Below are 57,020 nucleotides of genomic sequence, written 5' to 3'. Positions count from 1 at the left end.
GAGAAGCCGATGATTCGCCCGCATGACTTGATTTGGATTAGTGACCGTGCAGCCCTCAGCGCCGATGAGGCGTTGCCGGAGTGGGTTAGCCAGCAGTGGCGCACCTCATTACCGTTGGTGGTACGGCGCGATGTCCAGGATAGCGGGCGGATCCCGGTCGGTATCCGGGGTATGAAACGCAGCCAGCGCGCCGCAGCTTGGGTTAGCGCAGAGGCTATCCGCCGCGTAGTGACGCCGGAGTCTTTGGTGAGCGAGCCGTTGGCATTGTTACACTCGAGCTTTGTTTCCCAGCCTCCGGTGCAGGCGCTCATTATGCTGGCTCAGCGCCCTTGGCCGTGGGTCTGGGGCGTGACCGGCAGCTGTGGTTATGCGCTGGCGACCGAAATCCCGGTGATGCATGCCGACAGCGATCTGGATCTGTTGGTTCGCTGCCCGCAGCCCGCCAGCCTTGAGGCGTTGCAGTTGCTGGCGCAGTGGTTGCAGGCATTGCCTTGCCGATCCGATGCTCAGATAGAAACACCGCTCGGCGGCTTTGCCCTGAGCGAATGGCTGCGAGATGGGCGAGCGATGCTGAAAGCCGCTGAGGGGCCGTTGTTGACGACGGATCCATGGGCCAGCTCTCAGGAGGCTTGATGAAGATTTTATTTACCTTTCCCGGTCAGGGGCCGCAGGTGCCTCAAATGCTGCACCAACTGCCGGCCAATGAAACAACCCAGCGGTTGTTAAGCGAGGCCTGCGCTGTTCTTGACCAGGATGTACTGGCGTTGGACAGCGCCGAAGCCTTACAGAAAACCCGGGCGGTGCAGCTGTGCCTGCTGATAGCCGGTGTGGCCTACGCGCGGGAATTACAGCAGCAGGGGATTGAGGCCGACTTTGTCAGTGGGTTATCCATCGGCGCTTTTCCGGCCGCAGTCATCGCCGGGGCTTTGGCATTTCCCGACGCCGTCCGGCTGGTGGCGCTGCGTGGCCAGCTAATGGAGGAGGCATATCCGGTGGGATATGGCCTGGCGGCGATTGTCGGTTTGCCGTTGCGCCAGGTGGAAAGGCTGATAGCAGAGGTCAATAGCGCTGAGTTACCAGTCTATCTGGCCAATATCAATGCCGAAGACCAATTGGTTATCGCGGGTAGCGAAGCCGCAATGGTGCAGGTCATGGCACTGGCAAAAACCGCAGGTGCAGCTAAAACCCAGCGTTTGGCGGTGAGCGTCCCTTCCCACTGTGCCCTGTTGGCACAACCGGCGGAAAAGCTGGCGCAGGCCATGAAGCAGGTAAACATCAACCGGCCGCAGGTTGCGTATCTCAGTGGCAGTACCGGGCGTGTGCTATGGCAGCCGGAGCGGATTGCCGACGATCTGGCCTTCAACATGGCCCGCACCGTGCGCTGGCATGAGGCAATGGTGGCGGCCTACGAACGGGAAGTCCGTCTGGCGATCGAGATGCCGCCGGGCGCGGTATTAACCGGCTTGACCAAAAAAGTGATGGAGCAAGGGGAAGCGCTGTCCCGCTGCCAACTGGGGCTGAACGCGGTCTGCGGCATTGTGGCCAAATATCGGCGCGATTAAACCGGCCCTTCACCGCGTGCGTACATGCGGCCTTCCGCCGTTAACGCCAGCAGGTTCGGATCCTGCTGCTGGTTACGGTTGAACACCAGCGCGATGGTTTGGCGCATCTGGTACTGTTCGCACAGCGGCAGTAATTTCAACGTGTGTTCATACATCTTCTTCATCCGCCCAGGCACCAGCGTGTAGCCCACCCCGGCCTGCACCAGGCTGAGCATTGAGAAAATATCATTCACCCGGGTGACGATTTCCGGTTCAAAACCGGCAATCTGAAACGCTTCGCTAAAGCCGTGGTAGGTGGCGAAGCCTTCGGTCAGGGAGACAAACTTCTGGCTGCGAAAGTCTTGCAGGTCTGCCGTGCCATCGCTGTTTAGCGCCGAGGCTGCCGGTGCGGCAAGATAGATATCATCCTCAAACAGCGGCAGGATCTCAAAGCGCAGCGGATCGATCTGGCTGTCCGAAACCGAAATCAGGATGGCGTCCAGCAATTGGTTCTCCAACTGGGTCAGCAGATCCTCATTCGATCCCATCGTCAGGCTGATCTCCATGGCCGGGCGGCGTACCTTCAGCCCCATGATCAACCGTGGAATGGTTTCCAGCGTCAGTGAGTAGAGCGTGCCGATACGCATGCGTTGCTGGCCAAACCCCGCCTTCAAACGAGTTTCTTCGATGCCTGTGTAGGTCAGATCCACGATGTCGCGGGCGTATTCTGCCAGCGTAAGTGCTGCGGGCAGGGGCAGCAGGTTGCGCCCTTTATGAATAAACAGCGGGCAGCGAAAGCCCTCTTCCAAGGTATGTAACGCACGATGCACGCTAACGCTGCTCAAGCCAAGCTGTTCGGCGGCTCGGCCGATGTTCTCCTTCTCCATAAACGCCAGAAAGATTTCTAGTTTTTTCAGGGTGATTTCGTTGTCGATCATCGGCTCAGGCTTGGGTAAGGGCTAAGAAATGTCATGATAACAACAATTGCCCGTCCGTAGCAGGCACCAAGAGCCTTCCCGCTTCCCAAGCGGAGGGGGGAACCGTTATATTGCGCCACAGATTATTGCTCAATTTTGTGAGCGCTCAGTGCGATAGTCACCCAATAAGGGTTAAACTTAGTCTTAGACACGGCTCAGGAGGGCATGCTATGGATTACGAATTTCTGCGTGACGTAACCGGTCAGGTGGTGGTCAGATTTTCGATGGGGCATGAGGCCATCGGCCATTGGATTAACGAAGAGCTTAACGGTGATTTTAACCTGCTGGACCGCATCGAAGCCGGTGCGGCAGGGGTCAAGGGCAGTGAGCGTCAATGGCAGTTAGAAGGTCATGAATATACTTTACTGATGGATGGTGAAGAGGTGATGGTTCGCGCCAACCAGTTGGAGTTCGAAGGCGACGAAATGGAAGAGGGGATGAACTACTACGACGAAGAGAGCCTCTCTTTCTGTGGCATCGAAGACTTCCTGACGGTGCTGAAAGCCTACCGCTCGTTTATGCTCAACTACTGATGTAATGGTCAGTTTCGCCAGCATGACACTGGGCGCACCTTGCGAGACCATCTGGGGTTAAGCGGCTAGTATTTTCCTTTGCGTTATACTGTTACCGGAATGTTTACTGGAGAAACAGGATGCAGCAAAAATGGCAGCAAGTAGATGAATACCTTAAGCGACATTTACTAAACGAGGATCCAAATCTGGCGCAAACGCTTCTGGCCAACGCGGCGCAAGGATTGCCGCCGCACGATGTTTCTCCCCTACAGGGGCAGTTCTTGCTGTTGATGGTGCAGATCAGCGCGGCGCAGCGAGTGCTGGAGATAGGGACCTTGGGTGGATTCAGCACTCAGCTCATGGCACAGGCGTTACCCCCTGATGGTTGCTTGATCTCGTTGGAGAAAGAAGAGAGAAATGCCGCTGTTGCTCGTGAAAATATTGCGCGTGCTGGCTTGTCCGGCAAGGTGACGATCAAGGTTGGCGAGGCGGCAGAGCTGTTGCCTGAGTTACAAGAACAAGCTCCGTTCGACCTGGTTTTTATCGATGCTGATAAACAGAATGCGCTGTTATATCTGCAATGGTCCATCAGCCTTGGCCGGACGGGCAGTGTGATCATCATGGACAATGTGATCCGCGGTGGTGCGATTATTGATACTGAACGTGATGTTCATGCTGATGGGATCTGCCAGACGCTTGAAGCGGTGAAACAATTTCCAGAATTGACAGCAACCGCGTTACAAACGGTGGGCGAAAAGGGCTGGGATGGGTTTGCGTTGTTGCGGGTGGATAAATCGTCACCGAAGAAGCAAAACTCCATGGATTTACCCTGATTTGCTTCACAAGGCTAATAAGGTGTCTTTAGCAAGGTCCGCCGTAAACCCTTGCCCAATTTACGGCGGGGGCAGTCACAGGTGAGGAATATTGCGCCCGTAGTAAATCTCCTGCATCTCTTTCCACAGCAGATCGGTGATCCTTTTCCGCTCCGCCTCGCTCAGTTCGTCCGGCCTGGCGTTAAACAGATAGTGCTTCAGATCGAAATCCTTCAGCAGCATCTTGGTGTGGAAGATGTTCTCCTGATACACATTGACATCCATCATGTGGTACAGCGCCTTCATATCCTCGGACATAAAGTTCTGGATCGAATTGATCTCATGATCGATGTAATGCTTTACGCCGGCTACATCGCGGGTGAAACCGCGTACGCGATAGTCCATGGTGACGATATCGGATTCCAACTGGTGGATCAGATAGTTCAGCGCTTTGAGCGGTGAAATCACGCCGCAGGTAGAGACTTCAATATCGGCCCGGAAGGTACACAGGCCGCCTTCTGGGTGGCTTTCCGGGTAGGTGTGGACACAGATATGGCTTTTATCCAGATGTGCCACCACCGTCTTGGGCAGCGGCCCTGGGTGTTCAGAGGTATCCACGTCTTTCGGATCGACGGGCTCTTCGCTCATCAGAATGGTGACGCTGGCGCCTTGCGGATCGTAGTCCTGGCGGGCGACGTTGAGAATATTGGCGCCGATGATCGAGCAGGTTTCACTGAGGATCTCGGTCAGGCGGTTGGCATTGTACTGTTCGTCAATGTAGGCGATATAGCCATCGCGATCGTCTGCGGTTTTGGCATAACAAATATCGTAAATACAAAAACTCAGGCTTTTGGTCAGGTTATTGAAGCCGTGCAGTTTGATCTTTTGCAATTAGTTTTAGCCCCTATCTTCTCGCTTAACGTGAAACGTTCAGTGCATTAAGCAAATACTGCGGCAGGGCAAAGCTGCCAGCGTGAATTGCCGGATTGTAGTAGCGGCAGTCTAAGCCACTTTGATGAAAGCGTTGTTGCAGCGTGGTGGCATCCAGCTGGCGCAAGGCTGGGTTCTGGCTGGCCCAGGCAAAGGTCATGATGCCGCCGTAATAGGTCGGGATCGCCGCCTGATAGAAGCTGACGTCGTTAAAATACTGGCTGAGCTTGGTGTGGCTGTTGACCGCTTCGTCCTGTTGCAGGAAGCAGACGCCGTTCTGGGCTACGAAGATACCGCCTTCGTTGAGGCAGCGTGCGCAACCTTCATAGAACGCCGAGGTAAACAGGCTTTCACCGGGGCCGATCGGATCGGTACAGTCAGAAATAATCACGTCGAACTTTTCGTCGCTCTGGTTGACGAAATTGACGCCATCGTCGATCACCAGCTTGAAGCGGGGATCGTCATAGGCCCCGGCGTTGTGATTCGGTAAGTATTGGCGGCAGAACTCCACCACGCCCGCGTCGATCTCAACCATGGTGATATGTTCAACGCCCTGATGGCGGCAGACTTCACGCAGCATAGCGCCGTCGCCACCGCCGATAATCAGCACTTTCCTGGCCTGGCCATGGGCCAGCAGCGGCACGTGGGTCATCATTTCGTGATAGATAAACTCATCGCGCTCGGTGGTCTGTACCACGCCATCGAGAGCCATCACGCGGCCCAGCACCGGGTTTTCAAAGATCACCAGATCCTGATGTTCGGTTTTCTCACGGTAAAGTACCTGCTCTACTGAGAAGTACTGGCCAAAGTTGGCATGCAGCGTTTCATACCAAATCTCTTTCTGGGTCATGTGCGGGTTACTCCGTAATAACAACCATGAAAAATGAGCGCAACATCATAAACCCTCCGTGTGGCAAATTACAGCATTGTCGGCAGGGCAACAGATAGGCGATAGCAAACCCTGCCAGCTATCGTTGGCAAGGCTGAGAGAAAGCAGGGGGAAGTTAGTTGGCGTAGGCCAGAAGGCTCAAGGAGTCGCGCGCCAGAGATTTGCACTTATTGGGGGTAGGAATAGCAATGCCGCTGAGATCGCGGTAGCTGTCTTCACCCAGGGATTTCATATTAAAGCTATTATAGTTAGTCAAATCCCAACGGTTTTGCTGGGCGAAGTACACGATGGCGCGTTTTATTTGCGCGTTAGGCAAATCATTATAGCCACAGTCGTTTTTGAGATAGACAAACACCGCGGTCAGATCGGCAAGATCTTCCGCTTCGGATTCATTCAGCGCCAGGCTGGCATTGGAAAAGCCCAGCATAGTCAGCAATAGCATTAACAACGTTGTTTTTTTCATCATGAAATAGACCTGTTCAATATCTGCTGACGTTACCACACTTGGCTGTAAAGGCACCAAATTAATTATGCGGGCTTAACACTCTTTAATAGTAGCTCTTGACCTTCCACTAAGGGGAGGGTTTAGGCTGCGGGGATTAAGCTATCGATCACTGAGAAAGGGAACCTGCGATGTTACGCCGTGATTTTATCAAACTGACCGCCGCAATAGGTGCCGCAAGCGCCTTGCCATTATGGAGCCGTGTCGCCTGGGCGGCTGATCGCCCTGCCTTGCCGATCCCATCGATTTTGACGCCAGATGCGCAAGGAAAGATCGCATTGGCGCTACAAACCGGTGAGATGAACTGGTTACCTAACGTGGCTACCCGCACCTGGGGGATCAACGGCGCGTTGCTTGGTCCAGCGGTTCGTTTGCAACGGGGTAAGCCGGTGACGGTGGATATCAGTAATAAGCTGCCAGAGGCCAGCACGGTGCATTGGCACGGGCTGGAGATCCCCGGTAATGTCGATGGGGGTCCACAAGCCTTGATCCAACCGGGCACCACCCGTACGGTGAGTTTCACTGCCGATCAGCCAGCGTCTACCTGCTGGTTCCATCCCCATACGCATGGCAAAACCGGCCAGCAGGTGATGATGGGGCTGGGCGGGCTGGTGCTGCTGGAAGATGACGAAAGCAGCCAGTTGCCCTTGCCGAAGACCTGGGGAACCGACGATATTCCGGTGATCCTGCAAGATAAACGCCTGGGTAAAGATGGCCAGATTGAATATCAGTTAGACATCATGAGTGCGGCGGTGGGCTGGTTTGGTGACCGCATGTTCACCAATGGTGCCAGTTATCCGCAACACATTGCACCGCGCGGCTGGCTGCGTCTGCGTTTCCTGAACGGCTGTAACGCCCGCTCGCTTAACCTGTCCACCAGCGACAATCGACCATTATACGTGATTGCCAGTGACGGTGGCTTTCTGGGCGAACCGGTTAAGCTGACCGAACTGCCGATGCTGATGGGCGAGCGCTTTGAAGTGTTGGTGGATGCTTCCGATGGCAAGCCTTTCGATATCGTCACCCTGCCGGTGAAGCAAATGGGCATGACGCTGGCGCCGTTCGACCAGCCGCTGCCGGTATTGCACATTCAGCCATCCTTGGCATTGGGGGTGAAATCCATGCCGGACAGCCTGGTGAAATTGCCTGCGCTGCCATCGCTTGCCGGGGTACAGGAACGCTGGTTGCAGCTGATGATGGATCCTAAGCTGGATATGCTGGGGATGCAGGCTTTGATGGATCGTTATGGTCACCAGGCGATGGCCGGGATGAGCATGGATCACGGTAATGCCGCTGGCAACATGGCCGAGATGGATCATGGCAAGATGCAAGGCATGGATCACGGAAACATGGCGGGAATGGATCACAGCAAGATGGATCATGGCAGCAAGCCGTTTGATTTCAGCCATGCCAATACCATCAACGGCAAAGCCTATGATATGGCCAAGCCGGCGTTTGAGGCCAAGCGTGGCAAATACGAGAAATGGACCATTTCCGGCGAAGGCGACATGATGCTGCATCCGTTCCATATCCATGGCACCCAGTTCCGCATTCTGTCGGAAAACGGCAAACCACCGGCGGCCCATCGGGCAGGCTGGAAAGATACGGTACTGGTAGAAGGTTGGCGCAGTGAAGTGCTGGTGCGTTTCAATCATCTGGCCAGTGCCGATCAGGCCTATATGGCCCACTGCCACCTGCTGGAACATGAAGATACAGGGATGATGCTAGGCTTTACCGTAGCTGATTAATATACCCGTCGTCTTTCAAGCTGCAGCGTTGTTACCTGCGCTTGTTCACCCCAGTCACTTACAAAAGTAAGCTCCTGGGGATGAACAAGCTTGTCGCCTGAGCTGTGCCGTACAGGGATGTACAAATGCCGCAAGCGCATGGATGCGCTAGAGCGGCCAACTTGAAATCCATAGGGTATAAAGCTTGTGGTTTCAAAAAGACGGCAAAGAAACAGGTGGTGACGCACTCGCGTCGCCACCGCCCGCCAGCTATGCTAAACTCTGCGCCCTTCTTCCGGCAACTGACCTGAAAACTATGAAACACACTGTAGAAGTAATGATTTCCGAGCAGGAAGTTAAGACCCGTATTGCTGAACTTGGCCGCCAGATCACCGAAGACTACCGCGATAGCGGCAGTGACATGGTGCTGGTTGGGCTGCTGCGCGGTTCTTTCATGTTTATGGCCGATTTGTGCCGCACCATTGAAGTGCCGCATGAGGTCGATTTTATGACCGCCTCCAGCTATGGCAGCGGCATGTCTACCACCCGCGACGTGAAAATCCTCAAAGATCTGGATGAAGACATCCGTGGTAAAGACGTGTTGATCGTCGAAGACATTATCGATTCCGGCAACACCCTGAACAAGGTGCGCGAGATCCTGGCATTGCGTGGGCCGAAGTCTTTGGCGATTTGTACGCTGTTGGACAAGCCTGAGCGCCGTGAGGTTGAAGTGCCAGTGGAATACGTCGGTTTCCCGATCCCGGACGAGTTCGTGGTGGGTTATGGCATCGATTACGCCCAGCGTTATCGCCATCTGCCTTACATCGGCAAAGTGGTGATGCTGGACGAATAATCCGGCCGGGGTTCAGCAGGGCGCTGAACCCCGAAAAGGCGCTAGAACAGGCCTTTCTCCTGCTTGAGTGTGGCTATCGCTTTGCGGTAGCCCATCTCCAGACTTTCACGGCTGGTGGCGGTGACCTCCAGATCGTGCAAACGACCGTCCTGGATGCCGTACACCCAACCGTGGATCATCACTTTCTGGCCGCGTTTCCAGGCAGACTGCATGATGGTTGAGTGGCCCAGGTTATACACCTGCTCAATGACGTTGATCTCGCACAGCACATCCAGACGTTGTTCCGGTTCCAGCTCGCCGAGCAGGGAACTGTGCTTGTACCACAGATCGCGAATGTGCAGCAGCCAGTTGTTGATCAACCCCAGTTCCGGGTTCTCTACTGCCGCTTCTACCCCACCGCAGCCCAGGTGACCACAGATAATGATATGTTCCACCTCCAGTACGTCGACGGCATACTGCACCACTGACAGGCAGTTCAAATCGGTATGGATCACCAGATTGGCGACGTTACGGTGAACGAACAGCTCACCCGGCTCCAGGCCGGTCAGGCGTTCGGCAGGCACGCGGCTGTCTGAGCAGCCGATCCACAAGAATCGCGGTTTTTGCGCTTGAGCCAAACGTTCAAAAAAGCCGGGATCTTCTTTGTTGATGTTAGCGGACCAGGCTTGGTTATTGGCGATAAGCCTTTCGATTTCTTGCATGGCGGTTATTGGCCTGTTATGAACGAATTGCGTTGATGTAATATATGGCAAGCGTCACAATTTGGAAATCGGAACAGTTGATCAAATTTATATCCTATGGATTTCAAGCCACAGCTAGGCGACAAGCTATCTCATCCCCAGGAGCTTACGTTTAGTAAGTGACTGGGGTGTGACAAATCTGTCTGGAACAGATTTGAACGCTGTACACAGCGGCCCCGAAGGGGTGAGGCCCAGGGATGGGCCGAATAGCTGTGCAGGTAACAACGCTGTGGTTTGAAAGACGACGGATATTTGCGCACGGATTCAACTCGGTAATAAGGCCGCTGATGATAAACTCCCTCTTAGACAAGTTCGGCAGCCTACACCATCACAAGGTACTCTCATAGCTTATGAATTATGCACTGGAAATAGCGCATCTGACCAAAACCTACGCGGGTGGCGTCAAGGCATTGCGCGGCATCGATCTGAACGTGGAGGCGGGGGACTTTTATGCCCTGCTGGGGCCGAACGGCGCCGGGAAATCCACCACCATCGGCATTATCAGTTCGCTGGTCAACAAGACGGCGGGCACCGTGCGGGTGTTTGGTTACGATATCGATAAGGATATCGTCAACGCCAAGCGCCAGCTCGGGCTGGTGCCGCAGGAGTTCAACTTTAACCCGTTTGAAACCGTGCTGCAGATTGTGGTCAACCAGGCGGGTTACTATGGCGTAGAACGCCGCGAGGCGATGGCGCGGGCAGAAAAGTACCTCAATCAGCTCGATCTTTGGGGTAAACGTAACGAGCGGGCGCGTATGTTGTCTGGCGGGATGAAACGCCGCCTGATGATTGCCCGTGCGCTGATGCATCAGCCCAAACTGCTGATCCTCGACGAACCGACTGCTGGGGTGGATATCGAACTGCGTCGCTCGATGTGGGGCTTCCTCAAAGAGCTGAACGCCCAGGGCACCACCATTATCCTGACCACGCATTATCTGGAGGAAGCAGAAATGCTGTGCCGCAATATCGGCATTATTCAGAACGGTGAGCTGGTAGAGAATACCTCGATGAAGGGGTTGCTGGCCAAGCTGAAGTCCGAAACCTTCATCCTCGATTTGGCGTCGAAAAGCCCATTACCCCATCTTGAGGGTTACCACAGCCGTTTGACGGACACCTCCACGCTGGAAGTGGAAGTGATGCGTGAGCAAGGTCTGAACGGTCTGTTCACCCAACTGAGCGCGCAGGGGATCCAGGTCCTGAGTATGCGTAACAAGGCCAACCGGCTGGAAGAGCTGTTCGTCAACCTGGTGAATGGCAATGGAGAGCAAGCATGATGCATTTGTATTGGGTGGCCTTGAAAAGCATCTGGGCCAAAGAGATCAACCGCTTCGCCCGCATCTGGATCCAGACACTGGTACCGCCAGTGATCACCATGACCCTGTATTTCATCATCTTTGGCAATCTGATTGGGTCGCGTATTGGTGAGATGCACGGTTTTGATTATATGCAGTTTATCGTGCCGGGCCTGATCATGATGGCGGTGATCACCAACTCCTACGCTAACGTGGCGGCGTCTTTCTTTAGTGCCAAGTTCCAGCGGAATATTGAAGAGCTGCTGGTGGCACCGGTGCCGACGCACGTGGTGATTGCCGGTTATGTTGGCGGTGGCGTAGCGCGTGGTATCTGTGTGGGGATCCTGGTGACAGTGATCTCGCTGTTCTTCGTTCCCCTGGTAGTCCATTCATGGTGGGTGATCGCGGTGACGCTGCTGCTGACGGCGATCCTGTTCTCGCTAGGCGGTTTGCTTAATGCCGTCTTTGCCAACACGTTCGACGATATCAGCCTGATCCCGACCTTTGTGCTGACGCCGCTGACCTATCTGGGCGGGGTATTTTACTCGTTGACGCTGTTACCGCCGTTCTGGCAGGTGGTTTCCAAACTGAACCCTATCGTCTACATGATCAGCGGTTTCCGCTTCGGTTTTCTTGGCATTTCCGACGTGCCGTTAGCGCTGACCATGCTGGTGCTGGTAGCCTTTATTGTGGTGTTCTACGGGCTGGCCTGGTATCTGATTGAGCGCGGCCGCGGCTTGCGTTCCTGATGTCATTTCCCTCCCCCTGTTGCCGGGGGAGGGCGTTTATTGATTTAGCACATACATCACTTAAATCTATAGAATTAAGGTAATAAGCCCTTTCTCCCGGCGATTTAAATCGTGCTATGCTGGCGCTCCACATTTTCTTCATTTTTTCATGACTCACTCGTAAGCAGAACAAACCATGCAGCCTCAACATAAGATAGCAGCAGGGCTACTCGGCATTGTTATGTCGTTGTTGGCACCGGCGGCGTTGGCGGATTTGCTGTCAGAAGACAGCGCTATTCAAGCCCAATACATGGAAGTGCAGCGTAACAGCGAGGTTTATTCGTTGATCGGTGAGAATGTGATCCCGGTCGGTGAAGTGAAAAAAGGGCAACTGATCCAGATGTTCCCGGCGGATGCGGAATATTACGAGCTTAAGTTTGGCTACGGCACCGGCTTTATCGATAAAAACGACGTTCGTGCAATCAGCAAAACCCGTAAGGTGAAGGACGATCTGGGGGATCTGAACAAACCGCTGACCAATCAGAATCTGATCACCCAGCGCGCAATTAACGTCTATACGGCGGCGGATAACAAAAGTGAAATCTTTGGCGTACTGGAAGAGAACCTGCGCTATCCGATTACCGGCAAGCTGAAAGATCGGCTGAATAACACCTGGTATGAGGTCAATATTGGCGATCGTCTGGGATTTGTCAGTGAGTTGGACTGCGAGGTCGACAACGGCATTCCGGTGCTAACCTATCATCATCTGCTGAAAAATGAAGAAAACAAACGCTTTCGTAATACCTCAACGACCACCTCGGACGTCGCTTTCAGCAACCAGATGACCTACCTGAAACAGACGGGTTACGACACTATCTCGATGTATCAGCTGGAAGCCTACCTGAAAAATCAAATCAACCTGCCAGGGAAAGTGGTACTACTGACCTTTGATGACGGGTTGAAGTCGGTCTATCGCTATGCATACCCGGTACTGAAGGACTACGGTTTCCGCGCCACGGCGTTTATCATCTCGTCGCGCATTAAACGCCATCCGCAGAAATGGAACCCGGATTCTCTGCAGTTTATGAGTATTTCGGAGCTGAAAGCGATCCAGGATGTGTTTGATATCCAGTCACACACCCATTTCTTACATCGTACCGATGGCAACCGTCGGCCGATCCTGCTCAGCCGTTCATTGCATAATATCGAATTCGATTTTGAGCACTCAAGGCGGGCGTTAGAGCAGTTTAATCCGCATGTGCTGTACCTTTCCTACCCATTTGGTGGCTATAACCAAAAGGCGATTCAGGCGGCAAAAGATGCCGGGCTACATATGGCGGTGACCACGGTGCAGGGCAAAGTGAAGCCGGGCGATAATCCCTATACCTTGAAGCGGTTGTATATCCTGCGTACCGACTCCATCCCTACCATGGCGGAGCGGATAGCCAACAAGCCTGGTGCGTTGCCAGGTGTGACGGTAACAGAATAGAGAGAAGACGGGCGCGGAAAGCGCCCGATTTTTTAGGCAACTTGAACGGGGACGGCTTTCGCCTTGCGTTGCAGGTGGTTTTCACCTTCGAAGTAGGCGACTTTGGGGTGGTGCTGGCGGGCATCGGCATCGCTCATCTGTACGTAAGAACAAATGATCAGTTTGTCACCCACGCAGGCACAGCGAGCCGCGGCACCGTTGACCGAAATAATGCGCGAACCGCGTTCGGCAGCAATGGCATAGGTGGAGAAACGTTGGCCGTTATCCACGTTATAAATATCGATCGCTTCATATTCCAGGATCCCGGCGGCTTCCAGAAAATCCTGATCAATGGCGCAGGAACCTTCGTAGTGCAAGTCAGCCTGAGTCACTTTCACCCGATGCAGCTTGCCTTGCAACATAGTACGTATCATAGCGTTACCTAACTGAATATCGGCCTTTTCAGGCAGCTGAGGAAGAGCTGCTTCCTTGCAATATTTATCGTCACCGAAAACCCGGCCAGTCTACCGCCAACCGGGTAAAAACGGCAACGACTGTACAACAAATGGCTTACTGCGTCAGATCGACCTGCTGATTATCGATCAGGCGGGCTTTGCCCAACCAGGCGGCCATCAGCACCACGGCCCGGCGGCTTTCTACGCCCAGCGGTTGCAGCGTGTCTGCATCGCGAATAAACAGCTCGTCTGGGGTGAAACCTGCTGTGCGCAGCTTCTCGGCCGTCTGCGCCAGCAACTCTTCGATGTGGCGTTCACCGTTGCCGAGCTGCTCTGCCAGGGCGTTCATGATTTTGCTCAACTGTGGCGCGATCTTGCGTTCTTCTGCGGTGAGATAGCCGTTGCGGGAGCTTAGCGCCAGCCCATCTTTGGCGCGCACCGTTGGCACGCCAACGATATCAATGTCATAGCCCATATCCGCCACCATCTTGCGGATCAACGCCAACTGCTGATAATCCTTCTCGCCAAAGCAGGCCAGATCCGGCTGGATCAGATTGAACAGTTTGCTGACAATGGTGGAGACACCGCGGAAGTGGCCCGGACGGCTGGCGCCTTCCAACATGGTGGAGATCACCGGTACGTCGACGCTGGTGTGTTCTTCCAGCCCTTTGGGGTAAATTTCTGCCGGGGCAGGGGCGAAGATCAACTCGACATTACGGCGATTGAGCTTTTCACAGTCTTCCTGCAAGGTGCGCGGATAGCGCTCCAGATCGTCTGCACGTTCGAACTGCAGCGGGTTAACGAAAATGCTCACTACCACCACATCGGCGCGGGCGCGGGCTTCTTCCACCAGCGTCATATGGCCTTCATGCAGATTGCCCATGGTGGGCACCAGCGCAACGCGTTTGCCCTCTTGCCGCCAGCGGCGGATCTGTTGGCGCAGCAGTGGCAGAGTTTCGATAATTACCATTCCATAACTCCTCGGTGTTGAGGGATAAGCTAGTTAGCTATCAATCGTGGCCGGTCACTCAGTTGAACGAGTGCTCTTCGTCGGGATAAATACCTTGCTCGACTTCCCGAATATACAGCTGCACGGCGCCGCGAATATCGCCGCCCTGCGCCAGAAAGTTTTTGGCAAATTTAGGGGTATGGCCGCCGGTGATCCCCAAGGCGTCATGCATTACCAGGATCTGGCCATCGGTAGCATTACCGGCACCAATACCGATCACCGGGATCGACAAGGCTTCAGTAACCTGGCGGGCCAGTTCGGTCGGTACGCACTCCAGCACCAGCAGCTGCATACCGGCCAGCTCCAGATTCTGGGCGTCGATCAACAGTTGTTTGGCCGCCAACTCATCGCGCCCCTGCACCTTGTAGCCGCCAAACACGTTGACGGATTGCGGCGTGAGGCCAAGATGGCCGCAGACGGGGACGGCGCGCTCAGCGAGCATTTTCACCGTTTCGCAGAGCCAACTGCCGCCTTCTAGTTTGACCATGTTGGCCCCGGCGCGCATCACCTCGGCCGCGCTCTGGCAGGCCTGCTCTGGCGTGGCGTAACTCATGAAAGGCAGATCGGCCAACAGCAGGCTGGCTGGTGCCCCACGGCGTACCGCACGGGTATGGTAAGCCACGTCGGCCACGGTTACCGGCAGCGTTGAGTCATGCCCTTGCAGCGTCATGCCCAGCGAGTCTCCGACCAGTAATACTTTAATACCTTGTTCTTCAAACAGCTGGGCAAAGCTGGCATCGTAGGCGGTAATAGTCGCAAACTTGCGCTGCTCCTGCTTCCACTGGCGTAAATGGCTCAGGGTGGTAGGTTTCATCACAACGTCTCCTGCAGTAACCGCGCGGCCTGGATTTGTAGCACGGTGGTAAAAAGTGTTGTCATTCTACTGTAACCCTTCAGGGGTGGGTAGCTCCGATGCTGATGGTTAAGATGTTCTTAAGAAGCTTATGATGTAATGGTCTGTCTATAGGGAGAGCCCATGAGAATTCTGTTGATTGAAGACGATAAACTGATCGGTGATGGCATCAAGGCGGGCTTGACCAAGTTGGGGTTTAACCTCGACTGGTTCACCGATGGCATCGTCGGTAAGAACGCCCTGGACAGTGCACCTTATGATGCGGTGATCCTCGATCTCAGCTTGCCGGGGTTGGACGGGTTGGATCTGCTGCGCCAGTGGCGTCTGGCCGGGCAGGATGTGCCAGTACTGATCCTGACCGCGCGTGACGCGTTGGAACAGCGTGTCAGCGGGTTGCAAAGCGGAGCCGATGATTACCTGTGCAAGCCTTTTGCTCTGACGGAGGTCGCCGCGCGTTTACAGGCGTTGATCCGCCGCCGCCATGGGCAACTGACACCTCAACTGGTCCACGGCAATCTGGTGTTTGATGCCGCATCCCGCAGCGTGAGCTGCAACGGTGAGCCCGTGACGTTGACCCCGCGCGAACTGGCGGTGCTGGAACTGTTTCTGCACAACAAGGGGCGTGTGCTGGCACGGCCGCTGATCCAGGAAAAACTGTATAACTGGGATGACGACGTGAGCAGTAACGCGGTTGAGGTCCATATCCATCATCTGCGGCGCAAGTTGGGTAATGGTTTTATCCGCACCGTACATGGCGTGGGCTACACGCTGGGGGATGAACCGTGAAGTCATTGAGTTTGCGGTTGCGGCTGATCCTGATCTTCAGCCTGCTGGCATTGCTGACCTGGTGTTCCGCCAGCGTGGTGGCGTGGATGATGACGCGCCACAATATCAACGAAGTATTCGACACCCAACAGATGCTGTTTGCCAAACGACTGGCGACTACCGATCTGGGGAATTTGCTGGCTAATCAGCAAGTGCGCAGCCTGCCAAAAACCAAGAAGATGCTGAACCACGGCAAGCGCGGAGAGCAGGACGATGATGCGTTGGCGTTTGCCATCTTTTCCCAAGATGGGCGTATGCTGCTCAACGACGGTGAGAACGGTGAGGATTTTCAGTTTGACGGCGAGCGGCAAGGGTTTGTCGATGGTCAACGCAAAGGAGATAGCGACAGTTGGCGGTTGCTATGGCTCACCAGCCCGGATGGACGTTACCGCATTGTGGTCGGTCAGGAATGGGATTATCGGCATGATATGGCGTTGGGGTTGGTGATGGGGCAGTTGCTGCCCTGGCTGGTGACGTTGCCGATCCTGATGTTGTTGATCGCCCTGATGGTTGGCCGCGAGCTAAGACCGTTGCGCGAGGTGGCCGCCAGCTTGCGTAAGCGAGCACCAGACGACGCTACGCCGCTGAATGCACATCAGGTACCCAGTGAGGTACGCCCGCTGGTGGAAGCGCTGAATACGCTGTTTACGCGCATAAATAGCCTGCTGGTGCGTGAGCGTCGGTTTACTTCGGATGCTGCCCATGAGTTGCGCAGCCCATTGGCCGCATTGCGGGTGCAGACCGAGGTGGTGCAACTGGCAGGGGACGATGTGCCCATGCGTGAACATGCGGTGAACAACCTGACGGTGGGTATCGATCGCGCCACGCGCCTGGTGGATCAACTGCTCACCTTGTCCCGGCTGGACTCGCTCGCCGATTTGCACGATCTGGCCTTGGTCGATTGGTGCCAACTGGTGCCGATGACCCTGGCGGAACTGGATCGACAGGCGCATACCTCCGGGATCACACTGCGTTACCAGCAGCAGGGCGAACCTCCTACACTATCGGGCCAGCCGCTGCTGTTATCGCTGTTGGTGCGCAATCTGGTGGACAATGCGGTGCGTTACACACCGGCCGGAGGCACGGTAACGATCACGCTCAGCCAGCGGCAACTGACGGTGGAGGACGACGGCCCTGGCGTCACGGTTGAGCATCTGGAAAGACTGGGGGAGCGCTTTTATCGCCCACCGGGGCAGGAACAGACGGGAAGCGGGCTAGGCTTGTCTATTGTGCAGCGGATTGTCAGCTTGCACGGACTGCGGGTGAGCTTTGCCAATCGGCCGGAAGGTGGGTTTATCGCGACGTTAACGTTGTCTGGGAGTGGTATTCAAGCCTTGGGCTGATGCCACAGCGTCATGCCGTTTTTTGGCACACGTTGCAGGCACTCCGCCAGGGTTTCACCGTCTGGGAACACCAGGCCCGGAGCGATATCGGCCAGCGGGTAGAGCATAAATTCACGTTGTTTCAGGCCGTAATGGGGCACGGTGAGGCGTTCGGTGTTGATCACCAGATCGCCGTACAACATCATATCCAGATCCAGCGTGCGAGGGCCCCAGCGTTCATCTTTACGCACTCGGCCCTGATTACGTTCTATCTCCTGGGTGTGGTCGAGCAGCTGTTCCGGTGGCAACTGGGTATCCAGTGCCACCACCGCGTTGAGATAATCCGGCTGGTTCTGTGGCCCCAGTGGTTTGGTGCGGTACAGCGGTGAACAAACGATCAGACGGGTGCGTGGAATATGCTCCAACGCCTCCAGCGCGGTATTCACCTGTTGCAAAGGTTGCGCAAGATTGCTACCCAGCGCGATATAAACGCGGATCATTATGCTCCTTCGTTATTTGGAGACCTGCGGCGTGGGCGGCGCTGACGAGCCCGACGCGGTGCCGGATCTTCGCCTAGCGTGCTCAACATGTTTTTCTGGCGGGCCGCGGTGGCCACCTGGAACTCATCCCACCATTCGGCAAGACGCAGCATCTCCGGGTTGTTTTCCACTTCGGCACGCAGTGCCAGCAAATCATACGCCGCACGGAATTTAGGGTGTTCCATCAGTTTGTGCGCACGCTTGCCCTGACGACGGGACAGGCGTAACTGCAGTTGCCAGATGTCACGTACCAGTGTAGTGATTCGTTTGGGGATTGCCAGTGAACGGCACTCTTCGTCCAGCACGTCGTTCATGGCCAGCGCAAAGGCGTCGTAATAGGCCAGGCCGCTTTCCTGCGCCAGTTTCTGTGCGTGCTCCAGCAGCGGGTACCACAGCATGGCGGCAAACAGGAACGCCGGGTTGACTCGCTTGTCGTTCTGCAGGCGGTGATCGGTATTTTTCAGTACCTGCACCAGAATGCGTTCCATCGGCGTGTCGTGATTCGGCGTGAAGTTGCGTGCGATCAATGGGAACAGCGGTTGGAACAGCTGATATTCACACAGCTTCAGGTAGGTCTGGTAACCGTAACCCGTTTGCAGCAACTTCAGCGCCTCTTCAAACAGGCGAGCCGGTGGGATTTCGTGCAGCAGCGAGGCCAGGCGTGGGATAGGCTCGGCGGTTTCTTCGCTGATGGTCATATCCAGCTTGGCGGCAAAGCGCACCGCGCGTAGCATCCGCACCGGATCTTCGCGGTAGCGGGTTTCCGGATCGCCGATCAGGCGGATCACGCCCTGTTGCAGATCGCGCATGCCACCGACGTAATCACGCAGGGCAAAGTCGGCTACGCCGTAATACAGGCTGTTGATGGTAAAATCGCGGCGCTGGGCATCGTCTTCGATGGTGCCGAAGATGTTATCGCGCAGCAGCATACCGTTCTGGGCCTGCTGGGAGGAGTTCTTGTCAGATTCCTGACTCTGTTCGTGATGGCCACGGAAGGTGGCGACTTCGATGATTTCCGGCCCGAACATCACATGCGCCAGCCTGAAACGGCGGCCGACCAGGCGGCAGTTGCGGAACAGTTTGCGTACCTGCTCTGGCGTGGCGTTGGTGGTAATGTCGAAATCCTTCGGTTTTTTACCGAGCAACAGATCGCGTACACCGCCGCCGACCAGATAGGCTTCGTAGCCGGACTTATTCAGGCGATACAGCACCTTCAGCGCATTTTCGCTGATATCTTTGCGCGAGATCGCATGCTGATCGCGGGGGATAACGGTCATTGAGCGCGTTCCCTCGGCGGCTGCAAATGGTGGGCGTTTCCGCGGTGCCGGGCGGCGGGCAGGAGCCTCTTTGCCACTCTCGGTGGAGCGCGGTAGCGTTGTTGCTAACGGTTCTGCAGGTGCGCTTTCTTCGCGGACTGGGTTTTTATCGCTGGCCGGCGCATCATCGCGGGTCAACTTGTCATCGCGGATTAGTACCTTACGGCAGAAATTGGCTACTCGGGTAAAAATGGTACACCTCGATAGTGACGGATAAAAATGGCGCTAACAAAAAAATAGCGGCTAATCATAGCTTACCCCAGCTGTTTTGAGAATGCCGTTGTGTTTTCACACTGCGGGATCGCTAGCTGGCGCGGCACATTTTCTAACTGCCAATGCTCAACCGCCCAGCTCAATAATAACGGCAGATCAAGATCTTGCCAGTTTTCCGGCAGCGGTTGGCGCAGAAACTTCAGGGCAGCAACCAGTACTGGCCGTGGATCGCCAGTAGGCAGCGCGGGGGCATGATTTTGTTTCGACAGTTTAATGCCGTTGTTCCCCAGCGCCAGCGGCAAATGCACATAGGCTGGAACCGGTGCCTGCAATTGCTGATACAGCGCAATCTGGCGCACCGTGGGTTCGATCAGATCGGCACCGCGGACGATTTCGGTCACGCCTTGAAAATGATCGTCGATCACTACGGCAAGATTGTAGGCAAACAGGCCATCGCGGCGGCGGATGATGAAATCTTCCTGTGCCAGCGCCGGATCGGCCCGTAACTCGCCCTGTAACCGATCGTGGAAGGCATACACCGGGTTTGATTGACGTAAGCGGATCGCGGCACCCTGCGAGCCAAGCCGTAGCTGACGGCAATGGCCATCGTACAAACTGCCGATCTGCTGGATGCGGCTGCGGGTACAGGTACAGTAATAGCTGAGATCCTGGCGTTGCAGCCAATCTAGGGTCGCGCGGTAAGCTTCGGAGCGTTGGGATTGATAGATGACCTGGCCGTCCCAGTGGAGACCATAGTGTTCAAGTGCGGATAAGATACGCCCTGCAGCTCCAGCGACTTCGCGTGGAGGGTCGATATCTTCAATACGTACCAGCCATTGCCCGTGTTGAGCACGAGCCTGGAGGTAGCTTCCCAGAGCGGCAATCAGCGAACCGAAATGCAGATCCCCAGAAGGCGATGGGGCAAAGCGCCCCACATAGTGACTTGCTAACATATCAGAAGGGATTGCTTCCCTTAACTCTGTGCGGCGCGCGTTATTGGCACGCGCCGCAGGAGGTAACAACTGCTTAGCCTGCCATCTGCTTTTCGCGGATTTCGGCCAACGTCTTGCAGTCGATGCACAAATCGGCGGTCGGACGCGCTTCAAGGCGGCGAATGCCAATCTCCACGCCGCAAGACTCGCAGAAGCCGAAATCATCGTCTTCTACTTTCTTCAGCGTTTTCTCGATCTTTTTGATCAGTTTGCGCTCGCGGTCACGGTTACGCAGTTCGAGGCTGAACTCTTCTTCCTGAGTGGCACGGTCTGCCGGATCGGGGAAGTTGGCTGCCTCTTCTTGCATATGCGACACGGTACGATCAACTTCGTCCCTGAGTTGGTTGCGCCATGCTTCAAGGATGCGCCTGAAATGCGTCAACTGGGCGTCGTTCATGTACTCTTCGCCCGGTTTCTCTTGATACGGCTCCACCCCAGCGATGGCGAGAATGCTCAAGGACGAGGTTTTACGGGTTTGCCCTTCTTGCATATTGCTTCTCCTACATACACACGCACTATACCCTTTAATGCTAGTAGGGTATGTCGAATCCCCAATACGGGGGAAAAACAGGCCGCTATAAATAACAGAAGGGAAGAGGGATGGCAATTATTCCTGTCGCCTGCTTGACAATGGTGTGAAGGAAGGCGTATTTGGCGACGCAATATCCGGCTGTCGATTTATTTGTGCCCGGCACCGCTAGTCAATAAAAAAACGGTAACTTAGCGCTTAGCGAGATACCGTCAGGTGATAATTTTGCCCCGTAACAAACAACTTCCACTCCCAACCGCTGAACCTGCGCTAGTAGTGCCGCATAATGCTCATCTATATGATTTGCCGGGGCAACGCTGCTGATACCGCTGTGTAACACGGCAAAAAACAGCACCGCCCGCTGCCCTTGTTCAACCACGTTTTGCAACTCACGCAGATGCTTTTGCCCTCTCAGCGTTACGGCATCAGGGAAGTAGCCCTGTTGATGTTGCAATAATGTGACTGACTTAACTTCAATATAGCAGTCAATCCGGTTTTCTGCCTGTAATAACAAATCGATACGGCTGTTTTCGCTGCCATATTTCACTTCGCCGGTGATTTTACTGTAACCGGATAATTCACTGATTATATTCTGTTCAATGGCTTCACGAACCAGAGTGTTGGCACGCAGCGTGTTGACGCAGATCCAGTCGCCGGCCTGGGTATGCGTCAGCTCCCAACTGTGGGCATATTTGCGTTTGGCGTTATCCGAGGTGGAGTACCAAACGGTGTCCCCAGGCGTAGCACAACCGGTCATTGCACCGGTGTTGGCGCAGTGCAGGGTAAAGGTTTCACCTTCGGGAGTGATCACATCGGCTAGAAAACGCTTGTAGCGCTTGATGAGCGTGGCCGGTTTTAGCGGTGGGTCAAAGATCATGATTTATCCTGTGGGCCGAGTGGCCACTGCTCCAATTCGTGGTAGCGGGTACGGCCCTGTTCAAACGACGATTGGTAGAGAGAGAAATGGCTGGCGTTGAACGGCCAACCCGGCGTGCCAGGAGGAATAGCGACCGGCTGGGTTGCGGCCCGTAATAACGTGATATGGGGGTGAAACGGTAACGGGCTTTGATAACAGCCGCTGCGGGCTGCTTGCGAACGCAGCAATTCCGCCAACTGTAACAGCGCTCGTGGGGGGCGTTTGCTGCCCAACCACACCACGCCAGGGCGAGGCCAGTGGCCAAGATCGTCCAGATTGAGGCTAAAACCCGCCTGTGCGATACGCCCGGCCTGTGTTTTTAGCGCCTGTTCTTTCTGTGCACTGACCTCGCCGAGAAAGGCTAGCGTCAGATGCAGATTGGCGGCGGCCACCGGGCGGCCATCTTCAGGTTTAAATGCCTCGGTACGCCAGCGGATCACCTGCTGCTGCAAGGCATCGGGTAGCGACAAGGCGAAGAACAGGCGGCGAGAGCTGGACATGGAACCCCGGTAAATTAGTGAAACAGTGAGCCTAATTCTATACCCTATGAATTTCAAGCTGCAGCTAGGCGACAAGCTATCTCATCCCCAGGAGCTTACTTTTGGGTAAGTGACTGGGGTGAGATAGTGCAGGTAACAACGCTGCAGCTTGAAAGGCGACGGGTATACAATGTGTGCCGTCCGTTAACTACCTTATGGAGAGTTTTGTGTCCTCACTGCCCGTCAGCGCGGTTCTTGATGAGCTGCTTGCCGCACTGCAATCTGCTCCGCAGGTGTTGTTGCATGCCCCCACCGGTGCCGGGAAATCCACCTGGCTGCCGTTGCAGATCCTGGCAAAAGCCGGGCTGCCGGGGCGAATCATCATGCTGGAGCCACGGCGGTTGGCGGCAAAAAACGTCGCGTATCGCTTGGCTCAACAACTGGGTGAAGAACCGGGCCAAACCGTGGGCTATCGCATGCGTGCCGAGAGCAAAAGCGGGCCGCATACGCGACTTGAGGTGGTGACCGAGGGCATTCTCACCCGCATGTTGCAGCAGGACGCTGAACTGCAGGGTGTCTCGCTGATTATTCTTGATGAATTCCATGAGCGCAGTTTACAGGCCGATCTGGCCCTGGCCCTGCTGCTGGATGTGCAGCAGGGGCTGCGTGACGATCTGAAACTGCTGATCATGTCGGCGACGCTGGATAATGCACGCCTATCACAATTGCTGCCACAAGCGCCGGTGGTGGTGTCGGAAGGGCGCAGCTACCCGGTTGAGCGGCAGTACCAACCGCTGCCAAGCCATCAACGGTTGGAGGATGGCGTAGCCTCGGCGGTGAAGCGCCTGTTGGCTGAGCAATCAGGTTCGCTGTTGCTATTCTTGCCGGGCGTGGCGGAGATTAACCGGGTGCAGGAACGGCTCATTGGCGAGGTGCCAGCGGATACCGATCTCTGCCCGCTGTATGGCGCATTGCCGTTGGCACAGCAGCAAAAGGCGATCCAACCCGCGCAGCACGGGCGGCGTAAAGTGGTGTTGGCGACCAATATCGCCGAAACCAGTTTGACCATTGAAGGCATCCGTCTGGTCGTCGACAGCGGGCTGGAGCGCGTAGCGCGTTATGAAGTCCGTAATGGCCTCACTCGATTGGCCACCCAGCGCATCAGTCAGGCGTCGATGATCCAACGCGCCGGGCGTGCCGGGCGCTTGGAACCTGGAATTTGCTGGCATCTGTTTGCCAAAGAGCAGGCTGAGCGCGCTGCGGAACATGCCGAGCCGGAGATCCTGCAAAGCGATCTGGCCAGCTTCTGGCTTGAGCTGCTGCAATGGGGCTGTGTGGATGTGGGGCAACTCACCTGGCTCGATCAGCCGCCGTTGGCCGCATTAGCCGCCGCTCGCCGTTTATTGCATACCCTGGCGGCTATCGATGACGGTGATAAGTTAACCACCAAAGGTCGCCAAATGGCCGGGTTGGGTTGCGATCCCAGGCTGGCAGCCATGCTGTGTGCTGGAGCCAAGATGGGAGCCGATGGATTAGCCACGGCGGCGATGCTGGCCGCCTTGCTGGAGGAACCGCCACGCAGTGGGCAGATGGATATCGGCTATTGGCTGAGCCGTCCCCAACCGCATTGGCAGCGCCGGGCAAATCAATTAAGTAAGCGCTTACCGCAAAAAAGCGGGCAGATTGATGCCGATCTGGCCGCTCCTTTGTTGGCGCAGGCATTTGCCGATCGTATCGCCCAACGGCGCGGGCAGGATGGGCGCTATCTGTTGGCCAATGGCCTGGGCGCAGCGATGGCTCAGGACGAAGCGCTCTCCAGGGCTCCCTGGTTGATTATTCCCAGCCTGTTGCAAGGCCATAACAGCCCGGATGCCCGTATCCTGCTGGCGTTACCGGTCGAGATTGATGCGCTGGTGGCGAGGTTGCCCGAGATTGTCAGCAGCCAGACCGCCGTCGAGTGGGATGAAGAGAAGGGCACCTTGCGAGCCTGGAAGCGTCAACAGATTGGCCGCTTAACGCTGCGGGCTCAGCCGCTGGCCAAACCGGCGGAAGAGGAACTGCAACAGGCACTGATAAATTGGGTCCGCGCCCAGGGATTGGCTGTGCTTAATTGGGACACCGCTGCCGAACAGTTGCGCCTGCGTTTACACTGTGCCCAGCGTTGGTTGCCAGAGGCCGCTTGGCCGCTGGTGGATGACGAGACGTTGCTCGACACCCTGGAAAGCTGGTTGCTACCGTCATTGAGCGGCGTTCGCGATCTGCGCGGATTAAAGCAGGTCAATATCGCCGAAGCCTTGGCCCGCCGGTTAGACTGGCAGCAAAAGCAACGGCTGGATAATGCCCTGCCAACTCATTATGCTGTGCCGACCGGTAGCCGTTTGCCGATCCGCTACGATGCCGATAAACCGCCGGCATTGGCGGTGCGTTTACAGGAGATGTTTGGTGAGCAGCGTAGCCCAACGTTGGCTGAGGGTCGCATCCCGGTGGTGCTTGAGTTACTCTCTCCTGCACACCGGCCATTGCAGATCACTGGCGATCTGGCCGCCTTCTGGCAAGGGGCGTACCGCGAGGTGCAAAAGGAGATGAAGGGGCGCTATCCCAAACACGTATGGCCAGACGATCCGGCTAACACCGCCCCCACCCGGCGCACCAAGAAATACCAGTAACGAATTCAGATGTTTCTTCTGTTCAGCCCGTTAACATAGGCACAGATTAAGCGACAAAATAACGGACCCGTCGTCTTTCAAGCTGCAGCGTTGTTACCTGCGTTATCTCACCCCAGTCACTTACCCAAAAGTAAGCTCCTGGGGATGAGATAGCTTGTCGTCTAGCGGCAGCTTGAAATCCATAGGGTATAGATTGCAGCAAGCGTGGAGAAGAACCGCAATGGCTGGGGATGACCGCGAGCCCATCGGGCGCAAAGACAAACAACCAAAACTTAATCCGCCGCGTAAATCGGCGCGTCGTCAACGTGACGACGATTATGAAGAAGACGAGTATCAGGATGAGTATGACGATGATGAATACGATGACGACGAAGAGGAACAACGCATGCCGCCCAAGGTAAAAGCGAAGTCGCCCCGTAAAAAGCGCCGTTGGCTCGGCCTGTTGATAAAACTGGTGCTGGTGATTGCCGTGTTGCTGGCAATCTATGGTGTATACCTGGACTCCCAGATCCGTAGCCGCATCGATGGCAAAGTCTGGCAGCTACCAGCGGCGGTGTATGGCCGCATGGTTAACCTTGAACCGGGTATGCCTTACAGCAAAAAGGAAATGGTCGCCCTGCTGGAAGGGATGCAATATCGCCAGGTCAGCCGTATGACCCGGCCAGGGGAGTTTACCGTGCAGGCCAACAGCATCGAGATGCTGCGCCGCCCGTTTGATTTCCCGGATGGCAAAGAAGGCCAGATCCACGCCCGCCTCGATTTCCAAAACAATGGCCTGGCGAAAATCGTCAACATGGAAAATCAGCGTAACTTTGGCTTTTTCCGCCTCGATCCACGCCTGATCACCATGCTGCAATCGCCGAATGGCGAGCAACGCCTGTTTGTGCCGCGCTCTGGTTTCCCGGATCTGCTGGTCGATACGCTGATCGCTACCGAAGACCGTCATTTCTACGAGCATGATGGCATCAGCTTCTACTCCATTGGCCGTGCGGTGGTGGCCAACCTGACTGCCGGGCGTGCGGTGCAGGGCGGCAGTACCTTGACTCAGCAGCTGGTAAAAAACCTGTTCCTGACCAACGAGCGTTCGCTGTGGCGTAAGGTCAACGAAGCCTACATGGCCTTGTTGGTGGATTACCGTTATAGCAAAGACCGTATTCTGGAGCTGTATCTGAACGAGGTGTATCTCGGCCAGAGCGGCAGCGATCAGATCCGTGGCTTCCCATTGGCCAGCCTGTACTACTTTGGTCGACCGGTCGATGAACTGAGCCTGGATCAGCAGGCGCTGCTGGTGGGCATGGTGAAGGGGGCCTCGCTGTATAACCCTTGGCGTAACCCAACGTTGGCGCTGGAGCGCCGTAACCTGGTGCTCAAGCTGTTACAGAACCAGGGGGTGATCGACGCTGAGCTGTATAACATGCTCAGCGCTCGTCCGTTGGGCGTACAACCAAAAGGCGGGGTAATTTCACCGCAGCCTGCGTTTATGCAACTGGTGCGTCAGGAGTTACAGGCCAAGCTGGGTGACAAGGTTAACGATCTTTCCGGCGTGAAGATCTTCACTACGCTGGATCCGGTTTCACAGGATGCGGCCGAGAAGGCGGTGGAAGACGGTATCCCGGCGCTGCGTGCTGCGCGCCATCTCAACGATCTGGAAGCGGCGATGGTGATTGTCGATCGCTTTACCGGAGAGGTTCGTGCCATGGTGGGCGGTGCCGAGCCTCAGTTTGCCGGCTTTAACCGTGCGATGCAGGCGCGCCGTCTGGTGGGATCATTGGCTAAGCCGCCAACCTATCTGACCGCGCTGTCGGAACCGGATAAGTATCGGCTCAATACCTGGCTGGCCGATCAGCCGCTGTCGATCAAACTGTCTAATGGCAGTTCGTGGCAGCCGAACAACTACGATCGTCAGTTCCGTGGCCGGGTGATGCTGGTGGATGCGTTGGCCAACTCGCTCAACGTGCCAACGGTCAACCTGGGGATGTCGGTGGGGCTGGATCAGATCAGCGCGACCCTGCAAAAGTTGGGTATTCCTAAAACGGCAATCAATCCGGTGCCTTCCATGTTGCTGGGGGCTATCGGCCTGACGCCGATGGAAGTGGCGCAGGAATATCAGACCATCGCCAGCGGGGGCAACCGTGCGCCACTGTCTGCGGTGCGTTCGGTGATGGCCGAAGATGGCACCGCGTTGTATCAGAGCTTCCCTCAGGCTGAGCGCATGGTGCCGGCACAGGCGGCTTACCTGACCTTGTATGCGATGCAGCAGGGTGTGGCACGCGGGACTTCCCGTTCGCTGTCGGTCAAGTTCCCCAATTACAATCTGGCGGCGAAAACCGGTACCACTAACGATCTGCGTGACAGCTGGTTTGCCGGTATCGATGGCAAGGAAGTGGCGATTGCCTGGGTAGGGCGCGACAATAACGGCCCAGCCAAGCTGACCGGTGCCAACGGTGCCTTGACGCTGTATCGCCGCTATCTGGAAAACCAGACGCCGCTGGTGCTGAAGCTGCAACAACCAGAAGGCATTAGCCAGATGGGTATTGATTCCGCCGGAAACTTTATCTGTGGTGGTGGTAGTTGGCGCACCATCCCGGTTTGGACTGAGAACCCGCAGGGGCTATGCCAGGCGAGTCAGGCTGCGCAACAGCAAACTCAGCAGCAACAAGCTGGCGAACAGAAAGATGCCGACGGCGTTGCTGGCTGGATAAAAGATATGTTTGGCAAATAAATCCCTGCCGTTATGTTAAGCATATTTATCATTTGATTTTACTGTGTTATCAAGCCCGTAGCGTTCTGTTACGGGCTTCCTTCTCTTTACCGTTTATTTTATTTCCACTCAGTTAACCTGGTTTCTACGCCAATCCCATAGCCTTTTTACGGCTGAAATACGCTTGCAGTCCTGTTCGCCTTCTGCATAAAATGCCGCGCTTATAATAATTATTCTCGTTCACATTCGTTATCAAACTACACCAGAGAAACAGCTATGCCGACCAAGCGTCATTCCTCATCACCGGCCAAATCAGGCTTGTTCCCCGTAAGCGTTTTGGCTGCCACAATCGCGGCTACGCTAACCTTGCCTGCGGTTGCGGCTCAGACTACAGCTGCCGCGGATGCCGATACTATTACGGTGGTAGGGGGCGGCAGCGGTGGTGCTTCACAGGAAAGCGCCTGGGGCCCAGTTGGCACCATCGTGGCGAAACGCAGCGCGACCGGCACCAAAACGGATACGCCGCTGGTGAAGACTCCGCAATCGGTGTCTGTGATCACGCGTGAACAAATGGACGTTATGCAGCCTTCCTCGGTGAAAGAAGCGCTAGGCTTCACTCCGGGTGTGATGGTGGGCAGCCGCGGTAGCTCCAACGTCTACGATGCGGTTTATATTCGTGGTTTTGGCTCGGTCAACCAGAATATCTATCTGGATGGTTTGAAGCTGCAAGGCGACTATTTTAACGAAGCGGTGATAGATCCTTATTTCCTGGAGCGGGCCGAAGTGCTGCGCGGGCCTTCTTCCGTGCTTTACGGTAAAAGTAGCCCGGGTGGGATTGTCTCGCTGATCAGCAAGCGCCCAACCACGGAACCGCTTAACGAAGTCCAATTCAAAATGGGCACAGATAATTTGTTCCAGACTGGATTTGATTTCAGTAATGCGCTGGATGATGACGGCAAGTATTCCTTCCGCCTGACCGGGTTGGCAAAAGACGCAGATGCTCAGCAGGAGATGGCCAAGGAAAAACGCTATACCATAGCGCCTTCATTCAGTTGGCAGCCCGATGAGCATACCAACCTGACGCTGTATTCTTACCTGCAAAACGATCCTAACCTTGGCTACTACGGTTGGTTGCCGATGCAGGGAACGGTGCAAAACGCGCCTTATGGCAAGCTGCCAACCAACTTCAACGAAGGCGAAAAGAGTAACTTCTATTCGCGCCAGACGCGCATGTTTGGTTACAGCTTCTCTCATGATTTCGATGATACCTGGGCCGTACGCCAGAACCTGCGTTATATGCAGCTGCATACCAACCAGAACAATATCTATGGCACTGGCGTAAACGCCGACAACACGACTCTGAACCGTAACTATATCGCTTCGGATGAGCGCCTGAATAACTTCAGCGTCGATACCCAGGGCCAGGCCAAGTTTGCTACTGGCCGCGTGGATCATACGTTGCTGGCTGGCGTAGATTTTATGCGCATGAGTAACGATATTCAGGGCGGCTGGGGCGTGGCCAGTCCACTGGATCTGGCAAACCCGCAGTTTGGTAATTATACCAAGGGGACGTTAAACCCAACCAGTAAGGTCAATGGCCAACGGCAGGTGGGCATTTATTTGCAGGAGCAGGCCGAGTGGAACCAATGGATCCTGACTGCCGGTACGCGCTATGACTGGGCTAAGAGCACCGTTGAGGATCGCACCGACATGGCTACGATCCCCTACAGCGAGCAGAAAGACCACCAATCTACCAATCGCATCGGTCTGAACTATCTGTTCGACAACGGCATCTCGCCGTATGTCAGCTACGCACAATCCTTCGAGCCGAACGTGGGCTCAGGTTATGACGGCAAAGCCTTCGTTCCTTCCAAAGGCGAACAGTATGAAGCTGGCGTGAAATACATGCCAAAAGATCGCCCTGTCTCTGCCACTATTGCCATCTACCAACTGACCAAGTCAAATAACCTGGTCACGGATGTTGAGCATGCCGATAAAGGTTGGTTCCAGCAGCAAACTGGAGAGATTCGTTCTCGCGGTGTAGAGTTGGAAGGCAAGGCGGCGCTGACGGCTAACGTCAACCTGCTGGCGTCCTATACCTATACCGATGCTGAATACACCGAAGACACCACCAACCAAGGCAATACGCCAGCGATCATTCCTAAGCATATGGCCTCGTTGTGGGGAGATTACACCTTCCACGAAACCGCATTGAGTGGCCTGACGCTGGGCGCGGGTGTGCGTTATACCGGCTCAACCTATGGTGATGAAGCCAACACCTTCAAAGTGCCGGACTACACCGTGTGGAATACCGTGATCAAATATGATTTGGCACGCTTCAACCTGCCAGGTTCTTCCGTAGCGCTTAACGTTAACAACCTGTTTGATAAAGAGTATGTCTCTAGCTGTTTCGCCACCTATGGCTGCTTCTGGGGTGCAGAACGTCAAGTGGTCGCCACGGCAACCTTCAGTTTCTAATCGGCTAACGGGAGCGGCCTTTGGTCGCTCCCCGCCAAGCAGGGCCTATGCAGGATAAACACCTTAATCGCGATGCTACGTTCCAGCTCGACCGCGTGAGCTTTGCCGTGCCAGGGCGGGTGCTGTTACAGCCCCTGTCATTGGCCTTTCCTCAAGGCAAAGTGTGTGGATTGATTGGTCATAATGGCTCCGGCAAATCTACGCTGCTGAAAATCCTCGGTCGTCACCAAAATCCTACCTCCGGCCAGGCGCTGCTTAACGGGCAACCGCTGGGCCAATGGGGTAGCAAAGCCTTTGCTCGCCAAGTCGCCTATCTGCCGCAGCAATTGCCCGCAGCGGAAGGGATGACGGTGCGCGAACTGGTCGCCATCGGCCGCTACCCGTGGCACGGCGCGTTAGGCCGTTTCAAGGCTGGCGATCGCGAGCTGGTAGAAGAGGCGATCGGGTTGGTGGGGCTGAAACCCTTTGCCAACCGCCTGGTAGACAGCCTCTCCGGTGGTGAACGTCAACGTGCCTGGCTGGCGATGATGGTCGCACAGGATAGCCGTTGCCTGCTGTTGGATGAACCGACCTCGGCGCTGGACATTGCCCATCAGGTTGAAGTGCTGGCGTTAATTCAACGCCTGAGCCACGAGCGCGGCTTGACGGTGATCGCGGTGCTGCACGATATCAACATGGCGGCTCGTTATTGCGACCATCTGGTGGCGTTGCGCGGCGGCGAAATGATTGCCCAGGGGGCATCGCTTGAGCTGATGCAAGGGCCGGTGCTGGAACAGATCTACGGCATCCCGATGGGCATATTGCCGCATCCAAGTGGCGGTGCACCAGTGAGCTTCGTTTATTGATGCCTACCTCTGCCGATTTTCATCATGACCCGCTGCGCCGGCGTTTATTAACGGCGATGGCATTATCGCCACTGCTGTTCTCTTTACCGACTCGTGCGGCAGGTTCGCCCGATATCACCCGTATCGCGGCGTTGGAGTGGCTACCGGTCGAGCTACTGATTGCACTGGGCGTGATGCCGCAGGCGGTTGCCGATATCCACAACTATAACCTGTGGGTACAAGATCCTCGATTGCCGGACTCGGTGATCGACGTCGGTCAACGTACAGAACCTAATCTGGAGCTGTTGCAACAGCTCAAGCCTTCTCTGATCCTGCTTTCCAAAGGCTATGGCCCCTCGCCACAAAAACTGCAACCTATCGGCCCGACCATGGAGTTTGGCTTTAACGACGGCAGCGGTAAACCGCTCACCGTGGGCAAAAACTCGTTGCTGCAATTGGCACAGCGGATAGGTCTGGAAGCGCGGGCTACTCAGCATCTGCAACAGTTTGATGCTTTCATGCTGGAGGCGCGTAACCGCCTGGCGGGGTATCGGCAACAGCCGCTACTGCTGTTTTCTTTGCTTGATCCTCGGCATGTGTTGGTGATCGGCCAGAAGAGTCTGTTTCAGGAAGTGATGGATCAGCTAGGCATCGAGAATGCCTGGCAGGGTGAAACCAACTTCTGGGGCACCTCGGTGGTAGGGATTGAACGTCTGGCTGTGATAAAAAATGCGCGAGCGATTTATCTCGATCATGGTAATCAGGCGATGATGGATAAGGTCAGCAAGACGCCGCTGTGGCAGGCCTTGCCGTTTATCCGCCAGGGCCAACTGCGGCAGGTGCCAGCGGTGTGGTTCTATGGTGCCACGCTGTCAGCCATGCGTTTTTGCCGTTTGCTGGAGCAGGCACAGGAGGCTCGCTCATGAGTGCACGCCTGCGTATCTTGCCGATAGCGCTGATTATGCTAATGCTGGCAACGGCGAGTGGCCTGACGCTATTCAACCTGCTGCATCAACTGCCGTGGGGCCAGTGGTCACAGGCGTTGGTACAACCAGACATCGACAATGTCGATCAGATGCTGTTCCACTACAGCCTGTTGCCACGCCTGTCGGTTTCCTTGCTGGTGGGGGCCGGACTGGGATTGGTCGGCGTCCTGTTCCAGCAGGTATTACGCAATCCTTTGGCGGAACCCGCCACGCTCGGCGTGGCTGCCGGTGCTCAGCTAGGCTTGACGATTGCCACGCTGTGGATGCTGCCAGGGGGCGAATTGACCCGACAACTGGCGGCGATGGTCGGTGCCATTGTGGTTGGTGGGCTGGTGTTCGGTGTTGCCTGGGGCAAACGGATGTCGCCCGTGACGTTGATTCTGGCCGGTCTGGTTCTTGGGCTGTACTGCGGTGCGGTCAATAGCCTGCTGGCGTTGTTCAATTACGATCAGCTGCAAGGCCTGTTCCTGTGGAGTACCGGTGCGCTAAATCAGCAGGATTGGGGGACGGTGCAGTTTATCCTGCCACGCTTGCTGCTGGTTGCCGTGCTGGCCGCGTTATTGATCCGCCCATTAACGCTGTTAGGGCTGGATGACGGGGTGGCGCGTAATCTGGGCCTGGGCCTGGCAATGTCGCGCTTTGCCGCCTTGGCGGTGGCGATCGTGTTCAGCGCCATGTTGGTCAATGCGGTCGGCGTGATCGGTTTTATCGGCCTATTTGCTCCGTTGATGGCCAAGATGCTGGGAGCTCGCCGTCTGGCGCATCGCATGATGTTGGCTCCGCTATTGGGGGCATTGCTGCTGTGGTTGACCGATCAGGTGATGATCTGGCTGACGCTGGTATGGCGCGAAATCCCGACCGGCGCGGCGACGGCACTGATTGGTGCGCCGTTGTTGCTTTGGCTACTGCCACGCTTACGCAGCAGCGCAACCCCGCCGCCGATGGATCTTGGTGACAGAGTGCCTGTCGAACGTGGCAACTTGCCGATATGGATCCTGCTGGGGAGCGTTTTACTATTGGCCGGGATTGCGGTGGCGCTGATGTTTGGGCAAAACCCCCACGGCTGGCACTGGAGCGTAGGCAGTGAATTACAGGCGCTGATGCCTTGGCGCTGGCCACGAGTGCTTTCTGCCCTGGCGGCCGGGATGATGTTGGCAGTCGCCGGAACGTTAATCCAGAAACTGACCGGTAACCCGATGTCCAGCCCGGAAGTGCTGGGGATCAGTTCCGGCGCGGCTTTTGGCGTGGTGGTGATGCTGTTTATCGTCCCCGGCGATGCTTTTATCTGGCTGTTGCCCGCCGGGAGTCTGGGGGCGGCGGCTACGCTGTTGATCATCATGATTGCGGCTGGGCGCGGCGGATTCTCTACTGAACGCATGCTGCTGGCGGGGATCGCCCTCAGCACCGCCTTTACCACCACCATTTTCCTGCTGTTGGCCAGTGGCGATCCTCGTATGGGGGGGCTGTTGGTGTGGCTCTCAGGCTCTACCTACTCGGTGGATGCTCCGCAGGCAATACGTACGGCGGCGATTGCTGGCGTGTTGATCGTGTTGGCCCCGCTGTGTAGACGTTGGCTGACCATTCTGCCGTTGGGCGGCGCTACAGCACGTTCCGTAGGGATTGCCCTGACGCCGACCCGGCTGAGCATTTTACTGCTGGCGGCAACGCTGACGGCGATGGCGACGCTAACCGTCGGGCCGCTGAGCTTTATTGGCCTGATGGCACCGCATATGGCCCGCATGTTGGGATTCCGCCGGGCGCTGCCGCAGATGGTGATTGCTGCGCTGCTAGGCGGCCTGCTGATGGTGTTTGCAGACTGGTGTGGCCGGATGGTGATGTTCCCTTACCAAATCCCCGCAGGGCTGCTGGCGACCTTTATTGGTGCGCCGTACTTTGTCTATCTGCTGCGTAAGCAAACTTCGTAGACTATCTCGGGTCACCACTATTGTCACCAAGGGCTCAGCATTGCTGGGCCCTTGGTTTTTCAGGCAGTTGCAAAGCATTGCGTGGCACTGCGCAAAGTTGAAAGTTAGGGGTAAAACGGCCGCCAGTCGGGCTGGTGAGATGAATATACTGCGGATGGGTGCTCTGGATCTTTGTATCTGGAGCCTGAGCGAAAGGTACAAAGAGAAAAGCCCCGAGTCGATAATATCAACCCGAGGCCAACTCTAACGCTCGACAACGTTAGGTTAGCTTCTTACTCGCCGCGAGGCAAGGATAAGGAGGCATGATGCCAAACAGAGGAGATATCGTAAAACTGGTCGTTATCTGTACCACGGTGATCTTGTTGGTATGGATAACGCGCAGCAAACTTTGTGAGCTGCGTATTCGATCGGGCAACACGGAGGTTGCGGCCATTTTGGCCTACGAATCCGAACGGTAAGGCAACCCAACGGCGGGGGCTAGCTCCCGCCCGTTGGTTGTAAGCGTATACCCGTCGTCTTTCAAGTCGCAGCGTTGTTACCTGCACTATCTCACCCCAGTCACTTACAAAAACGTAAGCTCCTGGGGATGAGATAGCTTGGTGCCTAGCTGCAACTTGAAATCCATAGGGTATGGTATAGAGATCTATGAGCACCCATCTACAAACGAAAACGGCGAGCCTCAGGCTCGCCGTTGTTACGTCTAACGCTCAGGCTTACTTCAAACCAGCCGCTTCACGCAGTTGGGCTGCCTTGTCGGTCGCTTCCCATGGGAAGTGTTCGCGGCCAAAGTGGCCGTAAGCGGCGGTTTCACGGTAGATCGGTTGCAGCAGATCCATCATCTGGATCAGGCCGTATGGGCGCAGATCGAAGAACTCACGCACCAACAGGGTCAACTGCTCGGTCGAGATCTTTTCGGTGCCGAAGGTTTCCACCATGATGGAGGTGGGTTCCGCAACGCCAATAGCGTAGGACACCTGGATCTCACAACGATCTGCCAAGCCTGCGGCTACGATGTTTTTTGCCACGTAGCGTGCAGCGTAGGCTGCAGAGCGGTCAACCTTGGAAGGATCCTTGCCGGAGAACGCGCCGCCACCGTGACGAGCCATGCCGCCGTAAGTATCGACAATGATTTTACGGCCAGTCAGGCCACAATCGCCCATTGGGCCACCGATAACAAAACGGCCGGTTGGGTTGATGTGGTATTTGGTGCCTGCGGTCAGCCACTCGGCTGGCAGTACCGGCTTGATGATCTCTTCCATCACCGCTTCTTGCAGCTCTTTCAGCGCGATATCATCGGAGTGCTGGGTGGACAGCACCACGGCATCGATGCCGACGATTTTGCCATCGTCATACTGGAACGTGACCTGGCTTTTGGCGTCTGGGCGCAGCCAAGGTAGGGTGCCATTTTTACGCACTTCGGCCTGGCGTTGAACCAGACGGTGGGCATAAGTGATTGGCGCAGGCATCAACACGTCGGTTTCATTAGAGGCATAGCCAAACATCAAGCCCTGATCGCCAGCACCTTGCTCCAGCGGATCGCTACGGTCAACACCCTGGTTGATATCCGGTGACTGTTTACCAATGGCGCTCAATACGGCACAGGAGTTGGCATCAAAGCCCATATCAGAATGAATATAGCCAATCTCGCGCACGGTTTTGCGGGTGATCTCTTCGATATCGACCCAGGCGCTGGTGGTGATCTCGCCGCCAACCAGAACCATGCCGGTTTTCACGTAGGTTTCGCAGGCTACGCGGGCTTTTGGATCCTGTTCCAGAATGGCATCAAGAACGGCATCCGAGATCTGATCGGCAATTTTATCCGGATGTCCTTCGGAAACAGATTCGGACGTGAAGAGGTGTTTAGCCATGGTGTTCTTTACCTTGCAAAAGACGGGTTGGAAATTACTGCACAGCGCTGGAGATCCGGGCATCAAAGCGAAGGGTCTTCCGCTGATGGCGAGATGCATCCTGCAACGCCCCTCAGGCAAAGCCGTTAAGCAGTTTATCAGTTAATCGGTATAGATGGATTAACATCTGGACGTCTATTTTAGGTCAGCCTTTAGCCGGATTGCCAGCAATTTTTTCCCCTAACGCGCTTTTGTGCAAACCGCTTGTCGCCATTTTCATCGCTTGAAACAGTTTCTGGCGAATTTTCATTTTGCATTTTGCCTAGGGGTCCGGTATAAACTGCGCGCGCGGTTCATTTGGTGCACAGCGTATTGCAGGAAATTGTCACCCTCTGTAAAAGCAACGCCGCACCATGACCAGCCGTAGGTACCCCATGAGGGGACCACCGCTTCATTGAACGTTCACGTTCTTATACTATATAGAGGCTTTGTCGTTCATCGCGAGCGGCATGCGTGGAGGTGGTTGGATTAATGATCCGTTGTCTACTGGTTGTTGGTTCTCAACAGCAGTGCCGTTCTGGCGCGCATTCTTGTGCTATTTCCCGTCTTGTCTCTACACCATCTACCCGATGTTACACACATCTGGGCGCTACTCAGGATGCTCGGGCCGGTTAACGGCTGTCTGAAGCACTGAACAAGGGTAGCCTGCAGCCTTCCTGTGGGATGTTTTTTGACCCGATTCACGAGGTTTGAACAGGGTGTCTTACAAAAAATCTATTGGGTATAAACCGATCGCTGACCACGAACGGCAGGTGAATTCACTGCTAAAATGGGGTGTTTCCGGGTTGTTCTCGCGGGTTGTTGCTGCGATAGTGGCTGACTATATCGTCAGTTTGCAAGGTGAGGCGAGTAATGTCTGATGATATGCAGATCCAACGCCCGTCAGTAGCGGGTGAAAATTTATCTTTACGCTCCATGCAGGAGGTTGCCATGAATGATCGTAATGCCAGCAAGATGCTGCGCACTTATAACGTCGCCTACTGGGGCAACAATTACTTTGACGTCAATGAGCTGGGCCACATCAGCGTGTGCCCGGACCCAGACGTCCCGCATGCGCGCGTCGATCTCGCCGAGTTGGTGAAAGAGCGCCAAAAAGATGGCCAGCGCCTGCCTGCCTTGTTCTGCTTCCCGCAGATCTTGCAGCATCGTCTGCGTTCCATTAACGCCGCGTTCAAACGTGCGCGTGAATCCTTCGGCTACGAAGGTGGCTACTTTCTGGTTTACCCGATCAAGGTTAACCAGCACCGTCGCGTAATAGAATCACTGGTCAACTCCGGTGAACCATTGGGACTGGAAGCCGGTTCCAAGGCGGAACTGATGGCGGTACTGGCCCATGCCGGTATGACCCGCTCGGTGATCGTTTGCAACGGCTACAAAGACCGTGAATATGTTCGTCTGGCGCTGATCGGTGAAAAGCTGGGGCACAAAGTGTACCTGGTGATCGAGAAGATGTCGGAAATCCAGATGGTGCTGGAAGAAGCTGAACGCCTGAATGTGATCCCGCGCCTGGGTGTGCGTGCCCGCCTGGCCTCACAAGGGGCAGGTAAATGGCAGTCGAGCGGTGGCGAAAAATCCAAGTTCGGTCTGGCAGCCATTCAGGTATTAAAGCTGGTGGAGACCCTGCGTGAAGCGGGCCGCCTGGATAGCCTGCAATTGCTGCATTTCCACCTGGGTTCTCAGTTGGCCAATATTCGCGATATCGCTACCGGCGTACGTGAGTCTGCGCGTTTCTACGTAGAGCTGCATAAGCTGGGCGTAAACATTCAATGTTTCGACGTGGGTGGCGGCCTGGGTGTGGATTATGAAGGCACCCGTTCGCAGTCCGACTGTTCGGTGAACTACGGCCTGAATGAATATGCCAACAACGTGATTTGGGGGATCGGTGATGCCTGTAATGAGCATGGCCTGCCGCATCCAACGGTGATCACCGAGTCTGGCCGTGCCGTAACCGCCCATCATACGGTGCTGGTTTCCAATGTTATTGGCGTTGAGCGCAACGAATTCTGTGAGCCGGTTCCTCCGGTCGAAGATGCGCCGCGCGCGCTGGAAAGCATGTGGGAAACCTGGCAGGAAATGAACGAGCCGGAAAACCGTCGTTCGCTGCGTGAATGGTTGCACGATAGCCAGATGGATCTGCACGATGTGCATACCCAGTATGCCCATGGCATGTTGGATTTGACCAAGCGAGCCTATGCCGAGCAGCTGTATCTGAACATCTGCAACAAGATCCAGCAGCAGCTCGATCCGAGCAATCGTGCGCACCGGCCAATCATTGATGAATTGCAGGAGCGGATGGCGGACAAGTTCTACGTCAACTTCTCACTGTTCCAGTCGATGCCGGATGCCTGGGGTATCGACCAGCTGTTCCCGGTCTTGCCGTTGGAAGGTTTGGACAAGCCGCCGGAAGGCCGTGCGGTATTGCTGGATATCACCTGTGACTCCGATGGCACTATCGATCACTATATTGATGGTGACGGCGTAGCCACCACCATGCCGATGCCGCCGTACGATCCGGAAAACCCACCTCTGCTTGGGTTCTTCATGGTCGGTGCCTATCAGGAAATCCTGGGTAATATGCACAACCTGTTTGGCGATACGGCTTCGGTGGATGTGTTTGTGTTCCCTGACGGCAGCGTAGAAACCGAGCTGTCTGATGAAGGCGATAGCGTAGCCGATATGTTGGAATACGTGCAGCTCGATCCGATTGCACTGCTGGCTAAATTCCGCGATCAGGTGAAAGAAACCGATCTGGATGGCGAGTTGCAGGCGCAATTTGTCGAAGAGTTCGAGGCCGGTCTGTATGGCTACACTTATTTAGAAGATGAGTAAGCTATTCCGATAAGCTGACATACTTCCTATCAAGGGGCGCGGCAGGGGCTGCGCTCTTTCATTTACCTCTCTTAGCCCGTACCCCGCCAAATTAAAAATTCCACTTTAAATTTCAACGTACTCATGCAGTGCTCCTCAGTTATCACAAATTTGTGAACTCTCCGTGAGGATTTGGTCACGACTTTCTCTGTAGTTTGTCATTGTCGGTGAATAGCACCTGAGGTAACGATGATGATCAACAGACGGTATTTTATTCTGGGCGGAGGGGCACTCTCTATGGCCTACGCCGTGGGCCTGCTGCCTGCAATTTTCTCTCGTTCGGCGATGGCGGAGTCGTTTGCTGTCAATTATACCGCAGAGCAATGGCGGCAACGGCTTTCAGCCAGCCAATATGCGGTTTTGCGGGAGGAGGGGACGGAACCGCCTTACAGCAGTCCGCTTAACGATGAGCACCGCGATGGTCAGTTTGCCTGTGCGGGTTGCCAGCAGGCGCTGTTTTCTTCCCACACCAAGTTTGACAGCCATACCGGCTGGCCCAGTTTCTGGCAACCCCTCGAACAGGCGGTGGCGACGCGTAAGGATCGAACGCTGGGCATGGTCCGCGAAGAGGTGCATTGCAGCCGCTGCGGCGGGCATTTGGGGCACGTGTTTGACGATGGCCCGCAACCCACCGGTTTGCGCTACTGCATGAATGGTACTGCCATGCTCTTTACACCACGCTCGGCCTAACCAGAATAGTGAGGAATGAGATGAGAAACGTAGACAAAGTGATGCCATCGCTGGGTAAATACGGCCTATGGGGCGCGGTATTGGCTGCTAGCGTATTCTGCTGGCAAAGCATTGCCTGGCCACTGGGTGATGCCGAGGTGGCTGTGGCGATCCCTGCACCGGTAAAAGACGAAGCGCCAACGACATCACGCACGGAAACCGCGATCTTTGCCGGCGGTTGTTTCTGGGGCGTGCAAGGGGTATTCCAGCATGTCAAGGGTGTGGCCAATGCCGTATCGGGATATACCGGTGGTGCGGCACAAACGGCTAATTATGAGGCCGTCAGTGGAGGTGATACCGGCCATGCGGAGTCGGTGCAGGTCACCTTTGATCCACAGCAGATTTCCTATGGTCAACTGCTGCAAATCTATTTTTCGGTAGCACACAACCCAACCGAACTCGATCGCCAAGGGCCAGACAGCGGCACGCAATATCGCTCAGCCGTTTTCCCACTGTCGGCGTCACAACAGCAGGTTGCCGAGGCTTATATTGCACAGCTGAATGCCAGTAAACGTTTTGCTAAACCGCTGGTGACCCGAATTGAGGACAATGGCCACTTTTATCCTGCCGAGGCTTACCACCAAAACTATCTCACCCTTAACCCGGATCAGCCCTATATCGTGGTGAATGATTTGCCGAAGGTAAAACAGCTACAGCAGCTGTTTCCAACGCAATATCGTGCGGAGCCAGTATTGGTACACTGATCGCTGACTGGTCTCCCCTATACTTGGTAATAACGGGCACCTTGAAGAGTGAACCAAATACGGCGATAATCTACCCATTGAAACAGACATCGAATAAATCCCTTTCTCGTCGGGCTAACGACGCGGGAGGGATTTTTTTTTGCTACCGCCCAAGCGTCCGGCTACGGGCGAACCGTTGAAAAATGAGGGTAAATATGAGTACCTTAGGCCATCAGCCCGATAATTCCTTAGTGTCCAACGCCTTTGGTTTCCTGCGCTTTCCGCTGAACTTTATGCCTTACGATAGCGATGCAGAGTGGGTGATCACCGGTGTTCCTTTTGATATGGCTACCTCCGGCCGTGCCGGTGGACGTCATGGCCCTGCGGCGATCCGCCAGGTTTCTACCAATCTGGCATGGGAAGGGGCGCGCTGGCCGTGGAACTTTGATCTGCGCGATCGTCTGAACGTGGTCGATTGTGGTGACGTGGTATTCAACTTTGGTGATGCCCAGGATATGAGCGACAAGCTGCAGGCGCACGCAGAAAAACTGCTGGCAGCTGGCAAACGCATGCTCTCTTTCGGTGGTGACCACTTCGTGACGCTGCCGTTGCTGCGCGCGCATGCCAAGCATTTTGGCAAAATGGCGCTGGTGCATTTCGATGCCCATACCGATACCTACGCTAACGGTAGCAAGTTTGACCACGGCACCATGTTCTTCCATGCACCGAACGAAGGCCTGATCGATCCAAATCACTCGGTACAGATCGGTATCCGTACCGAGTTCGATCGTGACAACGGCTTCACCGTACTGGATGCTGCGCAGGTTAACGATCGTGGCGTGGACGATCTGCTGGCGCAGATCAAACAGATCGTTGGCGATATGCCGGTTTATCTGACCTTCGATATCGACTGCCTGGATCCGGCTTTCGCACCTGGCACCGGCACCCCGGTGATCGGCGGCCTGACCTCCGATCGCGCTCTGAAACTGGTGCGTGGTATGCAGTCGCTGAACATTGTCGGCATGGATGTGGTAGAAGTAGCTCCGGCTTACGACCAGTCAGAGATCACCGCATTGGCTGCGGCGACCTTGGGTCTGGAAATGTTGTATCTACAAGCTGCCAAAAAGCAGGGCTAAATCAGTTTGCTGAATGGGTAGGGGTCGTACATAGTCGACCGTAGGGGCGCTGCATGCTGCGCCCACTTGGCAGCGGCCCTTACCCGTCAACCCATCATGAAAATATTGCCGTGAAGATAAAGTGTATTTCGCGTTTACGGAGGAACCGTGCTGACTAAACCATCTATACGCCTCAACAAATATATTAGCGAGAGCGGCATCTGCTCGCGTCGCGATGCCGATCGTTACATCGAACAGGGCAATGTTTTTATCAACGGTAAGCGCGTGGCGCTCGGCGATCGGGTATTCGCTGGCGACGTGGTCAAGGTTAACGGGCAGCTTATTGAACCCCGCAACGAAGACAACCTGATTTTTATTGCGCTGAACAAGCCGGTGGGGATTGTCAGCACCACCGAAGACGGTGAGAAAGACAATATTGTCGATTTCGTCAACCACAGCACCCGTGTCTTCCCGATAGGGCGGTTGGATAAAGACTCGCAGGGGCTGATCTTCCTTACCAACCACGGCGATCTGGTGAACAAGATCCTGCGTGCCGGTAACGATCACGAAAAGGAATACCTGGTCACGGTCAACAAACCGGTGACCGATGACTTTATCCGTGGTTTGGGGGCCGGGGTGCCAATGCTGGGCACGGTGACCAAAAAATGCAAGGTGAAGAAGGAAGCCCCCTTTGTGTTCCGTATCGTGCTGGTGCAGGGGCTTAACCGCCAGATCCGCCGCATGTGTGAACATTTTGGTTATGAGGTGACCAAGCTGGAGCGTACCCGCATCATGAACGTGGGCCTGTCTGGGCTGCCGTTAGGAGAATGGCGCGATTTGACGGACGACGAATTGGTTGAGCTGTTTAAGCTGATTGAAGATTCCTCCTCTGAGGCCAAACCCGCGAAGAAAGCGGCCAAGCCCAAGCCTGCGGTGAAAAAACCGGCGAGCGGCGGGCAGAAAACCGCGGACAAAGCGGGCAGCCACGCACCAGCGCGTAAGCGCTTTGCTCAGCCAGGGCGCAAAAAGAAAGGGCGATAAGTCGGCGCTTTCTGCCAATTACTGCTGATTAAACGGCCTCAGTCTTGATGACTGGGGCCGTTTTACTTTGTTTTCACCCCCGGTGCATTTTTTCGTGATCCACTCCGCAGTTGTAACTTTAAAATAACCAATCATTAACATTCTTCTCTTTGCTGCCTTGACGAAAGATTCGCCATACCTATAGTGACTGTATTAAATAAGAAACTGAGTTTCATATATGAAACAATCAGATAGAGGACAGAAGCAATGAGCTGGAAGAACGTGTGCGAAGTGTCTCAAGTGAAAGAAGATTTTCCTTTCTCCGCCAGCGTTGAGGGAAAAGAAGTCGGCGTCTATTTGATCGACGGTCAATATTACGCGCTGGAAGACGTTTGCCCGCATGCCTATGCCTTGCTCAGCCAAGGGTTTGTTGATGACGGAAAAGTGGAGTGTCCACTGCACGAAGCGGTGTTCGATGTGCGTAGCGGCCAATGCCTGCGCGAACCCGGTGGCCGTGATCTGCAAACCTACCCTACCCGGGTGATCGATAATCAAATCCAAATCACCTTTATCGCGGAGGAATAAGCATGCAGCACATTACCGATTTCAACCCTTGGCTGCCGGATACCCAACAGGTGATCCCGGCACGTGAGGGCGGCAACGGCCAAATCCATCAACCCGGCCAGTTTCAGAATGTGATCTGGCAAAACCGGGCGCGCGTGCCGGATGGGTTTGAAACCGCGCTGGTGGCTGCGCTGGAAGAGATCTTTGAGCAAGGGGCGGAGGAGCTGGAGCAGATCGTCAGCGCGCTTAATCAACGTCGCCTGTTCGATCGCAGTGGTCAGCCTTGGAATGAAGCCACGTTCCGCGAATTCCTACATGTCAACGGTTTCTGAGCAGCACAGGGAGAAGGACAATGACAGCAAACACAACATCCTCCGCGCAGACGGTACAAGACTATCTGGATCAGGGCCTGCGCGGTATGTGGTACCCGGTATTGGCCAGTTGGGAAGTGGGTAATAACCCGGTGGGCATTACCCGTCTTGAACAACAGATTGTGGTATGGCGCGATAAACAAGGGGCGATCCACGCGCTGGAAGATCGTTGCCCGCACCGCGGTGCTCGCCTGTCGATGGGCTGGAACCTCGGCGATCGTATTGCCTGCTGGTATCACGGCGTTGAAGTCGGCGGTGATGGTGAGGTTAAAGATGTGCCAGCGGTAGACCGTTGCCCGCTGGTTGGGCAGAAATGCCTGAAGTCCTACCAGGCAAAAGAGGCTTACGGTGCGGTGTTCCTGTATTTCGGCGTCACTGCCGACGAACAGCCTGCCGAACTGACCTTCCCGCAGGAACTGGCGGATGAGGCCAACTACAGCAACTTCCTGTGTACCGCCAGCTGGGACTGCAACTATCAATACGCATTGGAAAACGTGATGGACCCGATGCATGGCACCTACCTGCACTCCTCATCGCATTCGATGGCGGAAGGAGATCGCAAGGCCGATATGGCGCTGGAACCCACCGACAGCGGTTTTATCTTTAAGAAGAACGGCCAGATTGGTGTGAACTTCGACTGGGTAGAATTTGGCAGCAGCGGTGCCTATTGGATGCGCCTGTCGATCCCTTACAAAAAGCGTTTTGGGCCAGGCGGCCACTTCTGGATCATCGGCATGGTGGTACCGGAAGATAAAGATCACTGCCGGGTATTCTTCTGGCGTATCCGCAAAGTGAAAGACTGGCAGCGTGATGCGTGGCGCTTTATGTACCGCAATCGTCTGGAAGAACTGCATTGGGACGTACTGGAGCAAGATCGCATCGTGCTGGAAAACATGGCACCGAACGCGCGCGGTCGTGAATACCTTTATCAGCATGACGTGGGTCTCTCCCGCCTGCGCCGTATGATGCAGAAAGAGGCACAAAAGCAGCTGGCAACGCTTAGCGAGCTGGAGGCTGCACAGTGAACGGCTTGCTGGCAGGAAAGCGTATCGTAGTCACCGGTGCGGCGCGTGGGCTGGGGCGCAGCTTTGCCGCTGCGGTGGCTCAGGCCGGGGCCAGCGTGGTGATGTGCGACATCCTGGCGAAGGAGTTGCAGGACAGCGCCGCCAGCCTGCGTGAGCAGGGGGCACAGGTTGAAGCTCAGGTTATCGATCTGGCTTCACCGCAATCCATCACCGCGGCGTTCAGTGCGATAGCCCAGGGCGGAGTGATCGACGGGCTAGTGAACAACGCCGCGATGGCTACCGGTATCGGTGGCAAAACCATGATGGAATACGACATTGAGCTGTGGGACAAGGTCATGCAGGTCAACGTACGGGGGACCTGGTTGGTGAGCCAGGCGGCGGTGCCATTATTGGCACAAACGCCGCATGCCAAAATCGTCAATGTTGCTTCGGATACCGCATTGTGGGGCGCGCCAAGGCTAATGGCCTATGTCGCGAGCAAAGGGGCGATCATCTCGATGACCCGTTCCATGGCGCGTGAGCTGGGGCCGCAGGGCATCTGCGTCAACGCCATCGCACCGGGCCTGACGCGCGTTGAAGCGACCGAATACGTCCCTGCCGAACGGCATCAGCTTTACGAGCAAGGCCGGGCACTGGCAGGTGCACAGCATCCGGACGATGTAACCGGTAGCGTGCTTTATCTGCTGTCGCCGCTGGCGGATTTTGTCACCGGCCAACTGATACCGGTCAACGGTGGTTTCGTGTTTAACTGACCGCCTGACGGACAGGCAAACATTTAGGAGCAGCACATGGCAGACGATCAAGCGTGTAAATATCTGATCCCGGGGCTGGATCGCGGGTTACAACTGTTGCTGGCCTTCGGCGAGCAGCATAAGGAAATGACCTTTGCAGAATTACATCGCCTGGTCGATATGCCAAAGGCAACCGCCTATCGTGTGGTGCAAACGTTGGAGCACTTGGGCTTTTTGGAGCGCAACCCGCGCACCAACACCTTTGCGCTGGGGATCAAAGTGCTGCGTCTGGGCTTTGAGTATATCGCCTCGCTGGATGTTGCCCAGGCTGGCCAACCGGTGATCGAGCAACTGCGCGATCACAGCCAATGCAGCAGCCATCTGGCGATCCGCGATGGGCATGATGTGATCTACATTGCCCGCGTCAGCGCTGCTGGTTCGCAGATCAACCAGGTCAGCGTGGGCACCCGTTTACCGGCGCACCGCACCTCTCTCGGCCGTATGCTGCTGACCAGTTCCAGCCGGGAAGAGTTTGAACGCCTGTTTCCGCATGAAGCCTTGCCCGATGCGGCCCCGGGGACTCCGGCCAATCGCGAAGCGCTGTGGCAGATGGTGCAACAGGATAAGGCCCGTGGCTATGTGATTGGCGAATCTTTCTTCCGCCACGGCATTTCCTCAATCGTCTATCCGATCTTTAACCGCGAACAGCGGGTGGAAGCGGTGGTCAGCATTATGGTGCCGTCCGATGAGATCCCAAAGGCGGATCGCGAGCGGTTGCGCATGGAAGTCCGAGACGCCGCAGTGAAAATTTCCGGCCTGCTGGGCGCGCCACCGCAGGCTAACGTCGGCTAACCGGCCGAACGCTTTGTTGTCTGGGCGAAGCTATTCGCCTATTACCAATCACTCAGGCAGGGATAAGACTCATGAGCTTCATGGGCCGGGGTCGATCATGCCTGAAAAACGCATTCAGCGAGAACGTGAGGCACAATAATGAGCATAACCGGAATCGAAAAGCTGGAATTTGGCGTCGAAGATCTGCCAACGTGCGAAAAGTTTATGCAGGACTTCGGTCTGCAACCGACGCTACAACATTGGGGCGAACCGCGCCGTGAATTTACCACGTTGAGCGGGGCTAGCGTGGTGCTGTATCCGCAAGACAGCGAGGTCTTACCGGCCGCGTTTGAAGCCGGTTCTACCCTGCGCCGCATGACCTGGGCGGTTGAAAGCCCGGCCGCGCTGGCTGCGTTGCAACCCCTGTTGGTGCAGATGCCTGGCTTCCGCCACGTTGGCGAAGAACTGGAATGTCGCGATCCCAACGGCATGACGCTGCGTTTTACCGTCACCGCGCAGCGGGTGGTAGAGCTGCCGGTTTCACCGATCAACCAATGGGGCGATGTACGCCGTATCGACCAGCCTAGCCCGGTTTATGCTAAAGCCGAACCGGTTAATATCGGCCACGTGGTGTTCTTCGTTGAGGATTTGGCTGCTACCGAACGCTTCTACTGCGATCTGCTCGGTTTCCAGGTGTCCGACCGCTATATCGATCGCGCCGTCTTCTTGAGAACCCAGGCACGCGGTGGTCATCACAACCTGTTCCTGCTGAAACTGCCTAACCGCCCACGGGGCCTAAACCACGTTGCTTTCACCGTACGCGATATCCATGAAGTGATCGGCGGCGGCATCGCGATGAATAAAGAGCAGTGGAGCACCTTTATTGGCCCAGGCCGCCACCCGATCTCCTCGGCCTATTTTTGGTACGTCAACAGCCCGACCGGCGGTGCCTTTGAGTATTACACCAATGATGACTACCTGACGGAAAACTGGCAGCCGCGTGAACTGGAGCATTCGCTGGTGTCGTTTACCGAATGGGCGGTCGAAGGCGGTATCGATCACGATACCCGCCGCCAACATAAGAAGCCGGGGGCGGTATGAGCCAAGCAACCCGTGCAGGCATTGTCATTATCGGCGGTGGTCAGGCCGGTGGTTGGGCGGCGAAAACGCTGCGTGATCGCGGTTATAGCGGCAGGCTGTCGGTGATCAGTGACGAGCCTTATGATTTTTACGAACGCCCACCGCTCTCCAAGGCAGCGCTGTTGGATGGTAGTGCGCCGCTCAGCCGCCTGTTCAGTGAAGAGGTGGTCGCCGGGATGAATATCGACTGGTACCGCCCACTTCGTGCCGAAGCCATCGACGGGCAGCAGCAAATCGTCACGCTCAGCGACGGCAGCCAGTTGCAGTTCGATCAACTGCTGATCGCCACCGGTGGCCGACCACGCCTGCCGGATGCCAGTTGGGCCAAGCACCCGCGAGTGATGACCCTGCGTTCCTGGGATGATGCGGCACGCCTGCGCCAAGGCTTACTGCAATGCCAAAAGCTGGCGATTGTGGGTGGTGGCTGGATCGGGTTGGAGATTGCCGCCTCGGCCCGCAAGCTGGGCGTTGACGTAACGGTGTTTGAGCGTCAACCCGCGCTGTGTATGCGTAGCGTAGGGGCTAGCGTTTCCCAGGCTTTGCTGGAACTGCATCAACAGCAAGGCGTTACCGTACATTGTGACTGCGGCGAGATCACGCTTGAAGATCGCGATGGTGAAGCCTGGATTGGCAGCGCCAGCAGTACCGCGCAGCCCTTCGACCTGGTGGTTGTCGGCATTGGCGTTGAACTGAATCTGGAACTGGCACGCACAGCCGGGCTGCGCCTTGAAGGCGGGATCGTCGTAGATGGGCAAGGGCGTACCAGCCACCCGGCCATTTTTGCCGCCGGCGATGTTGCGTGCCATCCCACCCTCGGCCTGTGTCTGCAATCCTGGGCCTACGCACAGAATCAGGCGATCAGCACCGCTTGCGCCATGTTGGATGCGTTTGCCGCACCTTACGATGATGTGGCCTGGCTGTGGTCGGATCAATACGACGCCAATATTCAAATCCTGGGCGTCCCTACCGGCGGCGTTCACCAGATAGTGCGCCGCACACCGCAGTCACAACTGTTTTTCACCCTGAATGCCGATCGGCAATTGGTGCAACTGGTCGCGTTTAACGACGCGCGTACCATCAAGTTGGGTAAACGCTGGCTGGCCAGTGGCCGGGTACTGGATCCGCAGCAACTGGCGGATGTGGAATTTTCTCTGATGGCGTTGAAATAACGCCCGACTCAAAGGGAGCGTTTTATGACTACGCAAGATATCGACGCCCGCAGCGGTCGGGTGGGGGATGCTGTTGCCGAAAATTCGCCAACCAGCGTGCGTTGGTCGGTGCCAGCAGCCCTGTTTGCCTGCGTGTTACTGGCGTTTTTCGACAAGATCAGCATTGCCGCGCTGTTTTCTGACCACGAGTTTCAGCAGGCGATGGGCATAGGCTTTGATCCCACCCGGCTCGGGCTGCTGATGAGCGCCTTTTTATTCTCTTACGGCTTTTCTTCGATGCTGTTGAGCGGCATTGGCGATCGGCTCAATCCGGTCAAAGTGCTGATTGGCATGATGGTGACCTGGGGCGTGCTGATGGTGCTGATGGGGATGACGCGCTCTTATCACACCATGATGACGCTGCGTATCCTGCTGGGCATCGCCGAAGGGCCGTTGTTGCCAATGGCTTATGCCATCGTACGCCAGGCTTTTCCGCAACGTCTCCAGGCGCGTGCCACCATGCTGTGGCTGCTGGGGACCCCGATTGGGGCGGCGCTGGGCTTCCCGGTCACGCTGTTCATTCTCAGCCGCTTTAACTGGGAAACCACCTTCTTCTTTATGGCGTTTCTGACCGTGCCGGTGATGTTGCTGGTGCTGTTTGGTATGCGTCACCTTAACGTGGCGCGCCCGGCTGCCAGCAACACCAGTAAACCGGCCGTTGCCGAACGTAAACAACTGCGCCGTGAACTGTTCAGCACTCCACATTTCTGGATGATTTGCCTGTTTAACATCGCGTTTCTCACCTACCTGTGGGGCATGAACGGCTGGCTACCGAGCTATCTGATCGAAGGCAAAGGCATTCATCTGGAGCACGCCGGATACCTGTCGTCACTGCCGTTTATTGCCATGCTGCTGGGTGAAGTGGTGGGGGCCTGGTTATCGGACAAGATGGATCGCCGCGCATTGGCCTGTTTCATCTCGCTATGCGGTGCCGGGATCGGTTTGGGTGTCGTTCTGCATATGCAAGGTACCTACAGCGTGATCGCCGCCATGTCCTTCAGCACCTTTATGTGGGGAGCCGGTGCGCCAAACATCTTCGCGCTGTTGGCCAAGGCAACCAGCAGCCGGGTGAGCGCTACCGCTGGCGGGGTATTTAACGGATTGGGTAATTTTGCCGGCGCATTGGCACCGGTGCTGATGGGGGCGCTGATCGCCGCCACCGGCAATATGGATAACGGTTTGCTGTTCCTGGTGGTGATGGCCTTTGCCGGCTGCGCCATTCTGCTGCCGTTACTGAATAAGTATTGATGCAACGAAGGAGAGACAACATGTCCCAGGTTGAGAAGAAAGCCGGCATCAAGCCGCAGGATCTGACAATGGAGAAGTGGGTGGAATCGCGTATCGCCCGTTTCGAAGGCCGTAAATATGACTGGAACGCGCTGAAGTTTCAGGCCGATTACGATCCAAAGTACCGCCGTGCGCAGATGCGTTATATCGGCACTGGTGCCACTGGCGTCGTCAGCGACACCAACACCATTCCGGCGGGGAACTTTACCTTCTCTACCATGGTACTGCCGTCGAAATGTGAGGGGCCATTGCACCTGCATGACGACGTTGAAGAAGTGTTCTTTATGCTCAAAGGCAAAATCACGCTGATGATCCAGGACGGTGAAGAGTATTACGAAACCATCCTGAAAGAGCGTGACCTGATTTCTGTTCCGGCGGGGATTTATCGCGGCCTGTTCAATCACGGCGAAGAAGAAGCGCTGATGTGCGTGATGCTCGGTACTTCCAAGCCGGAAACCCCGACTTACCCGGCCGATCACCCGTTGTCGAAAGTGAAGCGCAACTGATGAACGGCTTACCGGAACGCCAGCAGGCGGATTGTGGAGGCCGACGGCTGAGTTGGCGCGAAGCCGGGCATGGCCGGGCCGTGGTACTGCTGCATGGCATCAGTTCCGGTTCCGCTTCGTGGGTGAAGCAGTTCAGCGATCGCGCCCTGACCGACGGCCACCGCCTGATTGCCTGGGATGCTCCGGGTTATGGCAGTAGCGCAGCGCTGGCGCAGGCAGAACCAGATGCTACTGCTTATGCCAACGCGCTGGCGGCGCTGATCGCCGAGTTGCAGTTACAACAGCCGCTGATCGTGGGGCATTCGCTCGGTGCGTTGATCGGTAGTGCCTTTGCTGCCGCCAACCCAGATGGGGTGAGTGGACTGGTATTAGCCGATCCGGCGCAGGGCTATGCCACTGCGCCGCTGGAAAAACGCCAGCAGGTGTATGGCCAACGCAAACAGATGATCGAAACGCTTGGCCCACAGGGCTACGGCGAACAGCGAGCGGCGGCACTGCTACGTGAAGATGCGGATCCGCAGGATATTGCCTGGGTACGCAGCGGCATGCAGCAACTTGATCCAGCCGGTTTTCTCAGTGCCGCCTGGATGCTGGCCAATGACGATATCAACCGTTACCTGGTGCGCTATCGCGGCTCGTTACAGGTGTGGTGTGGCAGTGTCGATCGCATCACGCCACCGCAGGGGGCCGCAACGTTGGCGCAACAGCAGGATGCGACAATCCGTCTGATTGATGCGGCGGGGCATGCCAGCTATCTCGATGCGCCAGCGCTGTTTAACCGCTATTTGCAGGACTTTACGGGGGCAATCCAACCATGAATTTTCAGATTGAACGGCGAGTGGCGGTGGTCACCGGAGGATCCTCGGGGATCGGTTTTGAAACGCTGCGTCTATTGCTGGCCGAAGGGGCGAAAGTCGCTTTCTGTGGCCGCAATCAGGACAAACTGGCCAGCGCCGAGGCCAGCCTGCGTGAAGAGTTCCCGCAGGCGGAGATCCTGGCGTTACGTTGTGATGTGCTCGACGCCGAGCAGGTTGCCAAGTTTGCCGAGCAGGTCAGCACGCATTTTGGCGCAGTGGATATGTTGATCAACAACGCCGGGCAGGGGTTTGTGGCACATTTCGATCAGACACCGCGTGAAGCCTGGTTGCATGAGGCAGAGCTAAAACTGTTCGGGGTGATCAACCCGGTGCAGGCCTTTTTACCGGCGCTGGAGCGTTCAGATATCGCCTCCATTACCTGCGTTAACTCATTGCTGGCCCTGCAGCCGGAAGAGCACATGATTGCCACCTCGGCGGCCCGTGCCGCGTTGCTCAACATGACGCTGACCTTATCGAAAGAGCTGGTGAGCAAAGGGGTCCGCGTCAATTCCATCCTACTGGGCATGGTGGAGTCGGGCCAATGGCGGCGGCGCTTTGCCGAACGCCAGGATCAACAACAAAGCTGGGAACAGTGGACAGCAGCGATTGCCGAGCGGCGTGGCATCCCTATGGGGCGTTTAGGTAAACCGCAGGAACCGGCACGGGCGCTGCTGTTTTTAGCCTCCCCCATGTCCTCCTTTACTACCGGCGCGGCGCTGGACGTTTCCGGCGGTTTCAATCGCCATCTCTGACGGGACTGAAAAGATGAAAAAGATCATGATGATTGGCTATGGCGCGATGGCAAAAGAGGTGCTTGCGCGCCTGCCGGAGGGCGTGGCAGTGGGTTGGATCGTGGCACGGGAAACGCATCATGTTGAGATCGACGCTGCATTTGCCGGACAGGTGCAGGCGCTGACCCATCCTGACCAGTGTACCGAGCAACCTGATTTGGTGGTGGAGTGTGCCAGCCAGCAGGCGGTCGCCGAGTTTGGTGAGGCCATCGTTAAACGTGGCTGGCGGCTGGCGGTGATCTCTACTGGCGCTCTGGCAGATGCTGCATTGCAACTGCGTTTGCAGCAGGCCTGCGCACGCTACCACGGGCAGCTGATTGTGCTGTCTGGTGCGGTGGCGGGTATGGATGGCCTGGCTTCGGCGCGGGAAGGCGGGTTGGACAGTGTGACCTATCAGTCCAGCAAAAGCCCGGCCAGTTGGCGCGGCAGCCCGGCGGAAAAACTGATTAATCTGGATGCCGTCAGCGAAGCGCAGGTGTTCTTTGAAGGGTCGGCCCGGGAAGCCGCAAGCATGTTCCCAGCCAACGCCAACGTAGCGGCCACCATTGCGCTGCATGGCTTGGGGATGGATGCCACGCGGGTACGCTTGCAGGTAGATCCGCATACTCAACGTAATACTCACCGCTTACAGGTGTGCGGCCAGTTTGGCGAGTTCCAGATTGAGCTGTGCGGCAACCCACTGGCCAGCAACCCGAAAACGTCAACGCTGGCGGCGCTGAGTGCGGTACAAGCCTGCCGCAGTCTGGTGGACGGCGGTTTTATTGCCTGAATGGCAGGAGCAGAGCATGGAAACGTTAAAGATTTTTCTTGCCGGCCGCTGGTGCGAAGGGCGCGGCGAAGAGATGAGTTCGGTTTTCCCGGCTGATGGCAGCGTGAATGCTCGCCTGCGAGCGGCCAACGTCGAGGATGTGAATGAGGCCGTTGCGGCGGCAGAAAAAGCCTGGCGCGATCCGAGCTGGCGTGGACTGGTGCCGCATCAGCGTGCGGCGATCCTGCATCGCGTCAGCGATTTGATTACTGAACAAGTAGAGGAATTGGCGCAGTTGCAAACCCGTGACAATGGCAAACCGCTGGCGGAAACCCGTGGTCTGGTCATGAGCGCGGCGGCTACGGCTCGCTATTTTGCTGCTGCCTGTGAGGTACTGGAGGGAGAGCTTCCCACCCAGCGTAACCGTGACGCGATGACGCTGAGCCAGTATCAGCCGCTGGGCGTGATAGCGGCGATCACGCCGTGGAACTCACCGATTGCCAGTGAAATGCAGAAGGTGGCTCCGGCGCTGGCGGCAGGGAATGCGGTGGTACTGAAACCGGCAGAAGCCACGCCGTTAATGGCGCTGAAGCTGGCCGAACTGTTTGAACAGGCAGGCTTGCCTGCCGGCTTACTCAGCGTATTGCCGGGCAAGGGCTCGGTGATTGGTGAAGCCCTGGCTCGCCATCCGTTGGTGAAAAAGATCTCCTTCACCGGCGGGACTTCCACTGGCCGTCATTTGGCGCATATTGCCGCAGAAAAACTGATCCCTACCTCGTTAGAGTTGGGAGGCAAGTCGCCCACCATCGTGCTGGAAGATGCGGATCTGGAACAGGCTGCACGTGGTATCTGCTACGGCATTTTCAGCTCGGCCGGGCAGGCATGTATCGCCGGTTCACGGCTGTTTGTGCACCGTTCGCTGTATCAGCCGCTGTTGACCCGTTTATGCGAGCTGACCGCCGGGCTGCGTATTGGTAACCCGCTGCAAGCCGGCGTCCACCTCGGCCCGCTGATCAGCCACAAGCATCGCCAGAGCGTCGCGGACTACGTGGCCTTGGCTCAGCAGGAAGGGGGCAGGGTGCTCATTGGCGGTGAAGCCCCAGCCGATCCGCAGTTGGCCCAGGGCAGCTATTACCTACCGACCATTATTGAAGGGTTGAGCAACAGTGCCCGCACTTGCCAGGAAGAAATCTTTGGCCCGGTGCTGGTGGTGTTGCCGTTTGATGATGAACAACAACTGATCGAACAGGCCAACGACTCGATCTATGGCCTGGCTGCCGGGATCTGGAGCCGTGATTTTGCCCGCTCGATGGCGCTGGCGGAACAGCTGGAAACCGGCACCGTCTGGATCAATACCTACAAGACATTCTCGATTTCCACACCGTTTGGCGGCTTTAAACAAAGTGGCCTAGGGCGCGAAAAGGGCCTGCATGGCATCCAGGCCTATATGCAACAAAAGAGTTTGTATCTCTCCCTTAACAACCAACCTAACTGTTGGAGTAATTAACTCGCGGTTAGAACTCCCTGTTTACCCTATGGATTTCAAGTTGTAGCTAGGCGACCAGCTCGTTCATCCCCAGGAGCTTACTTTTAGTAAGTGACTGGGGTGACAAATCTGTCGGGAACAGATTTGAACGCTGTACACAGCGGCCCCGAAGGGGTGAGGCCCAGGGATGGGCCGAGTAGTTAAGTGCAGATAACAACGCTACAGCTTGAAAGACGACGGTTAAAGATTGAAGACAAATAAGAAGGCAGATGATGAGCGAAAAAATTACGGTTGGTGAGGCGATAGCCCGAACGTTGGAACAGTACGAGGTGGCGGCAATGTACGGCATCATCTCGATCCATAATCTGCCGATTGCCGATGCCGTTGGGCAGCGTGGCGCGATCCGTTTTGTTCCGGCGCGCGGTGAGGCAGGGGCCGTAACCATGGCCGATGCCCACGGGCGCTTTTCCGGTCTTGGAGTGGCGTTGACCAGTACCGGTGCCGGAGCGGGTAACGCGGTCGGTGCGATGATTGAAGCGCTGAATGCCAATACGCCGCTGTTGCATATCACCGGGCAGGTAGAGAAAGCCTATCTGGACACCGATGCCGGGTTTATCCACGAAACCAAGGATCAGCTGGGCTTCCTGCGTGCCTGCTCGAAACAGGCTTACCGGGTGAACTCGCCGGAGCAGGTGGTCGCGGTGATCCAGCGCGCCATTCTGGATGCGCAGACCGTGCCTTGTGGCCCGGTGGCGGTAGAGATCCCGATCGATATTCAGAACAGCCTGGTTCCCGCCAGTCTGGTAGGGAAGGTGGTACTGCCTCCTACGCTGCCTGCTGCGGATGAAGCGGCGGTTGAACGTCTTTACCAACAGTTGAAACGTGCCAAACGTCCATTGCTGTGGGTTGGTGGTGGTGCGCTGGCCTGCCGTGAGGCGGTGAAGCAGTTGGCGGATGCCGGTGTGGTGGTGATCTCCAGCACCCATGGGCGTGGGATTTTACCGGATAGCCACCCGCGCAGCCTGCGGGCTTTCCACAACTCGCCAAGCGTTGAGGCGATCCTGACGCAGTGTGATTTGACGCTGGTGGCCGGTTCCCGCCTGCGGAGTAACGAAACTCGGACCTGGTCGCTCCCACTGCCGCGCCCGTTGGTACAGATTGATATCGATCCGGCGGCGGCCAACCGTAATTATCTGGCGGATGAGCAGGTGTATGGCGACTGTTCCGCCTTGCTGAGTGCGCTGGCTGCACGCTTGGCACCCGGCGAGAAGGTGAATACCGAGTGGGATGCCGAGATTGGCCGTGCGGTTGAGTTAGCCGAAACGGCGCTGCGCCAGCAGTCGGGTGAATATGCCAAACTGAACGATGCCATCGCAGCCGCATTGCCGCAGGATGGCCTGCTGGTGCGTGACATCACCGTTTCTGGCAGCGTGTGGGGTAGCCGCCTGTTCCGGGCCATCTCGCCTTTATGCAACATTCACTCTCTGGCCGGAGCGATCGGCATGGGGCTACCGATGGCGATCGGCACGGCTATTGCCAACCCGCAGCGTAAGGTGGTTGGCTTGGTCGGGGACGGCGGTTTGGCGCTGGGCCTGGGCGAACTGGCAACCATGGCGCAGGAACAGGCCAATATCACCTTGCTGATCATGAACGACGGCGGTTATGGCGTGATGCGTGGCATTCAGGACAAGTATTTTGCCGGACGCCAGTATTATAACGAACTGCATACTCCGGCATTCTGCCAAGTGGCGGAAGCGATGGGGCTGAAAGCCTGGAAAGTGAGTGATGCCGCGCAGTTTGGTGGCGTGCTGGCGGAGGCGATTAATTACCCTGGGCCATCGGTGGTCGAAGTTGATATGAAAAGCGTTGGGCCGTTGACCTTCGCTGGCCCACCGCAGAAGCTGTACTGATCGCTTATTACCGTTGTTTCTGCGCGGGTTAGTCTCTTGATCAGAATTTCTGGTCAAGAGACTTTGCGAGTCAGATTCCGCATCAATGCGCTCATTATGTGAACCGATGAAAGCCTGTGGTAGGTTTTTTTATGTTAAGTCCAGGGATGACCAACATGAAAAAAACCACCCCCACTCTGCATGACGCAGTATTCAAACAGTTCCTCACCCACCCAGACACGGCTCGAGATTTTCTGGAGTTGCACTTGCCGCCTGCCTTGCTGCAATGTTGCGATCTGAACACGCTAAAACTAGAGTCCGGCAGTTTTATCGAGAGCGATCTGCGTGCTTACTACTCCGATGTGCTCTACTCGTTGCAAGCGGGCAAGGGAGATGGGTACGTCTATGCTCTCATCGAACATCAAAGCGCTCCCGACCAGCATATGGCATTTCGGCTGGTACGCTATGCGATTGCTGCGATGCAACGCCATCTTCAGGCTGGGCACGACCAGCTTCCGTTGGTGATCCCGATCCTCTTTTACCACGGGCAGGTAACACCTTATCCCTATTCCATGAGTTGGCTGGATGAATTCAGTGAACCCGAACTGGCCAGGCAGCTCTATGCTGGGCATTTTCCACTGGTTGACGTTACCGTCATTCCCGACGATGACATTATGCAGCACCGCCGCATGGCCATTTTGGAGCTGTTGCAAAAGCATGTGCGACAGCGTGATCTGTTCGAACTGCGTGAACAACTGGTCACATTGTTGCTAGCCGGATACACTACTAAAGATCAACTCAAATCGCTGATGAACTACATCCTGCAGGTGGGGAATACGACCGAACCGGAGAGACTGATCCGTGAGTTGGCCAGTCGCGTGCCACGGCATGAGGAGGAATTGATGACTATTGCAGAATATCTCGAGCAAAAAGGTTTCAAGCAAGGTATAGAGAAAGGCATTGAAAAAGGTATTGAGGAAGGCATCGAGAAAGGTGAGCGTGGAGCCGCTTTGAAAATAGCGGGTTCCATGTTGGCTGATGGTTTTGATCGCATTAAGGTGATGAAACTGACCGGCCTTTCAGAGAATGACCTGGCACAAATCAGCCACTAATCTTTTTACAGTACATAGAGGCATTACAGCCCGGCGATAAAGCTGTTTCTCAATGGCAAGCCATCCAGGTTCATGCTAGCGGTAAGAAAAGGCCCTCTCCCTTGATGGAAACTTCAGAGAGAGGACGCGAGCAGTTACTTCCCTGCGGCGATA

Annotated in this window: 55 protein-coding genes (1 of these 55 only partly in view); 39 read left to right on the top strand and 16 right to left on the bottom strand. The window is 56.0% G+C overall.

Annotated features, from left to right (window positions below; genetic code table 11):
• Positions 1-9 precede the first annotated feature (9 nt).
• Positions 10-633, top strand: a complete 624-nt coding sequence (locus KAJ71_RS12020) for a malonate decarboxylase holo-ACP synthase (protein ID WP_248945943.1) — start codon at positions 10-12, stop codon at positions 631-633.
• Positions 633-1,562: a malonate decarboxylase subunit epsilon gene (gene mdcH, locus KAJ71_RS12015; RefSeq protein ID WP_248945942.1), complete on the top strand. Its 930-nt coding sequence runs from the start codon at positions 633-635 to the stop codon at positions 1,560-1,562. Before KAJ71_RS12020 ends, mdcH begins: the two co-directional genes overlap by 1 nt.
• Here the strand turns inward: mdcH and KAJ71_RS12010 are convergent.
• Entirely contained in the window at positions 1,559-2,479 is a 921-nt protein-coding gene (locus tag KAJ71_RS12010) for a LysR family transcriptional regulator (RefSeq protein WP_248945941.1), read from the bottom strand. The two genes, mdcH and KAJ71_RS12010, sit on opposite strands and share 4 nt — an antisense overlap.
• A gap of 209 nt (positions 2,480-2,688) precedes the next feature.
• Between KAJ71_RS12010 and yacL the strand changes: the two genes are divergently transcribed.
• Complete coding sequence (gene yacL, locus KAJ71_RS12005; protein WP_248945940.1) at positions 2,689-3,051, top strand: protein YacL; 363 nt, start codon at positions 2,689-2,691, stop codon at positions 3,049-3,051.
• Positions 3,052-3,170: 119 nt separating this feature from the next.
• Entirely contained in the window at positions 3,171-3,863 is a 693-nt protein-coding gene (locus KAJ71_RS12000) for an O-methyltransferase (protein WP_248945939.1), read from the top strand.
• 75 nt (positions 3,864-3,938) lie between these two features.
• Here KAJ71_RS12000 and speD read toward each other — a convergent pair whose 3' ends face one another.
• The 3 genes from speD to KAJ71_RS11985 all read right to left on the bottom strand — a co-directional run bounded on the left by speD (position 3,939) and on the right by KAJ71_RS11985 (position 6,124).
• Positions 3,939-4,733: an adenosylmethionine decarboxylase gene (gene speD, locus KAJ71_RS11995; RefSeq protein ID WP_021179725.1), complete on the bottom strand. Its 795-nt coding sequence runs from the start codon at positions 4,731-4,733 to the stop codon at positions 3,939-3,941.
• Between the two features lie 25 nt (positions 4,734-4,758).
• Positions 4,759-5,622 (bottom strand): polyamine aminopropyltransferase, encoded by an 864-nt coding sequence (speE, locus tag KAJ71_RS11990; protein ID WP_248945938.1) that lies wholly within the window; start codon positions 5,620-5,622, stop codon positions 4,759-4,761.
• A 154-nt stretch (positions 5,623-5,776) separates the two neighbouring features.
• On the bottom strand, positions 5,777-6,124 hold the full coding sequence (locus KAJ71_RS11985) for a YacC family pilotin-like protein (RefSeq protein ID WP_037375824.1): 348 nt from the start codon (positions 6,122-6,124) through the stop codon (positions 5,777-5,779).
• Between the two features lie 170 nt (positions 6,125-6,294).
• Between KAJ71_RS11985 and cueO the strand changes: the two genes are divergently transcribed.
• Positions 6,295-7,911 (top strand): multicopper oxidase CueO, encoded by a 1,617-nt coding sequence (gene cueO, locus KAJ71_RS11980; protein ID WP_248945937.1) that lies wholly within the window; start codon positions 6,295-6,297, stop codon positions 7,909-7,911.
• A gap of 295 nt (positions 7,912-8,206) precedes the next feature.
• Entirely contained in the window at positions 8,207-8,743 is a 537-nt protein-coding gene (hpt, locus tag KAJ71_RS11975) for a hypoxanthine phosphoribosyltransferase (protein WP_071681992.1), read from the top strand.
• A 41-nt stretch (positions 8,744-8,784) separates the two neighbouring features.
• Here hpt and can read toward each other — a convergent pair whose 3' ends face one another.
• On the bottom strand, positions 8,785-9,444 hold the full coding sequence (gene can, locus KAJ71_RS11970) for a carbonate dehydratase (protein WP_024484342.1): 660 nt from the start codon (positions 9,442-9,444) through the stop codon (positions 8,785-8,787).
• Between the two features lie 389 nt (positions 9,445-9,833).
• Between can and KAJ71_RS11965 the strand changes: the two genes are divergently transcribed.
• From KAJ71_RS11965 to KAJ71_RS11955, 3 genes are all read left to right on the top strand, one after another.
• Positions 9,834-10,757: an ABC transporter ATP-binding protein gene (locus KAJ71_RS11965; protein WP_248945936.1), complete on the top strand. Its 924-nt coding sequence runs from the start codon at positions 9,834-9,836 to the stop codon at positions 10,755-10,757.
• Positions 10,754-11,524 carry an ABC transporter permease gene (locus KAJ71_RS11960; protein WP_248945935.1) on the top strand — a complete coding sequence of 257 codons (771 nt, stop codon included), beginning with the start codon at positions 10,754-10,756 and terminating at the stop codon, positions 11,522-11,524. The genes KAJ71_RS11965 and KAJ71_RS11960 overlap by 4 nt, the downstream gene beginning before the upstream one ends.
• A gap of 175 nt (positions 11,525-11,699) precedes the next feature.
• A complete protein-coding gene (locus KAJ71_RS11955; RefSeq protein ID WP_248945934.1) occupies positions 11,700-12,992 on the top strand; it encodes a polysaccharide deacetylase family protein in 1,293 nt (430 codons plus the stop codon).
• Between the two features lie 32 nt (positions 12,993-13,024).
• Here the strand turns inward: KAJ71_RS11955 and panD are convergent, their stop codons facing one another.
• The 3 genes from panD to panB form a co-directional block, all read right to left on the bottom strand.
• Positions 13,025-13,405: an aspartate 1-decarboxylase gene (gene panD, locus KAJ71_RS11950; RefSeq protein ID WP_174333009.1), complete on the bottom strand. Its 381-nt coding sequence runs from the start codon at positions 13,403-13,405 to the stop codon at positions 13,025-13,027.
• Between the two features lie 136 nt (positions 13,406-13,541).
• Positions 13,542-14,396 (bottom strand): pantoate--beta-alanine ligase, encoded by an 855-nt coding sequence (gene panC / locus KAJ71_RS11945; protein ID WP_174333008.1) that lies wholly within the window; start codon positions 14,394-14,396, stop codon positions 13,542-13,544.
• Positions 14,397-14,454: 58 nt separating this feature from the next.
• Complete coding sequence (panB, locus tag KAJ71_RS11940) at positions 14,455-15,249, bottom strand: 3-methyl-2-oxobutanoate hydroxymethyltransferase (protein ID WP_248945933.1); 795 nt, start codon at positions 15,247-15,249, stop codon at positions 14,455-14,457.
• Between the two features lie 162 nt (positions 15,250-15,411).
• On the opposite strand from panB, the gene qseB reads away from it, so the two are divergent.
• Positions 15,412-16,074, top strand: a complete 663-nt coding sequence (gene qseB / locus KAJ71_RS11935) for a quorum sensing response regulator transcription factor QseB (protein ID WP_248945932.1) — start codon at positions 15,412-15,414, stop codon at positions 16,072-16,074.
• Positions 16,071-17,456, top strand: a complete 1,386-nt coding sequence (gene qseC, locus KAJ71_RS11930) for a quorum sensing histidine kinase QseC (RefSeq protein ID WP_248945931.1) — start codon at positions 16,071-16,073, stop codon at positions 17,454-17,456. The genes qseB and qseC overlap by 4 nt, the downstream gene beginning before the upstream one ends.
• Here qseC and folK read toward each other — a convergent pair.
• The 6 genes from folK to thpR all read right to left on the bottom strand — a co-directional run bounded on the left by folK (position 17,441) and on the right by thpR (position 22,440).
• Positions 17,441-17,935 (bottom strand): 2-amino-4-hydroxy-6-hydroxymethyldihydropteridine diphosphokinase, encoded by a 495-nt coding sequence (gene folK / locus KAJ71_RS11925; RefSeq protein ID WP_248945930.1) that lies wholly within the window; start codon positions 17,933-17,935, stop codon positions 17,441-17,443. The two genes, qseC and folK, sit on opposite strands and share 16 nt — an antisense overlap.
• Positions 17,935-19,482 (bottom strand): polynucleotide adenylyltransferase PcnB, encoded by a 1,548-nt coding sequence (gene pcnB / locus KAJ71_RS11920; RefSeq protein WP_311295003.1) that lies wholly within the window; start codon positions 19,480-19,482, stop codon positions 17,935-17,937. The genes folK and pcnB overlap by 1 nt, the downstream gene beginning before the upstream one ends.
• Positions 19,483-19,544: 62 nt before the next feature.
• Complete coding sequence (gluQRS, locus tag KAJ71_RS11915; RefSeq protein WP_248945928.1) at positions 19,545-20,456, bottom strand: tRNA glutamyl-Q(34) synthetase GluQRS; 912 nt, start codon at positions 20,454-20,456, stop codon at positions 19,545-19,547.
• Positions 20,457-20,529: 73 nt separating this feature from the next.
• Positions 20,530-20,985, bottom strand: coding sequence for an RNA polymerase-binding protein DksA (gene dksA / locus KAJ71_RS11910; protein WP_021179742.1), 456 nt, complete (start codon positions 20,983-20,985; stop codon positions 20,530-20,532).
• 211 nt (positions 20,986-21,196) lie between these two features.
• The gene (gene sfsA / locus KAJ71_RS11905) at positions 21,197-21,901 is read right to left on the bottom strand and encodes a DNA/RNA nuclease SfsA (RefSeq protein ID WP_248945927.1); all 705 of its coding nucleotides are present in this window, start codon (positions 21,899-21,901) and stop codon (positions 21,197-21,199) included.
• A complete protein-coding gene (thpR, locus tag KAJ71_RS11900; RefSeq protein ID WP_248945926.1) occupies positions 21,898-22,440 on the bottom strand; it encodes an RNA 2',3'-cyclic phosphodiesterase in 543 nt (180 codons plus the stop codon). Before thpR ends, sfsA begins: the two co-directional genes overlap by 4 nt.
• 194 nt (positions 22,441-22,634) lie before the next feature.
• Between thpR and hrpB the strand changes: the two genes are divergently transcribed.
• The 7 genes from hrpB (at position 22,635) to KAJ71_RS11865 (ending at position 34,457) form a co-directional block, all read left to right on the top strand.
• Positions 22,635-25,085 (top strand): ATP-dependent helicase HrpB, encoded by a 2,451-nt coding sequence (gene hrpB, locus KAJ71_RS11895; protein WP_283106738.1) that lies wholly within the window; start codon positions 22,635-22,637, stop codon positions 25,083-25,085.
• Positions 25,086-25,305: 220 nt separating this feature from the next.
• The gene (gene mrcB, locus KAJ71_RS11890; protein ID WP_248945924.1) at positions 25,306-27,807 is read left to right on the top strand and encodes a bifunctional glycosyl transferase/transpeptidase; all 2,502 of its coding nucleotides are present in this window, start codon (positions 25,306-25,308) and stop codon (positions 27,805-27,807) included.
• A gap of 255 nt (positions 27,808-28,062) precedes the next feature.
• Complete coding sequence (gene fhuA / locus KAJ71_RS11885) at positions 28,063-30,264, top strand: ferrichrome porin FhuA (RefSeq protein ID WP_248945923.1); 2,202 nt, start codon at positions 28,063-28,065, stop codon at positions 30,262-30,264.
• A gap of 47 nt (positions 30,265-30,311) precedes the next feature.
• Positions 30,312-31,109: a Fe3+-hydroxamate ABC transporter ATP-binding protein FhuC gene (gene fhuC / locus KAJ71_RS11880; RefSeq protein WP_248945922.1), complete on the top strand. Its 798-nt coding sequence runs from the start codon at positions 30,312-30,314 to the stop codon at positions 31,107-31,109.
• Positions 31,109-32,014, top strand: a complete 906-nt coding sequence (gene fhuD, locus KAJ71_RS11875) for a Fe(3+)-hydroxamate ABC transporter substrate-binding protein FhuD (RefSeq protein WP_248945921.1) — start codon at positions 31,109-31,111, stop codon at positions 32,012-32,014. The genes fhuC and fhuD overlap by 1 nt, the downstream gene beginning before the upstream one ends.
• Positions 32,011-33,999: a Fe(3+)-hydroxamate ABC transporter permease FhuB gene (fhuB, locus tag KAJ71_RS11870; protein WP_248945920.1), complete on the top strand. Its 1,989-nt coding sequence runs from the start codon at positions 32,011-32,013 to the stop codon at positions 33,997-33,999. The genes fhuD and fhuB overlap by 4 nt, the downstream gene beginning before the upstream one ends.
• A 305-nt stretch (positions 34,000-34,304) precedes the next feature.
• Positions 34,305-34,457, top strand: a complete 153-nt coding sequence (locus KAJ71_RS11865) for a Hok/Gef family protein (protein WP_024484362.1) — start codon at positions 34,305-34,307, stop codon at positions 34,455-34,457.
• 255 nt (positions 34,458-34,712) lie between these two features.
• On the opposite strand, the gene metK is transcribed toward KAJ71_RS11865, so the two are convergent.
• Positions 34,713-35,867: a methionine adenosyltransferase gene (metK, locus tag KAJ71_RS11860; RefSeq protein ID WP_248945919.1), complete on the bottom strand. Its 1,155-nt coding sequence runs from the start codon at positions 35,865-35,867 to the stop codon at positions 34,713-34,715.
• Between the two features lie 510 nt (positions 35,868-36,377).
• Here metK and yqgG point away from each other — a divergent pair.
• The 21 genes from yqgG to KAJ71_RS11760 all read left to right on the top strand — a co-directional run bounded on the left by yqgG (position 36,378) and on the right by KAJ71_RS11760 (position 56,867).
• A complete protein-coding gene (yqgG, locus tag KAJ71_RS23710; protein ID WP_446033330.1) occupies positions 36,378-36,521 on the top strand; it encodes a small protein YqgG in 144 nt (47 codons plus the stop codon).
• Positions 36,522-36,758: 237 nt separating this feature from the next.
• Positions 36,759-38,735, top strand: coding sequence for a biosynthetic arginine decarboxylase (gene speA, locus KAJ71_RS11855; protein ID WP_248945918.1), 1,977 nt, complete (start codon positions 36,759-36,761; stop codon positions 38,733-38,735).
• Positions 38,736-39,011: 276 nt separating this feature from the next.
• Complete coding sequence (gene msrB / locus KAJ71_RS11850; protein WP_248945917.1) at positions 39,012-39,464, top strand: peptide-methionine (R)-S-oxide reductase MsrB; 453 nt, start codon at positions 39,012-39,014, stop codon at positions 39,462-39,464.
• Between the two features lie 20 nt (positions 39,465-39,484).
• Positions 39,485-40,207, top strand: coding sequence for a peptide-methionine (S)-S-oxide reductase MsrA (gene msrA, locus KAJ71_RS11845; RefSeq protein WP_248945916.1), 723 nt, complete (start codon positions 39,485-39,487; stop codon positions 40,205-40,207).
• A 194-nt stretch (positions 40,208-40,401) separates the two neighbouring features.
• Entirely contained in the window at positions 40,402-41,322 is a 921-nt protein-coding gene (gene speB / locus KAJ71_RS11840) for an agmatinase (protein ID WP_024484368.1), read from the top strand.
• A 147-nt stretch (positions 41,323-41,469) separates the two neighbouring features.
• Positions 41,470-42,342 (top strand): 23S rRNA pseudouridine(2604) synthase RluF, encoded by an 873-nt coding sequence (gene rluF, locus KAJ71_RS11835; RefSeq protein WP_065684511.1) that lies wholly within the window; start codon positions 41,470-41,472, stop codon positions 42,340-42,342.
• A 246-nt stretch (positions 42,343-42,588) separates the two neighbouring features.
• Positions 42,589-42,906 carry a Rieske (2Fe-2S) protein gene (locus KAJ71_RS11830; protein ID WP_248945915.1) on the top strand — a complete coding sequence of 106 codons (318 nt, stop codon included), beginning with the start codon at positions 42,589-42,591 and terminating at the stop codon, positions 42,904-42,906.
• A gap of 2 nt (positions 42,907-42,908) precedes the next feature.
• Entirely contained in the window at positions 42,909-43,217 is a 309-nt protein-coding gene (locus tag KAJ71_RS11825) for a recombinase-like helix-turn-helix domain-containing protein (RefSeq protein ID WP_248945914.1), read from the top strand.
• A gap of 20 nt (positions 43,218-43,237) precedes the next feature.
• Positions 43,238-44,281, top strand: coding sequence for a Rieske 2Fe-2S domain-containing protein (locus tag KAJ71_RS11820; protein WP_248945913.1), 1,044 nt, complete (start codon positions 43,238-43,240; stop codon positions 44,279-44,281).
• Complete coding sequence (locus KAJ71_RS11815; protein WP_248945912.1) at positions 44,278-45,033, top strand: SDR family oxidoreductase; 756 nt, start codon at positions 44,278-44,280, stop codon at positions 45,031-45,033. The genes KAJ71_RS11820 and KAJ71_RS11815 overlap by 4 nt, the downstream gene beginning before the upstream one ends.
• A gap of 36 nt (positions 45,034-45,069) precedes the next feature.
• Positions 45,070-45,864 (top strand): IclR family transcriptional regulator, encoded by a 795-nt coding sequence (locus tag KAJ71_RS11810; protein WP_248945911.1) that lies wholly within the window; start codon positions 45,070-45,072, stop codon positions 45,862-45,864.
• A gap of 138 nt (positions 45,865-46,002) precedes the next feature.
• Positions 46,003-46,944 (top strand): VOC family protein, encoded by a 942-nt coding sequence (locus KAJ71_RS11805; protein WP_248945910.1) that lies wholly within the window; start codon positions 46,003-46,005, stop codon positions 46,942-46,944.
• Positions 46,941-48,152, top strand: coding sequence for an NAD(P)/FAD-dependent oxidoreductase (locus KAJ71_RS11800; protein ID WP_248945909.1), 1,212 nt, complete (start codon positions 46,941-46,943; stop codon positions 48,150-48,152). Before KAJ71_RS11805 ends, KAJ71_RS11800 begins: the two co-directional genes overlap by 4 nt.
• A gap of 24 nt (positions 48,153-48,176) precedes the next feature.
• The gene (locus tag KAJ71_RS11795; protein ID WP_248945908.1) at positions 48,177-49,439 is read left to right on the top strand and encodes an MFS transporter; all 1,263 of its coding nucleotides are present in this window, start codon (positions 48,177-48,179) and stop codon (positions 49,437-49,439) included.
• 20 nt (positions 49,440-49,459) lie between these two features.
• The gene (locus KAJ71_RS11790) at positions 49,460-49,984 is read left to right on the top strand and encodes a cupin domain-containing protein (RefSeq protein ID WP_248945907.1); all 525 of its coding nucleotides are present in this window, start codon (positions 49,460-49,462) and stop codon (positions 49,982-49,984) included.
• Positions 49,984-50,802 (top strand): alpha/beta fold hydrolase, encoded by an 819-nt coding sequence (locus tag KAJ71_RS11785; RefSeq protein WP_248945906.1) that lies wholly within the window; start codon positions 49,984-49,986, stop codon positions 50,800-50,802. The genes KAJ71_RS11790 and KAJ71_RS11785 overlap by 1 nt, the downstream gene beginning before the upstream one ends.
• On the top strand, positions 50,799-51,593 hold the full coding sequence (locus KAJ71_RS11780) for an SDR family oxidoreductase (RefSeq protein ID WP_024528296.1): 795 nt from the start codon (positions 50,799-50,801) through the stop codon (positions 51,591-51,593). The genes KAJ71_RS11785 and KAJ71_RS11780 overlap by 4 nt, the downstream gene beginning before the upstream one ends.
• A 13-nt stretch (positions 51,594-51,606) precedes the next feature.
• Positions 51,607-52,401: an aspartate dehydrogenase gene (locus KAJ71_RS11775; RefSeq protein WP_248945905.1), complete on the top strand. Its 795-nt coding sequence runs from the start codon at positions 51,607-51,609 to the stop codon at positions 52,399-52,401.
• Between the two features lie 16 nt (positions 52,402-52,417).
• A complete protein-coding gene (locus KAJ71_RS11770; RefSeq protein WP_248945904.1) occupies positions 52,418-53,887 on the top strand; it encodes an aldehyde dehydrogenase in 1,470 nt (489 codons plus the stop codon).
• 251 nt (positions 53,888-54,138) lie between these two features.
• Positions 54,139-55,776: a thiamine pyrophosphate-binding protein gene (locus KAJ71_RS11765; protein WP_248946013.1), complete on the top strand. Its 1,638-nt coding sequence runs from the start codon at positions 54,139-54,141 to the stop codon at positions 55,774-55,776.
• A gap of 146 nt (positions 55,777-55,922) precedes the next feature.
• Complete coding sequence (locus KAJ71_RS11760; RefSeq protein WP_248946012.1) at positions 55,923-56,867, top strand: Rpn family recombination-promoting nuclease/putative transposase; 945 nt, start codon at positions 55,923-55,925, stop codon at positions 56,865-56,867.
• Positions 56,868-57,001: 134 nt separating this feature from the next.
• Here KAJ71_RS11760 and loiP read toward each other — a convergent pair whose 3' ends face one another.
• Positions 57,002-57,020, bottom strand: the final stretch of a protein-coding gene (loiP, locus tag KAJ71_RS11755) for a metalloprotease LoiP (RefSeq protein WP_248945903.1). 734 nt of this gene lie beyond the right edge of the window; only the last 19 of its 753 coding nucleotides appear in the window; its start codon lies beyond the right edge, outside the window; it ends in the stop codon at positions 57,002-57,004.

This window comes from Serratia silvae, from assembly GCF_023282985.1.
GTDB classification, from domain to species: domain Bacteria; phylum Pseudomonadota; class Gammaproteobacteria; order Enterobacterales; family Enterobacteriaceae; genus Chania; species Chania silvae.
The sequence above is the reverse complement of the archived record's forward strand: the minus strand, read 5'-3'. Positions and strand labels throughout refer to the sequence as shown.

Excerpts from the sequence above, each read along its gene's own strand:
- KAJ71_RS12020 (WP_248945943.1), top strand. The coding sequence starts at position 10 with ATGATTCGCCCGCATGACTTGATTTGGATTAGTGACCGTGCAGCCCTC.
- mdcH (WP_248945942.1), top strand. The coding sequence starts at position 633 with ATGAAGATTTTATTTACCTTTCCCGGTCAGGGGCCGCAGGTGCCTCAA.
- KAJ71_RS12010 (WP_248945941.1), bottom strand. The coding sequence starts at position 2,479 with ATGATCGACAACGAAATCACCCTGAAAAAACTAGAAATCTTTCTGGCG.
- yacL (WP_248945940.1), top strand. The coding sequence starts at position 2,689 with ATGGATTACGAATTTCTGCGTGACGTAACCGGTCAGGTGGTGGTCAGA.
- KAJ71_RS12000 (WP_248945939.1), top strand. The coding sequence starts at position 3,171 with ATGCAGCAAAAATGGCAGCAAGTAGATGAATACCTTAAGCGACATTTA.
- speE (WP_248945938.1), bottom strand. The coding sequence starts at position 5,622 with ATGACCCAGAAAGAGATTTGGTATGAAACGCTGCATGCCAACTTTGGC.
- KAJ71_RS11985 (WP_037375824.1), bottom strand. The coding sequence starts at position 6,124 with ATGAAAAAAACAACGTTGTTAATGCTATTGCTGACTATGCTGGGCTTT.
- cueO (WP_248945937.1), top strand. The coding sequence starts at position 6,295 with ATGTTACGCCGTGATTTTATCAAACTGACCGCCGCAATAGGTGCCGCA.
- hpt (WP_071681992.1), top strand. The coding sequence starts at position 8,207 with ATGAAACACACTGTAGAAGTAATGATTTCCGAGCAGGAAGTTAAGACC.
- can (WP_024484342.1), bottom strand. The coding sequence starts at position 9,444 with ATGCAAGAAATCGAAAGGCTTATCGCCAATAACCAAGCCTGGTCCGCT.
- KAJ71_RS11965 (WP_248945936.1), top strand. The coding sequence starts at position 9,834 with ATGAATTATGCACTGGAAATAGCGCATCTGACCAAAACCTACGCGGGT.
- KAJ71_RS11960 (WP_248945935.1), top strand. The coding sequence starts at position 10,754 with ATGATGCATTTGTATTGGGTGGCCTTGAAAAGCATCTGGGCCAAAGAG.
- KAJ71_RS11955 (WP_248945934.1), top strand. The coding sequence starts at position 11,700 with ATGCAGCCTCAACATAAGATAGCAGCAGGGCTACTCGGCATTGTTATG.
- panD (WP_174333009.1), bottom strand. The coding sequence starts at position 13,405 with ATGATACGTACTATGTTGCAAGGCAAGCTGCATCGGGTGAAAGTGACT.
- panC (WP_174333008.1), bottom strand. The coding sequence starts at position 14,396 with ATGGTAATTATCGAAACTCTGCCACTGCTGCGCCAACAGATCCGCCGC.
- panB (WP_248945933.1), bottom strand. The coding sequence starts at position 15,249 with ATGAAACCTACCACCCTGAGCCATTTACGCCAGTGGAAGCAGGAGCAG.
- qseB (WP_248945932.1), top strand. The coding sequence starts at position 15,412 with ATGAGAATTCTGTTGATTGAAGACGATAAACTGATCGGTGATGGCATC.
- folK (WP_248945930.1), bottom strand. The coding sequence starts at position 17,935 with ATGATCCGCGTTTATATCGCGCTGGGTAGCAATCTTGCGCAACCTTTG.
- gluQRS (WP_248945928.1), bottom strand. The coding sequence starts at position 20,456 with ATGTTAGCAAGTCACTATGTGGGGCGCTTTGCCCCATCGCCTTCTGGG.
- dksA (WP_021179742.1), bottom strand. The coding sequence starts at position 20,985 with ATGCAAGAAGGGCAAACCCGTAAAACCTCGTCCTTGAGCATTCTCGCC.
- sfsA (WP_248945927.1), bottom strand. The coding sequence starts at position 21,901 with ATGATCTTTGACCCACCGCTAAAACCGGCCACGCTCATCAAGCGCTAC.
- thpR (WP_248945926.1), bottom strand. The coding sequence starts at position 22,440 with ATGTCCAGCTCTCGCCGCCTGTTCTTCGCCTTGTCGCTACCCGATGCC.
- hrpB (WP_283106738.1), top strand. The coding sequence starts at position 22,635 with ATGGAGAGTTTTGTGTCCTCACTGCCCGTCAGCGCGGTTCTTGATGAG.
- mrcB (WP_248945924.1), top strand. The coding sequence starts at position 25,306 with ATGGCTGGGGATGACCGCGAGCCCATCGGGCGCAAAGACAAACAACCA.
- fhuA (WP_248945923.1), top strand. The coding sequence starts at position 28,063 with ATGCCGACCAAGCGTCATTCCTCATCACCGGCCAAATCAGGCTTGTTC.
- fhuC (WP_248945922.1), top strand. The coding sequence starts at position 30,312 with ATGCAGGATAAACACCTTAATCGCGATGCTACGTTCCAGCTCGACCGC.
- fhuD (WP_248945921.1), top strand. The coding sequence starts at position 31,109 with ATGCCTACCTCTGCCGATTTTCATCATGACCCGCTGCGCCGGCGTTTA.
- fhuB (WP_248945920.1), top strand. The coding sequence starts at position 32,011 with ATGAGTGCACGCCTGCGTATCTTGCCGATAGCGCTGATTATGCTAATG.
- KAJ71_RS11865 (WP_024484362.1), top strand. The coding sequence starts at position 34,305 with ATGCCAAACAGAGGAGATATCGTAAAACTGGTCGTTATCTGTACCACG.
- metK (WP_248945919.1), bottom strand. The coding sequence starts at position 35,867 with ATGGCTAAACACCTCTTCACGTCCGAATCTGTTTCCGAAGGACATCCG.
- yqgG (WP_446033330.1), top strand. The coding sequence starts at position 36,378 with ATGATCCGTTGTCTACTGGTTGTTGGTTCTCAACAGCAGTGCCGTTCT.
- speA (WP_248945918.1), top strand. The coding sequence starts at position 36,759 with ATGTCTGATGATATGCAGATCCAACGCCCGTCAGTAGCGGGTGAAAAT.
- msrB (WP_248945917.1), top strand. The coding sequence starts at position 39,012 with ATGGCCTACGCCGTGGGCCTGCTGCCTGCAATTTTCTCTCGTTCGGCG.
- msrA (WP_248945916.1), top strand. The coding sequence starts at position 39,485 with ATGAGAAACGTAGACAAAGTGATGCCATCGCTGGGTAAATACGGCCTA.
- speB (WP_024484368.1), top strand. The coding sequence starts at position 40,402 with ATGAGTACCTTAGGCCATCAGCCCGATAATTCCTTAGTGTCCAACGCC.
- KAJ71_RS11830 (WP_248945915.1), top strand. The coding sequence starts at position 42,589 with ATGAGCTGGAAGAACGTGTGCGAAGTGTCTCAAGTGAAAGAAGATTTT.
- KAJ71_RS11825 (WP_248945914.1), top strand. The coding sequence starts at position 42,909 with ATGCAGCACATTACCGATTTCAACCCTTGGCTGCCGGATACCCAACAG.
- KAJ71_RS11820 (WP_248945913.1), top strand. The coding sequence starts at position 43,238 with ATGACAGCAAACACAACATCCTCCGCGCAGACGGTACAAGACTATCTG.
- KAJ71_RS11810 (WP_248945911.1), top strand. The coding sequence starts at position 45,070 with ATGGCAGACGATCAAGCGTGTAAATATCTGATCCCGGGGCTGGATCGC.
- KAJ71_RS11805 (WP_248945910.1), top strand. The coding sequence starts at position 46,003 with ATGAGCATAACCGGAATCGAAAAGCTGGAATTTGGCGTCGAAGATCTG.
- KAJ71_RS11800 (WP_248945909.1), top strand. The coding sequence starts at position 46,941 with ATGAGCCAAGCAACCCGTGCAGGCATTGTCATTATCGGCGGTGGTCAG.
- KAJ71_RS11795 (WP_248945908.1), top strand. The coding sequence starts at position 48,177 with ATGACTACGCAAGATATCGACGCCCGCAGCGGTCGGGTGGGGGATGCT.
- KAJ71_RS11790 (WP_248945907.1), top strand. The coding sequence starts at position 49,460 with ATGTCCCAGGTTGAGAAGAAAGCCGGCATCAAGCCGCAGGATCTGACA.
- KAJ71_RS11785 (WP_248945906.1), top strand. The coding sequence starts at position 49,984 with ATGAACGGCTTACCGGAACGCCAGCAGGCGGATTGTGGAGGCCGACGG.
- KAJ71_RS11780 (WP_024528296.1), top strand. The coding sequence starts at position 50,799 with ATGAATTTTCAGATTGAACGGCGAGTGGCGGTGGTCACCGGAGGATCC.
- KAJ71_RS11775 (WP_248945905.1), top strand. The coding sequence starts at position 51,607 with ATGAAAAAGATCATGATGATTGGCTATGGCGCGATGGCAAAAGAGGTG.
- KAJ71_RS11770 (WP_248945904.1), top strand. The coding sequence starts at position 52,418 with ATGGAAACGTTAAAGATTTTTCTTGCCGGCCGCTGGTGCGAAGGGCGC.
- KAJ71_RS11765 (WP_248946013.1), top strand. The coding sequence starts at position 54,139 with ATGAGCGAAAAAATTACGGTTGGTGAGGCGATAGCCCGAACGTTGGAA.
- KAJ71_RS11760 (WP_248946012.1), top strand. The coding sequence starts at position 55,923 with ATGACCAACATGAAAAAAACCACCCCCACTCTGCATGACGCAGTATTC.